The organism is Seonamhaeicola sp. ABD4_340, from assembly GCF_056312135.1.
The window spans coordinates 2,365,001-2,422,671 of the sequence record NZ_CM149981.1; the positions used below are offsets into that span (position 1 = coordinate 2,365,001).

The 57,671-nt window shown below is 31.5% G+C and carries 49 protein-coding genes (2 of these 49 running past the window's edge); 24 read left to right on the top strand and 25 right to left on the bottom strand.

Annotated features, from left to right (window positions below; translation table 11 throughout):
* Positions 1-641, bottom strand: the 5' portion of a protein-coding gene (locus ACYX4H_RS10210; RefSeq protein WP_476236137.1) for a glycosyltransferase family 2 protein. 361 nt of this gene lie to the left of the window's left edge; only the first 641 of its 1,002 coding nucleotides appear in the window; it begins with the start codon at positions 639-641; its stop codon lies off the left edge, out of view.
* Between the two features lie 44 nt (positions 642-685).
* Between ACYX4H_RS10210 and ACYX4H_RS10215 the strand changes: the two genes are divergently transcribed.
* Both ACYX4H_RS10215 and ACYX4H_RS10220 read left to right on the top strand, forming a co-directional pair.
* On the top strand, positions 686-2,275 hold the full coding sequence (locus ACYX4H_RS10215; protein WP_476236138.1) for an ArnT family glycosyltransferase: 1,590 nt from the start codon (positions 686-688) through the stop codon (positions 2,273-2,275).
* A 69-nt stretch (positions 2,276-2,344) separates the two neighbouring features.
* On the top strand, positions 2,345-2,845 hold the full coding sequence (locus tag ACYX4H_RS10220; protein WP_476236139.1) for a hypothetical protein: 501 nt from the start codon (positions 2,345-2,347) through the stop codon (positions 2,843-2,845).
* On the opposite strand, the gene ACYX4H_RS10225 is transcribed toward ACYX4H_RS10220, so the two are convergent.
* The 8 genes from ACYX4H_RS10225 to ACYX4H_RS10260 all read right to left on the bottom strand — a co-directional run bounded on the left by ACYX4H_RS10225 (position 2,846) and on the right by ACYX4H_RS10260 (position 13,944).
* Positions 2,846-3,082 (bottom strand): DUF6095 family protein, encoded by a 237-nt coding sequence (locus ACYX4H_RS10225; protein WP_476236140.1) that lies wholly within the window; start codon positions 3,080-3,082, stop codon positions 2,846-2,848.
* Positions 3,069-3,887: an N-acetylmuramic acid 6-phosphate etherase gene (gene murQ, locus ACYX4H_RS10230; protein WP_476236142.1), complete on the bottom strand. Its 819-nt coding sequence runs from the start codon at positions 3,885-3,887 to the stop codon at positions 3,069-3,071. The genes ACYX4H_RS10225 and murQ overlap by 14 nt, the downstream gene beginning before the upstream one ends.
* 20 nt (positions 3,888-3,907) lie before the next feature.
* Positions 3,908-4,717, bottom strand: a complete 810-nt coding sequence (locus tag ACYX4H_RS10235; protein WP_476236143.1) for a DUF4249 domain-containing protein — start codon at positions 4,715-4,717, stop codon at positions 3,908-3,910.
* 4 nt (positions 4,718-4,721) lie between these two features.
* A complete protein-coding gene (locus ACYX4H_RS10240; RefSeq protein ID WP_476236145.1) occupies positions 4,722-7,091 on the bottom strand; it encodes a TonB-dependent receptor in 2,370 nt (789 codons plus the stop codon).
* Between the two features lie 76 nt (positions 7,092-7,167).
* Positions 7,168-9,378: an NADP-dependent isocitrate dehydrogenase gene (locus ACYX4H_RS10245; protein WP_476236146.1), complete on the bottom strand. Its 2,211-nt coding sequence runs from the start codon at positions 9,376-9,378 to the stop codon at positions 7,168-7,170.
* 777 nt (positions 9,379-10,155) lie between these two features.
* Entirely contained in the window at positions 10,156-10,509 is a 354-nt protein-coding gene (gene rplS, locus ACYX4H_RS10250) for a 50S ribosomal protein L19 (protein ID WP_147131071.1), read from the bottom strand.
* Positions 10,510-10,666: 157 nt separating this feature from the next.
* Entirely contained in the window at positions 10,667-11,344 is a 678-nt protein-coding gene (gene trmD / locus ACYX4H_RS10255) for a tRNA (guanosine(37)-N1)-methyltransferase TrmD (RefSeq protein ID WP_475294142.1), read from the bottom strand.
* A 119-nt stretch (positions 11,345-11,463) separates the two neighbouring features.
* A complete protein-coding gene (locus tag ACYX4H_RS10260) occupies positions 11,464-13,944 on the bottom strand; it encodes a TonB-dependent receptor (RefSeq protein ID WP_476236148.1) in 2,481 nt (826 codons plus the stop codon).
* A gap of 250 nt (positions 13,945-14,194) precedes the next feature.
* Here ACYX4H_RS10260 and ACYX4H_RS10265 point away from each other — a divergent pair, with 250 nt between their 5' ends.
* The 6 genes from ACYX4H_RS10265 to ACYX4H_RS10290 all read left to right on the top strand — a co-directional run bounded on the left by ACYX4H_RS10265 (position 14,195) and on the right by ACYX4H_RS10290 (position 24,853).
* A complete protein-coding gene (locus ACYX4H_RS10265) occupies positions 14,195-16,150 on the top strand; it encodes a peptidylprolyl isomerase (RefSeq protein ID WP_476236149.1) in 1,956 nt (651 codons plus the stop codon).
* Positions 16,151-16,177: 27 nt separating this feature from the next.
* A complete protein-coding gene (locus tag ACYX4H_RS10270; RefSeq protein WP_476238658.1) occupies positions 16,178-17,002 on the top strand; it encodes a peptidyl-prolyl cis-trans isomerase in 825 nt (274 codons plus the stop codon).
* Entirely contained in the window at positions 16,986-18,422 is a 1,437-nt protein-coding gene (locus ACYX4H_RS10275; protein ID WP_476236150.1) for a peptidylprolyl isomerase, read from the top strand. The genes ACYX4H_RS10270 and ACYX4H_RS10275 overlap by 17 nt, the downstream gene beginning before the upstream one ends.
* 3 nt (positions 18,423-18,425) lie before the next feature.
* Positions 18,426-19,379: an AAA family ATPase gene (locus ACYX4H_RS10280; protein WP_476236152.1), complete on the top strand. Its 954-nt coding sequence runs from the start codon at positions 18,426-18,428 to the stop codon at positions 19,377-19,379.
* Between the two features lie 224 nt (positions 19,380-19,603).
* The gene (locus tag ACYX4H_RS10285; RefSeq protein WP_476236153.1) at positions 19,604-22,384 is read left to right on the top strand and encodes a bifunctional aconitate hydratase 2/2-methylisocitrate dehydratase; all 2,781 of its coding nucleotides are present in this window, start codon (positions 19,604-19,606) and stop codon (positions 22,382-22,384) included.
* 201 nt (positions 22,385-22,585) lie between these two features.
* Positions 22,586-24,853 carry an aconitate hydratase gene (locus tag ACYX4H_RS10290; RefSeq protein WP_476236154.1) on the top strand — a complete coding sequence of 756 codons (2,268 nt, stop codon included), beginning with the start codon at positions 22,586-22,588 and terminating at the stop codon, positions 24,851-24,853.
* A gap of 141 nt (positions 24,854-24,994) precedes the next feature.
* Here ACYX4H_RS10290 and ACYX4H_RS10295 read toward each other — a convergent pair whose 3' ends face one another.
* The gene (locus ACYX4H_RS10295) at positions 24,995-25,318 is read right to left on the bottom strand and encodes a YtxH domain-containing protein (RefSeq protein WP_476236155.1); all 324 of its coding nucleotides are present in this window, start codon (positions 25,316-25,318) and stop codon (positions 24,995-24,997) included.
* 173 nt (positions 25,319-25,491) lie between these two features.
* On the opposite strand from ACYX4H_RS10295, the gene mazG reads away from it, so the two are divergent.
* The 5 genes from mazG to proB all read left to right on the top strand — a co-directional run bounded on the left by mazG (position 25,492) and on the right by proB (position 28,863).
* Positions 25,492-26,265, top strand: coding sequence for a nucleoside triphosphate pyrophosphohydrolase (gene mazG / locus ACYX4H_RS10300; protein WP_476236156.1), 774 nt, complete (start codon positions 25,492-25,494; stop codon positions 26,263-26,265).
* Between the two features lie 335 nt (positions 26,266-26,600).
* Entirely contained in the window at positions 26,601-27,038 is a 438-nt protein-coding gene (locus tag ACYX4H_RS10305) for a GNAT family N-acetyltransferase (RefSeq protein WP_476236157.1), read from the top strand.
* 10 nt (positions 27,039-27,048) lie between these two features.
* Entirely contained in the window at positions 27,049-27,240 is a 192-nt protein-coding gene (locus tag ACYX4H_RS10310) for a hypothetical protein (RefSeq protein ID WP_475294131.1), read from the top strand.
* Positions 27,241-27,275: 35 nt separating this feature from the next.
* A complete protein-coding gene (proC, locus tag ACYX4H_RS10315; protein WP_475294130.1) occupies positions 27,276-28,082 on the top strand; it encodes a pyrroline-5-carboxylate reductase in 807 nt (268 codons plus the stop codon).
* Between the two features lies 1 nt (position 28,083).
* Entirely contained in the window at positions 28,084-28,863 is a 780-nt protein-coding gene (gene proB, locus ACYX4H_RS10320; protein ID WP_476236158.1) for a glutamate 5-kinase, read from the top strand.
* Between the two features lie 84 nt (positions 28,864-28,947).
* Here proB and ACYX4H_RS10325 read toward each other — a convergent pair whose 3' ends face one another.
* The 12 genes from ACYX4H_RS10325 to ACYX4H_RS10380 form a co-directional block, all read right to left on the bottom strand.
* Entirely contained in the window at positions 28,948-30,885 is a 1,938-nt protein-coding gene (locus ACYX4H_RS10325; RefSeq protein ID WP_476236159.1) for a DUF349 domain-containing protein, read from the bottom strand.
* A gap of 94 nt (positions 30,886-30,979) precedes the next feature.
* Positions 30,980-31,723: a shikimate dehydrogenase family protein gene (locus ACYX4H_RS10330; protein WP_476236160.1), complete on the bottom strand. Its 744-nt coding sequence runs from the start codon at positions 31,721-31,723 to the stop codon at positions 30,980-30,982.
* A complete protein-coding gene (locus ACYX4H_RS10335) occupies positions 31,720-32,739 on the bottom strand; it encodes a DUF368 domain-containing protein (protein WP_476236161.1) in 1,020 nt (339 codons plus the stop codon). The genes ACYX4H_RS10330 and ACYX4H_RS10335 overlap by 4 nt, the downstream gene beginning before the upstream one ends.
* On the bottom strand, positions 32,739-33,659 hold the full coding sequence (locus ACYX4H_RS10340; protein WP_476236163.1) for a polyprenyl-phosphate transporter: 921 nt from the start codon (positions 33,657-33,659) through the stop codon (positions 32,739-32,741). Before ACYX4H_RS10340 ends, ACYX4H_RS10335 begins: the two co-directional genes overlap by 1 nt.
* Before the next feature lie 53 nt (positions 33,660-33,712).
* On the bottom strand, positions 33,713-35,101 hold the full coding sequence (locus ACYX4H_RS10345; protein WP_476236164.1) for a tetratricopeptide repeat protein: 1,389 nt from the start codon (positions 35,099-35,101) through the stop codon (positions 33,713-33,715).
* 155 nt (positions 35,102-35,256) lie between these two features.
* Positions 35,257-36,438 carry an aspartate aminotransferase family protein gene (locus ACYX4H_RS10350; RefSeq protein WP_476236165.1) on the bottom strand — a complete coding sequence of 394 codons (1,182 nt, stop codon included), beginning with the start codon at positions 36,436-36,438 and terminating at the stop codon, positions 35,257-35,259.
* A gap of 89 nt (positions 36,439-36,527) precedes the next feature.
* Positions 36,528-38,291, bottom strand: a complete 1,764-nt coding sequence (locus tag ACYX4H_RS10355) for an OstA-like protein (RefSeq protein ID WP_476236166.1) — start codon at positions 38,289-38,291, stop codon at positions 36,528-36,530.
* Between the two features lie 95 nt (positions 38,292-38,386).
* Positions 38,387-38,908 (bottom strand): hypothetical protein, encoded by a 522-nt coding sequence (locus ACYX4H_RS10360; RefSeq protein ID WP_476236168.1) that lies wholly within the window; start codon positions 38,906-38,908, stop codon positions 38,387-38,389.
* Between the two features lie 337 nt (positions 38,909-39,245).
* A complete protein-coding gene (locus ACYX4H_RS10365) occupies positions 39,246-40,520 on the bottom strand; it encodes an adenylosuccinate synthase (RefSeq protein WP_476236170.1) in 1,275 nt (424 codons plus the stop codon).
* A gap of 13 nt (positions 40,521-40,533) precedes the next feature.
* Positions 40,534-40,986 carry a Fur family transcriptional regulator gene (locus tag ACYX4H_RS10370; RefSeq protein WP_147131029.1) on the bottom strand — a complete coding sequence of 151 codons (453 nt, stop codon included), beginning with the start codon at positions 40,984-40,986 and terminating at the stop codon, positions 40,534-40,536.
* Between the two features lie 29 nt (positions 40,987-41,015).
* Positions 41,016-43,235, bottom strand: a complete 2,220-nt coding sequence (locus tag ACYX4H_RS10375; RefSeq protein ID WP_476238659.1) for a RelA/SpoT family protein — start codon at positions 43,233-43,235, stop codon at positions 41,016-41,018.
* Positions 43,236-43,297: 62 nt separating this feature from the next.
* A complete protein-coding gene (locus tag ACYX4H_RS10380; RefSeq protein WP_476236171.1) occupies positions 43,298-43,876 on the bottom strand; it encodes a non-canonical purine NTP diphosphatase in 579 nt (192 codons plus the stop codon).
* Positions 43,877-44,106: 230 nt separating this feature from the next.
* On the opposite strand from ACYX4H_RS10380, the gene ACYX4H_RS10385 reads away from it, so the two are divergent.
* The 3 genes from ACYX4H_RS10385 (at position 44,107) to hpf (ending at position 47,874) form a co-directional block, all read left to right on the top strand.
* On the top strand, positions 44,107-47,034 hold the full coding sequence (locus tag ACYX4H_RS10385) for a PAS domain-containing sensor histidine kinase (RefSeq protein WP_476236173.1): 2,928 nt from the start codon (positions 44,107-44,109) through the stop codon (positions 47,032-47,034).
* Positions 47,035-47,045: 11 nt separating this feature from the next.
* Positions 47,046-47,462 carry a response regulator gene (locus tag ACYX4H_RS10390; protein WP_476236174.1) on the top strand — a complete coding sequence of 139 codons (417 nt, stop codon included), beginning with the start codon at positions 47,046-47,048 and terminating at the stop codon, positions 47,460-47,462.
* Positions 47,463-47,574: 112 nt separating this feature from the next.
* Positions 47,575-47,874: a ribosome hibernation-promoting factor, HPF/YfiA family gene (hpf, locus tag ACYX4H_RS10395; RefSeq protein WP_476236176.1), complete on the top strand. Its 300-nt coding sequence runs from the start codon at positions 47,575-47,577 to the stop codon at positions 47,872-47,874.
* Positions 47,875-47,904: 30 nt separating this feature from the next.
* Here the strand turns inward: hpf and rlmH are convergent, their stop codons facing one another.
* On the bottom strand, positions 47,905-48,378 hold the full coding sequence (gene rlmH / locus ACYX4H_RS10400) for a 23S rRNA (pseudouridine(1915)-N(3))-methyltransferase RlmH (RefSeq protein ID WP_476236177.1): 474 nt from the start codon (positions 48,376-48,378) through the stop codon (positions 47,905-47,907).
* A 127-nt stretch (positions 48,379-48,505) separates the two neighbouring features.
* Here rlmH and nadC point away from each other — a divergent pair, with 127 nt between their 5' ends.
* Together nadC and ACYX4H_RS10410 are read left to right on the top strand one after the other, a co-directional pair.
* Complete coding sequence (gene nadC / locus ACYX4H_RS10405) at positions 48,506-49,363, top strand: carboxylating nicotinate-nucleotide diphosphorylase (protein ID WP_476236179.1); 858 nt, start codon at positions 48,506-48,508, stop codon at positions 49,361-49,363.
* A gap of 83 nt (positions 49,364-49,446) precedes the next feature.
* Positions 49,447-50,379 (top strand): YihY/virulence factor BrkB family protein, encoded by a 933-nt coding sequence (locus ACYX4H_RS10410; protein ID WP_476236180.1) that lies wholly within the window; start codon positions 49,447-49,449, stop codon positions 50,377-50,379.
* A 35-nt stretch (positions 50,380-50,414) separates the two neighbouring features.
* Here the strand turns inward: ACYX4H_RS10410 and ACYX4H_RS10415 are convergent, their stop codons facing one another.
* A complete protein-coding gene (locus tag ACYX4H_RS10415) occupies positions 50,415-51,167 on the bottom strand; it encodes a LytR/AlgR family response regulator transcription factor (RefSeq protein ID WP_476236182.1) in 753 nt (250 codons plus the stop codon).
* A 214-nt stretch (positions 51,168-51,381) separates the two neighbouring features.
* Between ACYX4H_RS10415 and ACYX4H_RS10420 the strand changes: the two genes are divergently transcribed.
* From ACYX4H_RS10420 to priA, 3 genes are all read left to right on the top strand, one after another.
* Positions 51,382-52,425 (top strand): right-handed parallel beta-helix repeat-containing protein, encoded by a 1,044-nt coding sequence (locus ACYX4H_RS10420; protein ID WP_476236184.1) that lies wholly within the window; start codon positions 51,382-51,384, stop codon positions 52,423-52,425.
* Position 52,426: 1 nt separating this feature from the next.
* Positions 52,427-53,410 (top strand): T9SS type A sorting domain-containing protein, encoded by a 984-nt coding sequence (locus tag ACYX4H_RS10425; RefSeq protein ID WP_476236185.1) that lies wholly within the window; start codon positions 52,427-52,429, stop codon positions 53,408-53,410.
* Positions 53,411-53,520: 110 nt separating this feature from the next.
* Positions 53,521-55,980 (top strand): replication restart helicase PriA, encoded by a 2,460-nt coding sequence (gene priA, locus ACYX4H_RS10430; protein ID WP_476236186.1) that lies wholly within the window; start codon positions 53,521-53,523, stop codon positions 55,978-55,980.
* Between the two features lie 80 nt (positions 55,981-56,060).
* On the opposite strand, the gene ACYX4H_RS10435 is transcribed toward priA, so the two are convergent.
* Positions 56,061-56,756: a LytR/AlgR family response regulator transcription factor gene (locus ACYX4H_RS10435; protein ID WP_147131013.1), complete on the bottom strand. Its 696-nt coding sequence runs from the start codon at positions 56,754-56,756 to the stop codon at positions 56,061-56,063.
* A gap of 200 nt (positions 56,757-56,956) precedes the next feature.
* On the opposite strand from ACYX4H_RS10435, the gene rpsF reads away from it, so the two are divergent.
* The 3 genes in view from rpsF to rplI are tightly spaced (at most 13 nt apart) and all read left to right on the top strand, a layout consistent with a single transcriptional unit that may run on beyond the window.
* Positions 56,957-57,295, top strand: coding sequence for a 30S ribosomal protein S6 (rpsF, locus tag ACYX4H_RS10440; protein WP_147131011.1), 339 nt, complete (start codon positions 56,957-56,959; stop codon positions 57,293-57,295).
* Between the two features lie 2 nt (positions 57,296-57,297).
* Complete coding sequence (gene rpsR, locus ACYX4H_RS10445; protein ID WP_147131009.1) at positions 57,298-57,594, top strand: 30S ribosomal protein S18; 297 nt, start codon at positions 57,298-57,300, stop codon at positions 57,592-57,594.
* Positions 57,595-57,607: 13 nt separating this feature from the next.
* Positions 57,608-57,671 carry the 5' end (the start) of a 50S ribosomal protein L9 gene (gene rplI, locus ACYX4H_RS10450; protein WP_475294112.1) on the top strand. Its footprint extends 389 nt past the window's final position, so the window shows 64 of its 453 coding nt (coding positions 1-64); the start codon lies at positions 57,608-57,610; its stop codon lies beyond the right edge, outside the window.

A 57,671-nucleotide genomic window follows, 5' to 3' on the forward strand; every position in this document is an offset into this window, starting at 1 on the left:
GTTCTACCTAAGCCGTATTTAGATTTTCCAAACTGCCTTTCATGATGTTTTACGGGTACTTGCGCAATTTTAGCACCATTTAAAAAGGCTGATAAATTTATGAAGCGATGCATTTCTCCATATAAATTAAGTTCTTTTGCAATTTCTTTAGTGAAAATTTTGAGGGCACATCCTTGGTCTTTTAAATCTAATTTTGTGGCTTTTCTAATAATAAAATTAGCAATTTTAGAAGGTATAGTTCTTACAAAATTATCTTTTCTTTTGGCTCTAATACCCGTTACAACATCCCAATGTTCAGCTTTTAATTTTTGTAACATAGCAGGAATGTCGGTTGGGTCATTCTGTAAATCGCCATCCATTGTAATAATATAATCGCCTTTGGCCGCATCAATACCAGCCGAAAGCGCTAAACTTTGTCCGTAGTTTTTTCTAAGTTCTATTAAAGTTACATGAGGTAAATTCATTTTCAAAATATTCACTCTTGTATAATCAGTAGAAAAATCGTCAATAAAAATAATTTCATATTGAAATCCTTTTAAAGCATTATCTATACGCTTGGTTAATAAGGCCACATTATCTTCTTCATTATAAACTGGAATAATAACAGAAAGGTAACCATAATCTAATTTTGAAAATGTCATAATACATTTAATTTGATGAACTAAACATCAAAATTATTTCTTTTATGCTATTAGAACGTATTCTTAATGATAAGAAATTACTAAGTGTTTTTATAATTAGCTTAATTATATGTGGGTTTTTTATACACGCCTTTCCTATTTATATTTTAGATGAAGCTAAAAACAGTGAGGCAGCCAGAGAAATGTTAATGAATAATACATTTATTATACCAACTTTTAATGATGTTTTACGTACAGATAAACCACCATTGCATTATTTTTTTATGATGTTAAGCTATAAAGTTTTTGGAGTAAATGCTTTTGCTGCTCGTTTTTTTTCATCGGTTTTTGGAGCACTTACAATAACCGGAACTTTTTATTTTGTAGCAAAATTGTTTAATAAACAAACAGCCATATTAACGTGGTTTGTACTTATTAGTAGTGTGTTTTTTGTACAAGTGTTTCATCAAGCAGTACCAGATCCTTATTTAATATTTTTTATAAGTATGGGTTTGTTTTGTTTTCTAGATTTTTATATTAATAGAAACAAAATATTTTTATTATTTTTTTATATATGTTTAGGTTTAGGCACACTTAGTAAAGGCCCAGTAGCAATAGCATTACCAGGTATAATAATTTTTACTTTTCTAATATTTAAAAAAGAATTATTCACTAAAAAACTGTTTAATTATTACCCCGTTTTAGGTGGTTTGGTAACTCTTATTATTGCTATACCTTGGTTTTTTGCAGTGCATAAAGCTACCGGTGGATTATTTACCGAAGGCTTTTTTTTAAACCATAATATAAATAGGTTTAGTAGTAAAATGGAGGGGCACGGAGGTATATTTTTAATTACCTGGGCTTTTGTAGTTTTAGGGCTGTTGCCTTTTTCAGTGTATATAATTCAAGGGTTTAAAAACGCTTGGTTGTATAGAAAAAATACGTTTGTTTTATTTGGGCTTATTACATCTGCTGTTTTTATTGTGTTTTTTAGTATTTCAGGTACAAAACTGCCCAATTATACTATGCCTTGTTATCCTTTTTTAGCTGTTTTAATAGCGCATTATTTACAAGGAATAATTGAAAATAAAGAACCTTTAAAATGGTATAAATGGAGTAGTATTGCCCTTATTTTAATTTCTATTTGTTTACCCATAGGTGCATTTATTGCGTTTAGTATTGAAAAGCAATTGCAACCAATAAAATGGTACAGTTTATTTTTAATAATAGCTATGATAGGTGCTTTTAGTGGCTATTATTTTATTAAGAAAACACAATTTAAAAAAAGTATAGCAATTACTGGGTTAAGCTGGATGGTTTTAGGTATGGTAATTTTTGGAGTTATTTACCCTAAATTAATTGTTTTAAACCCTGTTGAAAAATCATTTACAGTAATTCCAAAACAATCAAAAATTGTTGCATATAAGCGTATAGATGCTGCCTTTCCTATAAATTATAAACAAACTTTTGAAGTTTTTGAAACCAAAGAGGCTATCCGTAAGTTTTTAATTGAAAATGAAAATGGCATAGTTATTTCAAATTATAAACACACAAAAAAAGATTTTGAAGCTGAAAATATTGAAATCTTGTTAGAATACAAGGCGTTATTTGAAAACCATAAAACTTTAATTTTTAAAAAAGGAAATATGGAGTAAGTTATTGAAATTTAAACGGACTAACATGAAAAATTTTCCAATTCAAATTATTTAACTATTTTAGTTTCTATGGATAAAATTATTGCAGCTACCTTAAAAACCCTTGAAAAGTCTAGATTCTTATTAGTGCAATTATCCAATGAACAACTACAAAATGCTTCTATTTCTCCTTACTATTCAAGCATAGGTTGCCATATTAGGCATATTTTAGATTTTTATGATTGTATTTTTAAAGCTCATAAAGGTGAAGTTATAGATTTAACTGCAAGAAGTAGAAATAAAGCTGTAGAATGTGCTTGTAGTAAAGCGCTTGATTATTTATTTTCTATTGAAAATAATTTGAAATCTTTTAATTTAGAAATGGAAACAACCGTAAAGGTTATTGATGATTTGGGTATGGGAAAAATTGAAATGCATTATACCATGGCTTCACTATTTTCGCAAGCCAATAGCCACACCATTCATCATTATGCTATTATAAACTATATTCTTGAAGGTTTAAAAATTAGTTTTAATGATAGTAGTTTTGGTTACAACCCAACAACACCTAAAAATGTAAAGGCTTCTTAATTATTTCTTTTTAAACATACTATTTAAAATAGTATTAATGCCTTTAAAAGCTAAAACTACAGCTGTTATAGCTACTAAAATTCCAATAATTAAAATTACGGTATCAATAGGTTTTTTTATACTTGTTTGAGAAATATATATTAAGGTTGGCCCTAAAAACATACAGCCTAAAGAACCAGCCATAAATTTAATGCCTTTTACAAGTATATCTTTATCGGTTCTATTAGTTTTGGTCATTATAATTATTAATAGCTAAACGCACACTACCGTATTTTTTTAGTAATTGTTGTGCTTGGTTTTCAGGAATATTAAGTTCTTTCATTATCATTTTTGTGCCTCTATCAACTAATTTGTTGTTGCTAAGTTGCATATCAACCATTTTGTTCCCTTTTACATGCCCCAATTGAATCATGCTGGCAGTAGTAATCATGTTTAATACAAGTTTTTGTGCTGTACCAGCTTTCATTCTAGAGCTTCCTGTAATAAATTCTGGACCAACAATAGCTTCAATAGGAAATTGTGCTGTTTGAGACAGCGGACTGTTATGATTACAAGTAATACAGCCAGTTACAATATTGTTTTCATTGCATTTTTTTAAAGCTGAAATAACATAAGGTGTGGTGCCCGAAGCAGCAATACCAATAACAACATCATTACTTGAAATGTTATGGTTTTGAAGATCTTCCCACCCAAGGGTTGTAGAGTCTTCAGCAAATTCAACGGCTTTTCTAATGGCTGTATCACCACCAGCAATTAGTCCTATTACTAAACCATGATCTACTCCAAAAGTTGGTGGACATTCCGAAGCATCAACAATGCCCAAACGCCCACTTGTGCCTGCACCAATATAAAACAAGCGTCCGCCTGTTTTTAGTTTTTTTACAATTTCAGAAACTAAAATTTCTATTTGTGGTAATGCTTTTTCAACAGCAAGCGGTACTGTTTTGTCTTCGTTGTTAATGTTGGTTAACAATTCTATTACACTCATTTTTTCTAAGTGATTGTAATTAGAATCTTGTTCAGTAGTTTTAGTAAATTTCATGAGTTCAAAAATACATTAATTTATTGAACGGTGTAGGTGAAAACATCAGTTTCGGTAACTCTAAAATAGCCTAACGGATAGTTTTCAGGGGTGGTTTCATTAACGCAATTACCCCTAACGGTGGCTGGTTGCGTTTCAAAAGGATCGCCTGTTTCGTCATCGGTTTGTTGTAAAAGCACAAAAATATAGTTATAACAACGTTGTGAAATGCCAGATAGTTTTATTCTTAACTGGTCATCTTTTTTTAAATCTTCATCAACATAAAATCCAAAAATTTGATTTCCGTTATTAAACTCATCGTCATAAACCTCAAGGGTTGGCATATTTCCATGGTTACCAAATTCAAATAAATAATAGTTTTCTTGGTTTGCAGGATCAGTATAATAGGCCTTTATTTCAATATCTTCACCTGAAAAACCACCATTATCATTTTGTTCCACAAAATCAATAGGAACAACAGGTATTAAGGTTTCTGTAGCTGTATAGGTTTGGTTTTCGTAAATTACAGTAAGCTTATATTCCATGTTAATTATGGGCGTAAAATTGTAGTTTTTATAAGAACCTTGAAACTCTTCATTAAAAGTAAAGGTATTGTTATCAGAATCAGTAACTGTAACTATGGCGCCGGTTGCAGGTGGTATATTAACATCAAAATAGGGTGCGGTTAAGCTTAATTTTATTTCTTGTTCATTACCTGTAGTGCCTTTTTCCCAAGAGAGTGTTGCATCAATTACTAATCTTGGTGGCGTGTTTTCTAAATCTACATCAATAACATCTTCACAAGAAAACATTAAACAAAATAGAGTTAATAAGGTTATTATTTTTTTCATGATGTTAAAACTTAAAATTATAAGAAACAGATGGCACTATACCAAAAATGGCAAGTCTTGTAGCTTCATTTTGCATTTTATCAAAGTTTTTTCCAAAGGAAATAGATGCTGCATTTTTTCTGTTGTAAACGTTGTAAATACTAAATACCCAGTAGCTTTTCCAGTTTTTTTTGCGTTTTTGTTTAGGTGTATAGTTAACAGCTAGGTCTAACCTGTTGTATGACGGCAACCTGTTTTCATTACGTGCACCAAAATTTGGAATATTTACACCGTTATATTCATATTGGCTGTTTGGAAACGTTACTGGTTGCCCGGTTTGAAACAAAAAATTAGCATTTAATTTTATACGATTGCTTAAATTATAGCTTGATGTAATTGAAATATCATGAGTTTTATCATAGGGTGTATTGTACCACTGGCCATTGTTAATACCTATTTCATTGGGTGTTCTGCCTTTTGTTTGTTGCTCAGATTTTGAAAGCGTGTAGGCTAACCAACCTTTAAAACGTCCTTCGTTTTTTCTAAATAAAAATTCTAAACCATAAGCTCTGGCATTACCGTTTAAAATAACTTGTTCAATGGCGTTGTTAGCAATTAAATCGGCACCATCAATGTAATCTATTCGGTTTTTTATGGTTTTGTAAAAGCTTTCAACTTCTAATGAAAATAAATTATCATTAAAATCTTTAAAATAGCCAACAGCATATTGGTGCAACTCTTGCGGTTTTATGTATTTACCACTGGGTGTCCAAATATCTAAAGGCGTTGGTGCGTTGGTGTTTGATAGCAAATGCAAATATTGATACATTTTGTTATAACTGGCCTTTACAGAGCTTGTATTATTTAACTGATAAGCTAGAGAAAATCTAGGTTCTAGGTTAAAAAAGCTTTCAATAACATCACTACGATTAAAGGATTCAGTATCTGTAGGTGTGGCTTTTTCGTAAATTTTTAAATCGTTATTAAAAACTAGAGCTTGGTTATTTAGGTAAACGTTAAGTTCATCTTGCCCTAACCTTAAAAACGAACTTAAGCGCAGTCCGTATGAAAGTGCTAGCTTTTTGCTTATTTTATGTTCAACATCAAAATATAAAGCGTTTTCAAATGCATATTTATCTATTAGTTTAAATGGATTAATACCTGAACTTGAAGATGTTGGGTTAATTTCACCTGGATTAAATTTATGATAAATACTATTTAAGCCATATTGAAGTTTTATTTTGTTGTTAAGGTAATGTTTAAAATCATATTTAATGTTGAAGTTTCTAATACCGGATATCCAATCAAACTCAACAAAATTAAGTTTTAAATTATAGTCGTAATCTGAGTAAATGAGTGATAAGTTTGAAAAAAGCTTATCAGAAAACAGGTGGTTCCATCTAAAATTTAAAACCGTATTGCCATAGGTGTTTTCAAAAGTATCTTCAATACTAAACACATCTCTTCCAAAATAACCAGATAAGTAAATATTGTTTTTACTGTTTAATTTATAGCTTAATTTGGTGTTTAAATCGTAAAAATAGGCCTTGTTTTCAATATCAAAAAGTGGTAAAAATAGGTGCGCGTAACTAGATCTTCCGCCTAATAAAAAAGAACCTTTGTCTTTTTTTAAAGGGCCTTCGGCCAATAACCTACTAGAAACTAAACCAATGCCCCCATTCATGTGAAACTCTTTGCTATTTCCTTCTTTTTGATAAATATCTAAAACCGAAGAAACGCGTCCGCCATAGCGTGCAGGAATTCCGCCTTTATAAAGACTTAAATCTTTAATGGCATCTGGGTTAAAAACAGAAAATAATCCGAATAAATGTGATGAATTATAAATAGTAGCTTCATCTAAAAGAATTAAATTTTGGTCTGCAGCACCACCGCGTACGTTAAAGCCAGAGGCGCCTTCGCCAACCGATGTTACACCAGGTAAAAGGGTAATGGCTTTTATAATATCAGCTTCACCCATAACAACTGGAATTTCTTTTATTGTTGAAGACGTGAGCTTGTTAACGCTCATTTGTGGCTTTTTTATACTTAATTTTTCAATATTTTCGGTAATTACAACGGCATCTAAATCTTCAATGGTATTTTTTAAACTGAAGTTTTTGGTAATATCAGTATTAAGCTGAATAGTATCAGTAAGGGTAGTGTAGCCTAAATAGCTGATTAACATTTTATAAGTACCCTTTGGAAGCGTTATTGAAAAGAAACCATATTCATTAGTAGTTGTACCGGTTTGCAAATCGGGAAAAATAATGTTAACACCAATAAGGGTTTCGTTACTTTTTTCTTCAGAAATGGATCCGCTTAACGTAAATTTTTCTTGTGCATTAATTGAAAAACAGAAAAAAATGGAGAGTACCCACAAATAAGAGGTTTTCATGCAATAACAATTTTTTATAAATGTATAAAAAAAGCTCCTAGAAAAGGAGCTTTTAACAAGTTGTTAGGCTTTTTGTTTAACCTATTATTTTATTAAATGTTTCACTTGGTCTCATAACTTTACTAGTTAGAGCCTCGTTAGGTATGTAATAGCCATCAATATTTGTGGGGTTACCTTGTATGCTGTTTAACTCATTAACAATGGTGTTTTCATTATTAGCTAATGCCGTTGCAATGGTTTTAAACTCTTCTTTTAAAGTAGCATCTTCGTTTTGGTTAGCTAAAGCTTCGGCCCAATACATAGCAAGGTAAAAATGGCTACCTCTGTTATCTAACTCGCCAGCTTTTCTAGAAGGGCCTTTTTTGTTTTCTAATAGTTTTTCAGTGGCATCATCTAAAGCTTCACCTAAAATTTTAGCTTTGGCGTTATTGTTAACTTCAGAAAAATGCTCTAAAGAAACTGCTAAGGCTAAAAATTCACCTAAAGAATCCCAACGTAAGTGGTTTTCTTCTACTAATTGGTCAACGTGTTTTGGAGCAGATCCACCAGCACCAGTTTCAAATAAACCACCACCATTCATTAATGGAACAATTGATAGCATTTTAGCACTAGTACCAACTTCTAAAATTGGGAATAAATCTGTTAAATAATCACGTAAAACGTTTCCTGTAACAGATATAGTGTCTTCGCCATTTTTAATTCTTTCACAAGTGAAAAGCGTAGCATCAATAGGTGCTAAAATTCTTAAATCTAATCCGTTTGTGTCATGATCTTTTAAGTATGTGTTTACTTTTTTAATAAGTTCTGTATCATGAGCTCTGTTTTTATCTAACCAGAATACAGCAGGAGTTTCAGAAGCTTTTGCACGTGTAACAGCTAGTTTTACCCAGTCTTGAATAGGAGCATCTTTAGTTTGGCACATACGCCAAATATCTCCAGTTTCAACGTTGTGTTGCATTAATTTGTTACCAGCATCATCAATTACAGTTACTGTTCCGTTAGCTTCAATTTCAAAAGTTTTATCATGCGATCCGTATTCCTCAGCTTTTTGAGCCATTAAACCAACGTTAGGAACAGTTCCCATTGTTGTAGGGTCAAAAGCACCATGTTTTTTACAGAAATCTATAGTTGCAGCATAAACACCTGCATAACTACTATCTGGAATAATTGCTTTGGTATCTTGTAATTCACCTTTAGCGTTCCACATTTTTCCTGATGTTCTTATCATTGCTGGCATTGAGGCATCAATAATTACATCACTTGGTACGTGTAAGTTTGTTATACCTTTATCTGAATTTACCATGGCAATTGAAGGCCCGTTTTTGTAGGTAGCTTCAATTTCAGCTTCGATTTCAGCTTTTTTATCGGCAGGTAATTCGTTAATGCGCTCTAGTAAATTTCCTAAACCAGAGTTTACATTTACACCTATGTTTTCTAAAGTTTCGCCATATTTTTCAAATACATTTTTAAAGTAAGCTTTTACTGCATGCCCAAAAATAATAGGGTCGCTTACCTTCATCATGGTACCTTTCATGTGTAGCGAAAAAAGAATGTTTTTTTCTCTAGCATCAGCTACTTGGGCTTCTAAAAAGCTTACTAATGCTTTTTTGTTCATTACTGTTGCATCAATAATTTCGCCTTCTAAAATTGGGAAACTATCTTTTAAAACGGTTTCAGTTCCGTTTACATCAGTATGTACAATTTTAATATTTGTAGCCTTGGGTAGTGTTACAGATTTTTCGTTGTGTGCAAAATCATTGTCTTGCATGGTGGCTACATGTGTTTTAGAATTGCTAGTCCATTCACCCATAGAATGCGGATTCTTTTTTGCGTAGTTTTTAACCGCTTTAGGTGCGCGTCTATCAGAGTTTCCTTCACGTAAAACAGGGTTTACGGCACTACCTTTAATTTTATCGTAGCGGTTTTTTATATCTTTTTCAGTGTCGTTTTGAGGTTCATTTGGATAATCAGGAACTGCAAAACCTTTAGATTGTAATTCTTTTATTGCACCTTTTAACTGCGGAATAGAAGCACTAATGTTAGGTAATTTTATAATGTTAGCTTCTGGTTTTTTAGCTAATTCACCTAGCAATGCCAAATCATCTGGAACACGCTGATCTTCGTTTAAATAGTCTGGAAAAACAGCTAAAATCCTAGCGGCCAAAGAAATATCTTTGGTTTCTATGTTAATTCCTGCAGACTTAACAAAAGCCTGAACTATAGGTAAAAAAGAACGTGTTGCTAAAGCCGGAGCTTCATCGGTTTTTGTATAAATAATTTTAGACATTAGTATTGCTTTTTTTGTTTAAAATGGTTGCTAAAAATTGTTTGGATAAATAGAAGATACATTTTTAGCGATGCGAATATACAAAATTAGACTAGATATAACAGCCTAATTACAAAATGAAAATGTTAAGAAAGATATAATTTTTATAATGGTAAAAAACTGCTTAGCCACTACTTTTTTTGTAACGAAAAGGAGCTTTGTTTGTTAAAAAACAAAAGCCATATCACTGTAGAATTTAATCTGCTTTGATATGGCTTTTTCTTTGAAAAGCTTAAAAGCTATTTCAAGGAGGAACATTTGTTAATTTTCAAAATGTATTGACCTAATTACCAAATGCTCAAAAGTATTGTTTTTCTTAATGCTATTAATCTTTTTACTTAGTTAAACTAAAACAATAGCATTGATTAATTTACAGAATGTACTGGTGTTTAAGCTTTCAACTATATTTTGTATTTAATTTTCATAATATACAGTTTGAATATAGTATCATAGTTTATAAATAATCACACATACACATGATGCTTTTAAAACCTAGAAAAACAATAGTGTAATAAAGAACGTTACATTATTTTTAGATGCACTTTTATAATTTTGAAATGAAAACAATATTATTTATTTGTGCATCTATTGTAAATATAAAACATTTTGGTGTAAAATAACGTTTTTTAAATATTTAAATATCAACAGGTTATAAACTATAGTTATCAACTTTTGTTAATAACTAAAAAAGCCTTGATTTTATAATCAAGGCTTTTTTTATATGTTTTTGTAGAAATTTTACTTGTTTCTAAGCTCTTTAATTCTAGCTTTTTTACCAGTAAGACCTCTAAAGTAGAAAATACGAGCTCTACGTACTTTACCACGTTTGTTAACTTCAACTTTTTGTAATGCAGGTAAGTTTACAGGGAAGATACGCTCAACACCAATAGAACCAGACATTTTTCTAATTGTAAAAGTTTCTGAAGCACCAGATCCTCTACGTTGTATTACAACACCTTTAAAAAACTGTGTTCTTGTTTTATTACCCTCTTTGATTTCGTAATAAACAGTAATAGTATCACCAGCACTAAATTCTGGTAAGTCTTTTCTTGTTACAAATTCGTCTTGTACAAATTTTACTAAAGATTCCATCTTTGTATTTATTTTATAAATGGTTGATTCAGAACAACATTCACGATTTTCGCCAGAGGTTAACCCGAAATTGGCTGCAAATATAATTAAAAAGTTATAAGTAGAAAGTAAAAGGTTTAGTTTTTTGTTTTATTGTTAGATGTTAGTGTTTAAAATACTATTCATCTAACAAATCGGGTCTGCGTTCTTGGGTGCGTTTGTACGCTTTGTTTTCGCGCCATTTTTCAATTTCAGGAAAATTACCACTAAACAGAATTTCGGGTACTTTCCATCCGTTATATTCTCTTGGGCGTGTGTAAATTGGTGGTGCTAATAAATTATCTTGAAAAGAATCTGTTAAAGCAGAGGTTTCATTGCCTAAAACGCCTGGAATTAGCCTAATTACCGCATCACAAAGTACGGCAGCTCCTAATTCGCCACCCGATAAAACATAATCGCCTATAGATATTTCTTTGGTTATAAAATGATCGCGCACGCGTTGGTCTACACCTTTATAATGCCCGCATAAAATAATAATGTTTTCTTTTAGTGATAGTTGATTGGCAATACCTTGGTTTAGGGTTTCGCCATCGGGTGTCATATAAATTATTTCATCATAATGTCTTTCGGCTTTTAAGCCAGATATACATTTGTCAATAGGCTCAATCATCATAACCATACCTGCGCCACCACCAAATTGGTAATCGTCAATACTTTTGTAATTATCGGTAGCATAATCTCTTAAATTGTGAAAATGAACTTCAACCAAATTAGCATCAATGGCTCTTTTTAAAATTGAAGCTTCAAACGGACTTTTAAGTAATTCTGGTAAAACGGTAATAATATCTATACGCATTGTATTATTTTATAATGGACAAAGATAGTTTAATTGTTGTTTTTAAAATACCTAAAAACACAAATAGCGATTTTTATTGAATAAAAATCGCTATTAAAAAAAATTATTAAGTGTGTGTTTTAAAACTCTCTTTTACCAAATTCACTATCAATAAATTTAGCTTTGTTTTTACCGTTTTTAAAGGTGTAGGTTAAGTTTAGTGTAACCATATCTACCTCGTAAATGTAATTTGTTGTGGTGTAAAATTCATTGGGCCTAAAGGTTGTAATGCGTTGCTCATTAGTATCTAAAAGTCCCATATCAATATTTTGCCACTGTAGGGTAGCGGTTAACCTATTATTTAAAAACGCCTTTTGAAAAGTTAAGTTAGGTGAATAGTAACGCGAGTCTTCACCTTGTGCTGTAACTCTATCAGATAAATAATTGAAGGTGAATTGAAGCGAGGCATTTTCCCAAAAACTGTATGTTGAATTTAAGTTTATTGAATACATGGTAGCTTTTGAGTTTACATCTCTATTATCAAACTCGCCATCAATTTTATAGTTATAAATATTTGCACCAATAAAATTACTCCAGTTTTTTGTTGGTTTTAGGTTGGCACCAACTTCAATACCAATTGCTTTGGCATTACCAACATTTGAATAAATTCTATTTAAAATAGTATCATTATAAATGGTATTTACTCTGTTTACTAAGTTTTTTACATTTCTAAAGTAACCTGTAGCAAAAATAGAATTACCGCCTTTAATTTTTTTAGTAATACCAAGTTCAACTAAATCAATAAATTCTGGTTTAAGGTTTGGGTCTCCTTGTTCTAACGTTTCAGAGTGTTCACGTTCTGGGAACGGATTCATTTTAAATGTTGTTGTGCGCTCTACACGTTTGCTATAAGCGGCTTTAATGTTTGTTTTGTCATTTATTTCATATTGAATAGAGGCCGAAGGATATAGTTTAGTAAAGTCATATTCATAGGTTTCATCTATGGTGTTGGCTTTATCTTTTAAATCTAAAGTTCTATCACTAACTTCAACTCTAGCGCCGGCGCTGTAATCCCATTTTCCTTTTTTGCCTGTAAGTTGTGCGTAAACAGAGTGAATGCTTCGTTTTAAGTTAACTTCACTTGAAAATTCTGGAACTAATACAAAATCATCATTAAAATCTGTGCGTCTTTCATATACAAAATCGCCTGTATGATCTAAATTTCTGTATTGATATCCAGTTTCTAAAGTACCAAAAGAAAAAGGTTTAAAACTATAATCTATTTGTGCGCGCAAACCGTTTAATGGGTTGTCATTGGTGTTGTATTCATCTTGATAAAGAATTGAATTATCAGGATGTCCTAAATTTTGGTTAACGGTTGGGCCACCTAACAGTGTGTATTCGTATAAAAATGATGTAGATAATTTAGAGTTGTTATTAAAGGTGTGTGCATAATCAAAACTACCCAAAGCAAAATCACTTTTTCTAATTCTTAAGTTATGATTGAAATATTGAAATGTATAATCTCTATCAGCATCAGTGCCATTGGCAGGTGTTATGGCGTGGTTATCAAAATACACAATATCAGCTAACCTGTCTTTACTGCGTTTACCGGCAAAAAAGCCTAAAGAGAATGTGTTATTGTCATCTGGTGTAAAATCTACAGTAAAGCGTCCGCTATAGTTTTCTTCATCAAAACTACGTTCGCCAGTTGATGGAAATTGTGTGCGCGTATTATTAATAATAGTGTAAACATCGCCTTCGCGTCTTCCGCCTAAATCGTTACGTTGGTAGCTAGCGCCTAAAGAAACGTTCCATTTATCATTTCGCATGTTATAAGTACCATCAATACCGTATCGTTGGTGCGCTTTGTCATTATCATACGTTTCAATAGAAGGTAAACCACCTTTAATGTTTATTTGGCCAAATGCGCCATTTGTAGCGCCTTTTTTAGTAATTATATTAATTAAACCTGCTTTTCCTTCAGGGTCATATTTAGCTGAAGGAGCCGTAATAACTTCAACACGTTCAATAGCATTAGCAGGTAATTGCGCCATTAATGCGCTTGCGTTACCCTGTGTTGGTTTTCCATTAAGTAAAACTACAAAACCAGAGCTACCTCTTACATTAATTTCACCTTGGCCATCAATACTTACAGATGGTAGGTTTCTAATAACATCAACACCAGAGCCTCCTTGAGCATTTTTAAATTTTTCGGCATCAAAAACTTGCCTGTCAATTTTATTTACAACGGTAGCGCGTTCTGCTTGTACTACAACTTCGTTTAACGCATTGCCAAGTTTTAATTGTAAAATACCCAAATTTGTGGTGCTTTTTGTATTGGTAATTGTTATATTTTTTAAGGTTGTAACATCATAACCAATAAAAGATGCTTCAATATAATATGTGCCTTTTTTTAGGTTTTCAAAAGTGAACTCGCCATCTATATTAGTAATAACACCTGTAATTAGTTCTTGTGTTTTTTGGTTAAAAATAGCAGCGGTTGCATACTCTAAAGGGGTGTTTGTTTCGTCTACAATTTTACCTTTTAGTTGCCCAAAAGAAAAGGTAAAGCTCATTAATAAAGCAAAGGTTGTTAAATATTGAATAGTTGTTTTCATAAATTAAAATAGATTTCGGGGTGCAATTTACACCCATAAAAAATGTGGTATTTGGTCTATTTGAAAAATTTATGGTACAATTGAATTAAGAGTGTTAAATTGGTGTTAAAACAAGTGTTTTAAATGTAATTGAGTAGCACAATTTTAGTTAACTATTTAAGTTAATTAATAAAGCATTGCCAAAACTAGAGTTACTTGCATAATAGCTTTATATTAGTATTTTTGTAGCCGCTTGAATAATTTTTAATCCATGAAATTAGCATATTTATTTACATTAGTATCAATACTTTTTTTTAGTGTTTGTAATGCACAGTTAAAAACAGATGAAGTACTTTTTACAATTGGCAATGAACCTGTTTATGTGTCTGAATTTTTAAGAGTTTACAATAAGAATTTAGATTTGGTAAAAGACGAATCTCAAAGAAATGTAGATGAATACTTAAAACTATTTACCACTTATAAATTAAAATTAAAGGAAGCTAAAGCACAAAAACTTCATGAAAAAGCATCATACAAAACAGAGTTAGAAAGCTACCAAAAGCAACTTGCTAAAAGTTTTATGAAAGATACTAAAGTAACCGATGCTTTACTTGAAGAAGCTTACCAAAGAATTTCGTTTGACGTTAATGCAAACCATATTTTAATAAAACTACCTAAAAATGCAAACCCAGGTGATACTTTGGTTGTTTATAACAGGCTTTTAAAATGGCGAGAAGCAGCTTTAAATCAAGGTTTTGAAACCATTATGAAGCAAAAGCACGATGGTAAAAATGTGTTTGGTGAAACTTTAGGATATTTTTCTGGTTTTAAAATGGTTTACAGTTTTGAAAATGCGGCCTTCAATACACCCGTGGGCGAAATTTCTATGCCTTTTAGAACGCGTTTTGGTTACCATATTATTCAGGTTTTAGATAAAAGAAAATCTAAAGGAGAGCGCACCGTTGCTCATATTATGGTAACAGAAAAAAAAGGTGATACTTTAAATACTTCTGAAGAACGTATAAACGAAATTTATAACAAGTTTAAACAAGGTGAAACCTTTGAGAGTTTAGCTAAACAGTTTTCAGATGATAAAAACTCAGCAGTTAACGGTGGAAAAATGGCGCCATTTTCTAGCGGACAATTAAATGCGCCAGAATTTGAAAAAGTAGCTTTTGCTTTAGAAAATAAAGGTGATGTTTCAGAGCCTATTAAATCGGCTTATGGTTGGCATATTGTTAAACTAATTGATAAAAAACTAATACCACCTTTTGAAGATGTTAAAGCAGATTTGTTAACAAAAGTAAAAAGAGACGATCGCTCAAAACTTATAGATGATGCTTTATACAACAGCTTAAAAAAACAATACAACCTAACCGAAAATAATGCAGCAATACCATATTTTGTGTCTATTTTAAATGAAGATTATTTTAAGCGTAGTTGGCGTTTACCAGAAAATTTCAATGCAGAAACAACATTGTTTACTATTGCAGATTCAACCTTTACATACAATAATTTTGCAACGTATTTGTTAGAAAAACAGCAAGGTAGAATAATAAAAAAACCATTAAATACATTTGTTAATGAGCATTACAATACATTTTTAAATGAAACTTTAGTGGCCTATAAAGAAGCTCGTTTAGAGTTTGAAAATGAAGACTATGCCCATGTACTATCTGAATACAGAGATGGCTTGTTGTTGTTCGATTTAATGGAAAATACCATTTGGAATGCTTCAAAAACAGATTCTGTTGCCATAAAAGAATACTACCAAAACAATAAAGAAAACTATAAAACACCACAGCAAATTGATGCTGTTGTAGCTTCAGCTTCAAAGCAAAAAACATTAAAAAAAGTTGCTAAAATGCTAAACAAAGGTGTGTTAGCTAATACAATAAAATCGCAATTAAATACTAATGGCAATACCAACGTTATTTTTACAACAGAGGTTATGGATGCCAATAATGCTTTATTGCCCAAAAAACTGCCCTTTAAAAAAGGAGTTTCTAAAATTTACGAACATAATGATGCTTATGTTTTAGTACAAATTAAAGAGGTGTTACCGCAAACTCAAAAATTATTTGAAGAAGCTAAAGGTAATGTAATTAGCGATTATCAAACCCATAAAGAAAATATTTGGGTTAGTACTTTAAAAGAAAAATACCCTGTAAAAGTAAACCAAGAGGTGTTAAAAAACGTAAAATCAATAATAAAAAATAAAAGCTAAGTGCGTAGTAGGTTTGTAGTAATTTTAATGGTGTTATTTTTAGTGTCTTGCAACTTTTTTAAAAGTACAGATACCCAAACTGCTATAGCAAGAGTTAATGAGTCATATTTATATTACGATGATATTAAAAATCTAGTTTCGCCTGAAACAAGCCCGCAAGACAGCACGCTTATCATTCAAAATTACATAAATAAATGGGCAACCCAACAGCTGTTAGTTGATGGAGCCAAACTTAATTTAAGCGAAACAAAACAAGAGGCTTTTAATAAACTTGTAAACCAGTATAAAAATGATTTATACACAAAAGCTTACATGGAAGCACTTGTAAAACGTAGCATTGACACCGTTGTTAGTACTACTGAAGCCGAAATGTATTATGAAAATAATAAAGAGGTATTTAAATTAAATGAAGACTTAATTAAATTTAGGTACATTCACGTAAATGAAAACATTAATAACCTTAAAGATATACAAGATAAGTTTGAGCGTTTTAATGAAACAGATAAACAGGAATTAGATTCTATTTCAATCCAGTTTACATCTTATTCTTTAAATGATTCTATTTGGATAAAGTTAGCTCAGGTGGTTGATAAAATACCAGTAGTTACTGCAGAAAATAAAAACGAATTGTTAAAAAAATCTAATTTTGTGCAACTCAAAGATTCATTAGGAGTATATTTGATGCAAATAAATGACGTGCTGTTAAGAAATAATACAGCGCCGCTAGAATATGTAAAGCCTACAATAGATCAAATAGTTATTAATAAACGAAAACTAGAACTTATTAGGCAGTTAGAAAAAGATATTACTAAAGATGCTATTAAAAACAAACAATTTGAAATTTATAAATAATACACAAACCCTAAAGGTTTTATTTACAGTGCTTTTAGCTGTAAATGTACTATCTGCTCAAGAAATTATTGAAGATAAAGTTGAAACAAAACCAACTAAAAAAACAGATAGTGTTTCATCAACATTTCAATCTGTAAAAGTTGATGGAGTTGCTGCCGTAGTGGGAGATTTTATCATTTTAGAGTCTGATATTCCAAAAGAAAGAGAACAAATTCAAGCAGCAGGTGGTAACGTTGATGGTGTAACAGATTGTGAATTAATGGGCTCTTTGTTAGAAAACAAACTCTATGCACATCATGCTATTCAAGATAGTATTCAAGTATCGGATGCCGAAATTAGAGGTCAAGTAGATTATCAAATTCAGCAATTTTTACAATATTTTGGCGGAAACATGGATAAGCTTCTTAAATATTATAAAAAGGAAGACGAGCAAAGTTTTAGAGATGAAATGTTCGAAATCAACAAAAACAATCAGTTAGCATCAAAAATGCAAGCTAAAATTGTTGAAGCAATAGAAATTACTCCTGAAGAGGTAAGAGAATATTTTGATAAAATACCAAAAAACCAACGTCCATCATTTGGTACAGAGTTAAAAGTGGCACAAATAGTAGCAGAGCCAAAAGTATCAGAGGAAGAAGAACAACGCATAATTGATAGACTTAATGGTTTTAGAGAAGATGTTATGGAAAGGGGTGCAAGTTTCAGGTCTAAAGCCGTACTTTATGGTGAAGACCCAGGGCTTAAGCAATCAGGTTACATTTATACTTTAGATAGAAAAAAGCCAAGAATGGTAAAAGAATTTAGGCAAGCAGCCTTCGCTTTGCAAGAAGGTGAAGTGTCTGAACCTTTTAAAACAGATTTTGGTTATCACATTGTATATTGTCAAAAAATTAGAGGTCAGCAATATGATGTTAGTCACGTACTTTTAAAACCAAAAGTATCAAATGATGCTATAAAAGAAGCAAAAGAACGCCTTGAAAAAGTAAGACAGCGTATTATTGATGGTGATATTACTTTTGCCGAAGCTGCCAGAGAAGCCAGTGATGAAAAGGAAACAAAAAATGATGGTGGCCAATTAATTAACCCAGAAACACAAGATTATAATTTTGAATTAACAAGAATGGATACAGGCTTGTATGCACAAATTCAAAATTTAAAAGATAACGAGGTAAGTTTGGTTTTAAAAGATGAAGATAATAGAGGTAATACCAAATATAAAATTTTAATGGTAACCGATAGAATTGATGAGCATGAAGCAGATTATGCTAGAGATTTCTTAAAAATAAAAGAGTTAGCATTAAAAGAAAAAAAGCTTAAAGCCATTGCCAATTGGCAGTCTGAAAAAATAACAGATACCTACATAAATATAAACGGCACTTATAGAGATTGTAACTATACAAGTAACTGGTTAAAAAAATAGTATATGTCTGACGTAGCAGCAATTGAACAATTTGTAACAAAGTATAAAGCATTAAAGCAAGAAATTGCAAAAGCTATAGTTGGTCAAGATGAGGTAATAAACCAAATACTAATTTCAGTTTTTTCAGGAGGGCATTCACTTTTAATTGGTGTGCCTGGTTTAGCAAAAACCTTAATGGTAAACACCATTGCACAGGCTTTGGGTTTAGATTTTAAACGTATTCAGTTCACACCAGATTTAATGCCAAGTGACATTTTAGGTAGTGAAATTCTTGATGAAGACCGTCATTTTAAATTTGTAAAAGGCCCCATTTTTGCTAATATCATTTTAGCCGATGAAATTAACAGAACACCACCAAAAACACAAGCAGCTTTATTAGAAGCAATGCAAGAAAGAGCCGTTACAGTTGCTGGTCATCATTATAAATTAAATTTACCTTATTTTGTATTAGCAACCCAAAACCCCATTGAACAAGAAGGAACATATCCATTACCAGAGGCTCAGTTAGATAGGTTTATGTTTGCAATAAATTTAGAATATCCTTCGTTTGAAGAAGAAGTAGAGGTTGTTAAAGCCACAACAAGCAATAACAAACCGGTAATAAATTCACTTTTTTCAGCAACCGAAATCACTAAATTTCAAGAAGTTATTAGGCGAATTCCCGTGGCCGATAATGTAGTAGAATATGCAGTAAAAATGGTTGGTAAAACAAGACCAAATAGTAACACTGCCGCAGACTTAGTTAAACAATACATAGATTGGGGCGCTGGCCCAAGAGCATCACAAAACTTAATTTTAGCAGCCAAAACACATGCAGCAATTCATGGTAAATTTTCACCAGATATTGAAAACGTTCAGGCTGTTGCTCACAGTATTCTTCGTCATAGAATTATAAAAAACTACAAAGCCGAAGCTGAGGGTGTTTCAGAAAATGAAATAATAAGTAGTTTATTTTAAAATTTAACCCTTAATTTTTTGTGAATAACTTAAAATTAAGCGCTTCAAAATATTAAAATCGCAATCATTTTATTTTAAAATACCACTATAATTAAAACGTATTGTAAGTGACTGTATTCGCATGTTTATTTTTAAATCTTTGTATTAATTTCGTATTTTGCGAAGCTTTTTTTAACAAAAAGTAAACAGTTTCAACCCAACTTAAACATTGAAATATTTCTTTTATGAATACTTATAATGATTATCTCAAGGAGATAGAAGCGCGTAAAGCGCAAGGGCTACACCCTAAGCCTATTGATGGCAGTGAATTGTTATCTGAAATTATTGCTCAAATTAAAGATGTAAATAACGAGCACAGAAAAGATTCTTTAAACTTTTTTATATATAACGTTTTACCGGGTACTACCAGTGCTGCACGTGTAAAAGCAGATTTTTTAAAAGAAATTATTTTAGGTGAAACTACTGTTGAAGAAATTTCGACAGAATTTGCTTTCGAGCAATTATCTCACATGAAAGGTGGACCATCTGTAGAAGTACTTTTGGATTTAGCTTTAGGCGAAGATAAAGCAATTGCTGAAGCTGCAGCCAAAGTATTAAAAACACAAGTATTTTTATACGAAGCAGATACCGATCGATTAGAACAAGCAATGAAAGCTGGTAGCCCAATTGCAAAAGAGATAATCGAGAGCTATGCGCAAGCAGAATTTTTTACAAAACTTCCAGAAGTTCAAGAAGAAATTCAAGTTGTAACTTATGTTGCTGGTGTAGGTGATATTTCAACAGATTTATTATCACCAGGTGCAGATGCGCATTCACGCTCTGATCGTGAGTTACATGGTCAATGTATTTTCGAACATAATAAAGAAATGCAACAAGAGGTGTTGGCATTAAAAGAGCAACACCCTGATAAACGAGTAATGTTAATTGCAGAAAAAGGAACAATGGGTGTAGGATCATCTCGTATGTCTGGTGTAAATAACGTGGCATTATGGACAGGTATTCCATCATCACCTTATGTACCATTTATCAATATTGCACCTGTAATTGCAGGAACAAATGGTATTGCACCAATCTTTTTAACTACAGTTGGTGTAACAGGAGGAATTGGAATTGACCTTAAAAACTGGGTAAAACAAAAAGACGAAAACGGTAACACAGTTGTAGATGCAGATGGCGAGCCAATATTAAAAGAGGTTTATTCTGTAAAAACAGGTACGGTTTTAACAATTAATACAAAAGAGAAAAAATTATATAACGGAGATCAAGAGCTTAAAGATATTTCAACAGCATTAACACCACAAAAAATGGAGTTTATCAAAGCTGGTGGATCTTACGCTGTGGTTTTTGGTAAAAAATTACAAACCTTTGCTTGTAAAGCTTTGGGTATCGAAATTCCTCAAGTGTACGCAGCTTCTAAAGAAATTACTGTAGAAAACCAAGGGTTAACAGCAGTAGAAAAAATCTTTAATAAAAACGCAGTTGGTACGACATCAGGAAAAACATTACATGCTGGATCTAACGTTCGTGTAGAAGTAAACATTGTAGGTTCTCAAGATACTACAGGTTTAATGACGTCTCAAGAATTAGAAATGATGGCTGCAACGGTAATTTCACCAATTGTAGATGCTGGTTACCAATCTGGTTGTCATACAGCTTCAGTTTGGGATGACAAATCAAAAGCTAACATTCCGCGTTTAATGAAGTTTATGAATGATTTCGGTTTAATTACTGGTCGTGATCCAAAAGGTCATTATCACGCAATGACAGACGTAATTCATAAGGTGTTAAACGATATTACGGTAGACGATTGGGATATCATTATTGGTGGAGATTCGCACACACGTATGTCTAAAGGTGTTGCTTTTGGTGCCGATTCTGGTACAGTAGCATTAGCTTTAGCAACTGGTGAAGCAACAATGCCAATTCCAGAGTCTGTAAAAGTGACGTTTAAAGGTAACATGAGAAGCTTCATGGATTTCCGTGATGTGGTACATGCAACGCAACAGCAAATGTTAAAGCAATTTGATGGCGAAAACGTATTCCAAGGTCGTGTTATCGAAGTACACATTGGTACATTAACATCAGATCAAGCGTTTACATTTACAGATTGGACTGCAGAGATGAAAGCGAAAGCGTCTATCTGTATTTCGGAAGAAGAAACGTTAATCGAATCTTTAGAAATTGCTAGAGATCGTATCCAAATCATGATTAAAAAGGGTATGGATAACGAAAAGCAAATGTTACAAGGTTTAGTAGATAAAGCAAACAACAGAATAGAAGAGCTTAAATCTGGTTCTAAGCCAGCATTAAAGCCAGATGCAGATGCTAAATATTATGCAGAAGTGGTTATCGATTTAGATGAAATTGCAGAACCAATGATTGCAGATCCAGATGTAAACAACGAAGATCCTTCAAGACGTTATACTCACGATACTATTCGTCCATTATCTTACTATGGCGGAACTAAAAAAGTAGATTTAGGTTTCGTTGGATCTTGTATGGTACATAAAGGTGATATGAAAATTTTAGCGCAAATGCTAAAAAATATCGAAGCTCAACATGGTAAAGTAGAATTTAAAGCGCCATTAGTTGTAGCGCCACCAACATACAATATTGTTGATGAATTAAAAGCTGAAGGTGATTGGGAAGTGTTACAAAAGTACTCAGGATTCGAGTTTAACGATGACGCACCAAAAGCAGCTGCACGTACTAAATACGAAAACATGTTGTATTTAGAGCGTCCTGGTTGTAACCTTTGTATGGGTAACCAAGAAAAAGCTGAGCCTGGAGATACAGTAATGGCAACATCAACACGTTTATTCCAAGGTCGTGTTGTAAAAGATGCCGATGGTAAAAAAGGCGAATCTTTATTATCATCAACACCAGTTGTAGTATTATCAACTATTCTTGGTCGTACACCAACTATGGAAGAATACGAAGCTGCAGTAGATGGCATTGTATTAACCAAGTTTAAGCCATCTCAAAAACAATTAGTAATGGCATAAAAGTCATAATAATTTATAATGAAAAGCCCGAATTTTTTAATTCGGGCTTTTTTATTAACCTTTTCTTATGATAGTTTTTTCAAAATTTTATTAACTTGAACACAATCTAAATTAAGGTGGTATATCAGTAAAACAGCTACTTATATCACTTTTTTTTAATATTTTAGTTTGAATATAATTAAGAAAAAAAAAGAAGAATTTATGGCATTTGACATTAATATGATTAAGGGCGTTTATTCAAAAATGGCAGAGCGCGTAGATGCTGCTCGAAACATTGTTGGTAAACCATTAACATTATCTGAAAAAATATTATACAATCATTTATGGGACGGAACGCCCACCAAAGCGTTTGTTAGAGGAAAAGATTATGTAGACTTCGCCCCAGATAGAATTGCTTGTCAAGATGCAACTGCGCAAATGGCTTTATTGCAATTTATGCAAGCAGGTAAAGCCAAGGTAGCAGTACCAACTACAGTACATTGTGATCACTTAATACAAGCCAAAGAAGGTGCCGCAAAAGATTTAAAACATGCAAATAGTGTAAGTAGTGAAGTTTTTGATTTTTTAGAGTCGGTTTCAAATAAATATGGCATCGGGTTTTGGAAACCAGGAGCAGGTATAATTCACCAAGTAGTTCTAGAAAATTATGCATTTCCAGGAGGAATGATGATTGGAACAGATTCGCATACGGTAAACGCCGGCGGATTAGGAATGGTTGCTATTGGTGTTGGTGGAGCAGATGCAGTTGATGTTATGGCAGGCATGGCTTGGGAACTTAAATTTCCAAAGTTAATTGGTGTTAAACTAACAGGAAAATTATCTGGTTGGACAGCGCCTAAGGATGTTATTTTGAAAGTGGCAGAAATTCTAACTGTAAAAGGCGGAACTGGTGCTATTGTAGAATATTTTGGGCCTGGAGCTACAGCCATGTCGTGTACAGGTAAAGGTACTATTTGTAACATGGGTGCCGAAATTGGTGCTACAACTTCAACTTTTGGTTATGATGAATCTATGGAACGCTACTTACGTGCCACAGACAGAAGTGATGTTGCTGATGCTGCCAATACTGTGAAAGAATATTTAACAGCCGATCCTGAAGTGTATGCAAACCCTGAACAGTATTTTGATCAGGTTATCGAAATAAATTTATCTGAATTAGGGCCTTTATTAAACGGTCCATTCACTCCAGATTTATCAACTGAAGTTGGTGCAGCAATGACAGAAAAGGCGGTTTCTAATGAGTGGCCATTAAAAGTAGAATGGGGTTTAATTGGGTCTTGTACTAATTCATCTTATGAAGATTTATCGCGTGCAGCTTCAATAGCACAACAAGCTTTAGACAAAAATTTAAAAACCAAAGCAGAATTTGGTATAAATCCTGGTTCAGAACAGGTGCGTTACACTGCAGATCGTGATGGTATTTTGCAAGTGTTTGAAAAATTAGATGCTACTATTTTTACCAATGCATGTGGACCATGTATTGGGCAGTGGGCTAGATATTCAGATCCTAAAAATGCACCTAAAAATAGTATTGTTCACTCATTTAACCGAAACTTTGCTAAACGAGCAGATGGTAATCCAAATACGCATGCTTTTGTAGCATCGCCAGAGTTAACTGCAGCTATTGCTATTGCCGGTCGTTTAGATTTTAACCCGTTAACCGATAAATTAATTAACGAAAACGGAGAAGAAGTAATGTTAGATGAACCTACAGGTTGGGAACTACCACCAAAAGGTTTTGAGGTAAAAGAAAATGGTTATTTAGAGCCTGTAGCAGATGGAAGTGGCGTAAATGTTGTAGTAAAAGACGACTCTGAACGTTTACAACTTTTAACGCCTTTTGAACCTATTGGAGATACTTTAACAGGCGCTAAACTTTTAATAAAAGCATTTGGTAAATGTACAACAGACCATATTTCTATGGCAGGACCATGGTTACGTTTTAGAGGACATTTAGATAATATTGCCAATAATACACTAATTGGAGCCGTTAATGCTTTTAACCAAAAAACAAACTTTGTTAAAAACCAGTTAACAGGAGATTATGGTGGTGTACCAGATGTACAACGTGCATATAAAGCAAAAGGTATTAAAACAGTAGTTGTTGGTGATCATAATTATGGTGAAGGATCTTCTAGAGAGCACGCTGCAATGCAACCACGCCATTTAGGTGTTGCTGCCGTTATAGTAAAATCGTTTGCGCGTATACATGAAACAAACCTTAAAAAACAAGGTATGTTAGGCTTAACATTTGCCAATGAAAACGATTATGATTTAATTGAAGAAGATGATACGTTTAACTTCTTAGATTTAAACGAATTTGCTCCAGACAAGCAATTAATAGTTGAAGTTGTTCATGCTAATGGTAGTAAAGACACCATAAAATTAAATCACACGTATAACAATGCTCAAATAGCATGGTATAATGAAGGTTCAGCATTAAATTTAATTAAAAAGCAAAATGCTTAGTTTATAAAACCAACAGGTTTAACTATAAAACAAAAATCCAACTCAAGAGAGTTGGATTTTTTGTTTTACATTAGTATTTATGATGCTGAACTTGATTCAGCGTCTCATAGTTGTAAAAGTCATATCAGCCATAAATAATTTTCAGCTTGTTTGCTGTAACGTTTTATTTTTCTCTTTTAAAATAGCTAATTGTTTCTCTAAAAATGTAATAGCCTTTTCGGTTTTATAACTAGCCTTTGAAGCGAAATCTTTTAAATCTTCCTTAAATTTTACTTTACCAGATTCTGCGGCTTTACTAACATCGTCTTTTACCTCATTAAAATCTTTAGTAATTTGATCTTTAATTTCTTTACCTTCTTTGGTAAGTTTATTTCTAGTTATTTTACCTTTTTCGGGAGCCAGTAAAACACCAATGCCAGCACCAATTATAGCTCCTACAATTAGGGTTCCTTTGTTAATAATCATGTTTTTTTCTTTTAATTTAACTTGCTTTTAATAGTTAGTAGTAAAAGTTGCCAATTTGTTACAAACAAATTCAATGCCAGAAAGTTAAGTTCTATTTAGAAATGTTAATTTGTGTTTTAAGGTATTAAGTGTTGAATGTATTTCAAAAGTTTTATTTTTACAAAAACATCAAAATGAACTCTAGAGAAAACCAGCTTAAAGCTTTTAACCGTTTACTAACCATAATGGATGAGTTACGAGCGCAATGTCCATGGGATAAAAAACAAACCATGGAAACGCTTCGTCATTTAACCATTGAGGAAACCTATGAATTAGGAGATGCTATTTTAGATAATGATTTAGAAGAGGTTAAAAAAGAACTGGGAGATGTTTTGCTTCACATTGTATTTTACTCAAAAATAGGAAGTGAAACTAAACATTTTGATATAGCCGATGTATGTAATGAAATTTGTGAAAAATTAATACACCGTCACCCACATATTTATGGTGATGTTACTGTTGAAAACGAAGAAGATGTAAAGCGCAATTGGGAAAATTTAAAGCTTAAAGAAGGAAAAAAAAGTGTCTTGCAAGGTGTGCCTAAAAGTTTGCCAGCACTAGTGAAAGCTAACAGAATACAGGAAAAAGTAGCAGGTGTTGGTTTTGATTGGGAACAACCAGAACAGGTTTGGGAAAAAGTACAAGAAGAACTTCTTGAATTTAAAGAAGAAATAAAAACAGGTGATAAAGACGCTATGGAAAGTGAATTTGGCGATGTACTTTTTTCTATGGTAAACTATGCAAGATTTTTAAACATTAACCCAGAAAATGCTTTAGAGCGTACCAACAAAAAATTCACAAAAAGGTTTCAGTATTTAGAAGAAAAAGCAAAAAAGTTAAACAAAAATTTAAAAGACATGACACTTGCCGAAATGGATGTTTTTTGGGAAGAGGCTAAAAAACTTTAATTTTTTGTAAAATTATTCTTAATAAAATTTATAAGCATCTTAACATTAGTAATTTGCTATAAGCGGTGTGTTTTACTAAATTTGCACCATGAACAAAATTCATAATAAGCGCAACGCCAGAGTTTTTAACTTCAATTTTCTAGTTTTTAGAAATCAATCAGATAAATTCATTCCACCTTCGCTCTAAAAAACTTCAATTTATTCTAAGCATACGTGCTTAAAGTAATGTTAGTTAACCGTTTTAAGTGGTTAACTAATTTTGCATGTCTATTTGTTATTTGAACACTTTGGTTTTTGGTATGTTTTACAGCCATTAATAGTTATACCATTATTACATGATTATTAAAACTTTTGACGCTTTTTCAAAGTTGTCAATTATAGAAATTAATAAAGTAACCAACTTTATATTAGCTAATTATGCCCAGTTTAGAGAAACTAAAACGGCCATACGCAAATCTATTTTGTATGCTATTAAAGAAATATCGGGTTTGGGTGGTTTTGTTTTTTTGGTAGAACATAATAATGCTATTGTAGCAGCTGCAGTAGTTAATAAAACAGGCATGCATGAGTATTTAGCTGAAAACATATTAGTGTATTTAGCTGTAAAAGAAGAGTACCGAAGACAAGGTATTGGTGATATGTTGGTAAAACATATTTTGCTGTATTGCAAGGGAGACATAGCAATTCACATTCATAAAGATAGTAAGGTTATTGAGCTTTTTGAAAAACATGGTTTTAAACCAAGAAATATTGAAATGCGATTAAAAAGATAAAAAAAACAACATGGGAATTATAAAAATTAAAAGAAGAACAGTAGTAGAACAAAGGTATGCTAAAAGTATGGGTGTATTAATTACACAAGTTACATACATAAAAAAACACATTTTAGGAATGCCTTTTAAAACACTGCACAAATATCGTAAAACGTATTATGGTAAAGTAAAAGACTGTAGAGACTGCGTTTTATTTGTTTAGAAAAAATCAAAAATAACAAATAACTAAATAAACAAATGAAAATACTAGTAATTGGCGCCGGTAACATGGGCCTAACGTATGCCGAAGGCATGTCTAAATCCAAACTGTTAAAGAAAAAAAACATTATGGTTTTAGATAAATCTGAAGAAAAATTAAAAGAACTAGATCAAATGTCACAATTTGATGCTTTTAAAGAATTAGAAGACTGTGTGCCAAAAGCAGACATTATTTTTATGGCAGTTAAGCCATACCATGCCGAAAGTGTATTTAAAGCCATACAACCCTTAGTAAAGCCACAACAAATAGTAATCTCTATAATGGCAGGTGTTACCATTGAAACAATGAAAAACCTAACAGGTTTAAATAAAGTTGTTAGGGCAATGCCAAACTTACCTGCTAAAATAGGTAAAGGTTTAACATCATACGTTACTTCGGCTGAGGTGTCAAGAATTGAAAAATTAACCATTGAAAGCCTTTTAGATACCACAGGAAAATCTATTGAAGTGTCAACAGAACAACTCATTGATGCCTCAACAGGAATTTCAGGTAGTGGGCCAGCTTACGTGTTTTATTTTATGCAAAGCATGATGGAAGCTGCACTACAAATGGGATTTTCAAAAAACGACTCGGTAACCCTTGTAAGCCAAACATTTACAGGAGCTGTAGAATTATTTAACCAATCAAATTTATCACCAAATTCATGGATGGAGCGTGTAGCTTCAAAAGGAGGAACTACCAGAGCTGCGCTAGATTCTATGGAAGATAATAACGTAAACACATTAATTAAAGAAGCTGCTTTTTCTGCATTTAATCGTGCAGTAGAGTTAGGTAAAGAACATTAAAATGGCTAAAGAAATTAAAGAAAGAATAGTTATTAAAGTTGGTACTAATGTTATGACCAACAAAGATAACAGAATAGTAAGACCAGTTTTAAAGCGTTTAGTATCACAAATTGCCGAACTTTATGAACGCGATATTATGACAATTTTAGTGTCTTCAGGTTCTGTAATAGCAGGTAAAGAGGTACTTGGCAAATCTAAAATTGAAGATAATACGCAACGTAGGCAAGTATATTCGGCCATTGGGCAACCTAGAATGATGCGTTTGTATTACAACATTTTTCATGATTATGGTATGAAATGTGCCCAAGTATTACCAACAAAACGCGATTTTAGTCCTGGTGTTCACAGACAAAACATGATTAACTGTTGCGAAGGTTTACTTTCTGAAGGGGTTATTCCTATTGCAAATGAAGATGATGCTGTATCAGTAACCATGTCTATGTTTTCTGATAATGATGAGCTTGCAAGTTTAATAGCGCAATTATTAAATGCAGATAAATTAATTATTTTAACTGATATTGACGGACTTTATACCGGCCACCCGGAAGAAGATGACAGTAGTTTGGTAAAAGATGTTAGCCCAGAAGAAGACCTTTGTAAATATATTAAAGATAGTGGCAAAGTTGAAGGCGAGGGCAGAGGCGGTATGGGTTCAAAGCTTGATTACGCGCAACAAGCAGCAGCCAAAAACATACCTACTTTTATTGCAAACGGCAAAAAGGATAATACCATTATTGATATTATTGACGGAAAAGCTATAGGAACTAAAGTGTCTTTATAGATTTTTTATACAAATAGAATTAATTAAAAAAGGCTTTATAAAGTGTAGCTACATTTTATAAAGCCTTTTTTATGATGTTGTTTTTTAGTAAAGATTTTTAATTTTTTGAAGCTTACTTTTCCATACGTTTAAAGCATCTTTATGAGATTTTATGTTGTTTCTAACTTCTTTAACCAAAGGATTATCATCATCAACATTTGTGAAAAATTGAAGGTTATTTTCTAACTGATTAATTTTACCTTTAACTTCATCAATTTTCTTTCTTATAAAAATACGTTCGTTATCTAAATCTTTAGTGTTTTCAGTAGTATCAATATTATCAAGTCTGTTTTCAAACTTAATCATTTCCACCTCATTTTTTTCAATTTCTAATGAAGCAAATAATTCATCAATGGTTTTTTGAAATTTTCCTTCAATATAACGCTTATCATTAGGTATTTTTCCAATAGATTTCCATTGGGTAATTTTATCTTTTAAAAACGCTATGTTTTCTTCTTTAGTGCCTTCTAATTTTAAATCTTTTAATGTGTTTAGTAATTCATTTTTCTTGTTGAAAGCTTCTAAAGTTTCTTTGTTTTGAGCATTTCTACTTGCGTGTAATTTATCAAAGTAGTGGTTACACGCGTTTTTAAATTGTTTCCATATTTTATCACTATCACGCCTTGGTACATGACCAATTTTTTTCCAATCGGCTTGTATTTTTTTCATTAAAGGCGTTGTAGCTTCATAATCTTCGCTATCCTTATTATCTTCAGCTATTTTAATAAGTTCTAGTTTTTTTTGGAGATTTGTGTATTGTTCCTTTTTTAAATCTTTATAGAAAGCATTCTTTTTTCTGTTAAAAGTTCTAACAGATTCTTTAAATTTTGCCCACGTATCTTCATTTACTTTTATGGGCACTTTACCGGCATTGAAAAAATCGTTTCTTAGTTTTTCAATTTCCTTAATTTTCTTTTGCCAAGCATTGTGTGTATTGACATTGTCTTGATTGGTGATAGCATCAATATTAGCTATTATTTCAAGTTTATGCTCTAAGTTTTTTTCGTAAACTTTATCAATTTCTTTAAAATAAACTTGCCTTTTGTCATTTATAACTTTGGTGGCGGCTTTAAAGCGTTCCCATATGGTTTCTCTATGTTCTTTATCAACCGGACCAAGTTCTTCTTTCCACATTTTATGTAGCTCTTGCAGTTCTCTAAAAGCATACATGGCGTCTTCTTCTTTGGCTAATTCTTCGGCGCGCTCAATTATTTTTAGCTTTTTTTCTAGGTTGTGCTTAAAATCTAAATCTCGTAAATCTCTATTTAGGTGAAGAAAATCATAAAAAATTTCAACGTGGTGGTGGTAGCTATTCCAGGCATTGTTGTATTTATCTCTAGGAATTGGGCCAGTATTCCGCCAGCGTTCTTGTAACTCTTTAAAGTGTTTGTATGTTGTATTTATGTTTTCATCAACATTAATTAAACCTTTTAGTTCTTCAATTATTTCTAGCTTTTTAGCTAAATTTTCTTTTAGGTTTTTTTCAATGTTTTGGTAGTGGTCATTGAGTTTTTTACGGTAATCTTTGTAGGCTTGTTTAAACCTTTTTTGAACCGGCGATGTGTAATAAAAATCTATTTCATTTCCACCATCGTTTATAAATTCTTCTTTTTTATCGTCTATTAACGCCTGAAATTTGGTTTTAAAAACACCATTTATTGTATCTACATGCGATTTTATAGCTTGAACTTTTTCGTTTTTTAATAAGTTTTCAAGTTCTATAGCTAAGGCTTCTAAAGACATGGAATCGTATTCTTTTACAGCAATTTTATGTCTGTCTTTATTGCCTTCGTCTTCGGCATCTTCAGCATTCGATTCTTCAATTTCATTCAATACATCGTCATCTGTATTTTCATCAGTTTCAGTATTGTTTGAAGTTTCATTAGCATCAACATTAGTGGTTTCTAAAGTACCATCTGTTGATTCTTTATTTATGTTGCTATCGGTTCCTTCAGTGTTTTGTAGATTATTAGTGTCAGACATTTTGAAAAATGTTAAGGTTCAAAAAAACAATTCTTTTAAACACTAAATATACTAATAAATAGATTTACAATGAATAAATTCTGAATTTAAAGTTTTACAATGTAAGATTCCAAATTTCCCAAGCTTTTTCAGCCTGTTGTTCCAGCATGTTTAAACCGTTAATAATGGTGGCGCCTTTTTGTTTGCCATGGTTTAAAAATTTGGTTTCTTCGGGGTTGTAAATTAAATCAAAAAGTACGTGGTTTTTTGTAATTGCGTTGTACGGAATGTTAGGGCAATCTTCAATGTTTGGAAATGTGCCTAAAGGTGTGCAATTAATTATTATTGAATGGTTTTCAATATCTTTTTCGGTAAGCGTATCATAGGTAAAAGTTATGCCTTTACGCATGTTTCTAGAAACATAGTTAAAGTCAATACCCAACTCATTTAAAGTATAAGCAATGGCTTTGCTAGCTCCACCTGTGCCTAAAATTAATGCTTTTTTATGTTGAGGTTTTAAGTGTGGTTTTATTGATTTTTCAAAGCCATAACAATCGGTATTAAAGCCAACTAATTTACCTGATTTTGTGACTTTAATGGTGTTTACTGCACCTATTTTTGCTGCTTTTTCATCAATATCATCTAGAAAGGGCATAACGGCTTGTTTGTAAGGTATTGTTACGTTCATACCTTTTAAACCTTGTGTGTTTTTTAAAATTGAAGGAAATAATTCTATAGTTTCAATATCAAAATTTTCATAGGTGGTATTGGATATATTTTCTTTTTGAAATTTTTCTTTAAAATAAGTTCTTGAAAATGAATATGAAATATTTTTTCCTAAGAGTCCTAATTTGTTCATGTTTTTACGTTTCTAGTTTTTTGTCCGTACCATTCTAAAGCTAAAACAATAATAACGCCAAAGGCAATAAATGCAATAGCTACAAGTGTTTCTTGGTTTATGTTAGGAATGAATCGTTTGTAGTTTTCAATAATTTTTTCGCCGTTAGAATCTAATATAAAATTACCGTTTAAATTGGTTTTGTAATTGGTTTTTTTCCAAGGCCAAACCACGCCTAAAGAACCAATAATAAAGCCCATTAAGAGTGAAATTGTTGTGTTGCGGTAATGTTTTAGTACGTAATTTAATATATGTGAAAATGTTACTAAACCAACTATAGAGCCTAAAGTGAACACCGCTAAAACTTTAAGCATTTTTATGCGTTGCGGATTGTTTATAAATGAAAAATCGGCAGAAAGTACATTAAATAGTGTGTCATATAATGCATTAACCGAGTCTACCAATAGCAATACATAATTACCAAGTAAAATAAGAATGAAAGAGCCTGAAAACCCTGGTAAAGTCATACCAGACACACTAATTATGCCGCAAAAAAACACAAAAAATAGGTTGTTGTTTTCTCTGGCAGGATCTAAAAAACTTATACTAATACCTATTAAAATACCTATGGTTAATGATATGTATGCTTTTGTACACCAACCTTCAAAATCTTTACTCATGTAATAAATTGAGCCTATAATCATTCCGAAAAAAACACTCCAAACGTATAATTGGTAATTGATAATTAGGTAATCTAAAAGTTTTGAAATACTGAAGTAGCTTACAATCATTCCGAAGAAAAGTAAGCCTAAAAAGCGTCCGTTTATGTATTGGTAAAAACTTTTAAACCTACCATTAAATAGCAGCTTGAAAGCTTTGCCATTTATTTTTTGAAGTGAATAAATAAACTCTTCATAAAAACCAGCCACAAAGGCTACAACACCACCAGAAACTCCAGGAACTTTATTGGCAGCTCCCATAGCAAGTCCTTTCAATATTAAAAACACTTTATCTGTTAATGTTCTGGTACTTTGCATTATTGTTTTTTAGAACCTAATTTTTCTAATATAAAAATGGTGAAAAAGCCTACTAGCATTAAAGCTATGGCAAATGCTAATTGGTTATTACCATCAAATGAAAATGGCGAAATACTTTCTTGTAGCAATGGTGTTTTTTCGCCTTTAGAGTTTGTGTACCACGTAAGTGTATTTTTCCAAGGCCATACTTTGTTTAATGAGCCAAATATAAAACCCGTTAAAACCGCCAAGGTAGCGTTATGGTAATTTTTAAAAAGCCATTTTAAAACATGACTAAAACTTAATAAACCAACCAATGCACCTAGAGAAAAAATGATTAGTTTTTTTACATCAAAATCATGTATAGCGTTGCTTAACGTTTTATAAGCGCCTAAAATAATTAAAATGAAAGATCCTGAAATACCGGGTAAAATCATGGCACAAATGGCTATAGACCCCGCAAAAAATAAAAAATAATCACTCGTTGAGCTTTCCATTGAAGGTAATGATGAAATATAAAAAGCAGCAACAGCACCAACTATTAAAGCTATAACTGTACTTGCATTCCATTTTGTAATTTGCTTACCAACAAAATAAATACTGGCAATTATTAACCCAAAGAAAAACGACCAAATGAGTATTGGATGATTTTCTAAAAGGAACTTTGCTAATTTCATAAAAGATACAAAACTTACTATAATACCACACATTAAGGCTAATATAAAGTTGCCATTTGCTTGTTGCCAAAACGGTTTAAGGCCTTGTTTAAAAAGCGTTTTAAAAAGCGGTGGTTTTATATTGCTAATAGTAGCAATTAATTCTTCGTAAATACCAGATATAAAAGCAATTGTGCCGCCAGAAACACCCGGAACAGCATCGGCAGCGCCCATGGCAATACCTTTTAGAGAAATTATAAGATAGTCTGTAAAACGTCTTTGCATTTGTTTGGTTTTTTATACAAAACCAAAGGTATACATTTTAGTTAAAGGTTTTGTTATAAGGTTTGTTTTATTATGTTTTTTACAACAATTCTGTTTGAAACATCAGGAAAAAGTTCATCTATTATAAATGAAAACTCTTGGTTAAATTTAAGTCCGTTTTTTAAATGAAATTTGCCTTTATCATTTTCATTTAATTTGAAATATAAGCCTGCAAGCCTATATTCTAGTTCTGCATTTTCAGGATAAAATTCCATGGCTTGTTCAAAATTATAAATAGCTGCTTCGGCTTCACCTAATTGTATAAGTAAATCGCCTCTTGATAACCACGTGCTTAACTCATAATTACCTAAATCTAAGGTTTTTTTAAAGCCACGTTCGGCTTCTTCAATAAAATTTAATCGTTGATTTATTTGCGAATATAATTTCCAATAAGCTACATTTTCAGAATCTATATTGATAGCTTTATTTATGTAATATAAAGCTTTTTGATAGTTTTTTTGCTTGTTGTAAAATTTTGTAATGGCAATCCAACCCTTGTCTAACAATGGGTCTTCGTGTACCGTTTTGTAGTAATATTGTACAGCAAGTTCATAATTTTTAAGTTTTTCATAACAAGAGCCAATGCGCAAAAGGGCAAACGATGTTGGATCTTCTAGCTTTAAAGTAATGGTATAGTTTTCAATAGCCTCTTCATAGCGTTTTAAGTGTTCTAAAACTTTACCTCTTTCAAGGTATGCGCCTACAAAGCTATCATCTGAAATAATGGCAAAATCAAAGGCAGCTAGTGCTTTTTTGTATTTTTTTAGCGTTAAGTATTGTTTGCCTAATTGATGCCATGCTACTTCAGAATACGGGTTTTTATCTAAAAATATGTTTAAGTATGAAATAGCATCTTCATTTTGATTTAAAAACTCAAAGCAATAAATTATGTTGTAAAGTGCTGAGTAGTCTTCAATATCTTCTTCTAAACATTTCATAAAATAAGTTTTTGCCTCTTCATATTCATCTAAAAATAAATACTCCATACCTATAAGTGAGTATAGGTCTACGGCATCATCAGTGAGTTCTAAGGCTTTTTTTAATACTTTAATTGCTTTAGTATGATTGTCTTTTTTTGAAAATATATTTGCCTTTTGAATGTAAATTTCTTCATTTGTGGGGTCTAAACTATACAACTCATTAAGTAATGTGTCTGCTTCCAAAAGTTTATCTTCAAAAACATAAACTTCAACTTTGAAAAGTTTTAAATTAACAGAGGTTGGGTGTTGATCTAACCCTAGTTTTATGGCTTTTTTTGCTAAGGCTATTTTGCCTTGGTTGAGGTAGTGGTGAATAATGTTTTCAAATTCTTCAGAATCAAAGAAAAACACATGATTTGTTTTCAACATTGATTCAAATTTGGTAAGCGGCAAATTGTGGTTGTCTTCTTGACTAAACTCCATAAGCACATTTGTAAATTTCTACACTAATAAATTTAAACTTCTATTGGTTTAATTTTGAAAATTGCTGTAAATGTTTTTAACAAAGTAATGAACAGGTTTGTTTATTGGTGTTTTTTGTGTTTGTTTTCTGATATTCAGATTTTTAAGGTGTGCTGTTAATTTGATAAACTATTTAAAACGTTGATAATAATACTGCAGCCTTTTTTTATTTCTTCTTCAGAAATGGTTAAAGGCGGTGTAATTCTTACAGCTTTAGGTTCAAAAAGAAGCCAAAATAATATTAAACCTTCGTCTTGAGATTTTAGTATTAATTGATTGGTAATTTCGGCAGAATCTGTAATTAAAGCTAACATTAAGCCTTTGCCTCTAATTTCTTTAATCAATGGGTGAATAAGTAGTTTTCTAAAAAGTTTTTCTTTATCTAGTGTTTGTGCTATTAAGTTAGTTTGGGTTATTTCTTTAAGTGTTGCTAATGCCGATGCTGCAATTACCGGGTGGCCACCAAAGGTTGTTATGTGCCCAAGTTTAGGATTGTCCATAAGTAAATCCATGAGTTTGCCAGATGCTGTAAAAGCACCAATGGGCATACCGCCACCTAAAGCTTTTCCTGTAACTAAAATATCTGGAATGCAGTTGTAGTGCTCAAAACCAAATAGTTTTCCTGTTCTGCCAATGCCTGGTTGAATTTCATCTAAAATTAATAAAGCGCCAACAGCATTGCATTTTTTTCTAACCTTTGCTAAATAGTTGTTTTTGGGTTCAATAAAACCTGCACCACCTTGAATGGTTTCTAAAATTACACAGGCTGTTTTGGTTGTAATTTGTTCTAAATCTTTTTCAGAATTGAAATTTATAAATGATACATCGGGCAATAATGGCCTAAAGGCTTGTTTGCGTTCTTCATAACCCATAACACTCATTGATCCCATGGTGTTGCCGTGGTAGGCCTTATTTGCAGCAATTATTTGGCTTCTACCTGTTGCACGTTTGGCTAGTTTTAAAGCACCTTCAATAGCTTCGGTACCAGAATTGGTTAAATATGTTTTGTTTAAAGAGCTAGGTAAATTATTTGCTAATAGTTTAGTTAGTTTAACGGCAGGCGCTTGTATGTATTCGCCATAAACCATTACGTGTAAATATTTGTCTAATTGATTTTTAATTGCGCTAACAACTTTTGGGTGATTGTGCCCAAGTGGTGTAGCTGAAACACCTGCAACAAAGTCTAGAAAAGCTTTATTTTCTGTATTGTAAATGTATGATCCTTTTGCATGCGAAACTTCCATGGCTAAAGGATGCGGAGAGGTTTGTGCTTGGTGTTTTAGGAAGTTTTTATACATCTTTTTGTAGCAAAATTAATTTTTTTGTGTAGTTTAACTGAGGAGAACCATTCGACTAGTATTGTTTTATTTTAAAGTAGTTTTTGTATTTAAATTTGTTTTTTAAGCTGTTTTGGTTTTAACTTATCTTTTTTTGAATCTGCTTTTTTTAGGATGATATTTTCTGAAGCCCTATTTCCCGCTTGATTAATACGTTCAATTAACGCTTCATCAAAAAAATCTTTAGGTGCTTCATAATCTGCTAATCCTTTTATTTTTGGCAACTTTAGTGGCGGGTCATCTTTAAACAAATCTTCAACACTTGTTGGTCGTTCTGTTTCTCGCCAATCAAAACCTCGTAGCTTTTTATCGCGTTCTTTAAACTGAGATTCTGGTGTAAGTGTACCGTCTACTTGATTGTATCTTGTGTATTCCTCAATAGCGCCTTCATCAAAAAGTATGTTAATACTTCCAGCTTTTGCTTTATCTATGCCTATTAATTCTTGCTCATCGTTTCTGGCATAAAATATAGATTCTGCATTTTTGGTAATATCAACTTGCCTTAATTGGTTTTGTTCGTTAAATAAGCCTTTTAAGCGTAAGCCGTAAATTTGATTATATCCGTTTTCGCTAATGGTATCTTTGCTTATTATAAAAGCGTTTTCAAACACTAAAAGCGAGTCTAATTTTTCTGTTCTAGGGTTTGATATTAAATGAATAGTGTCACCAGTCATTTGGTTTTCTACATTCCACATAATGGGCTTTCTTTTTGCTGAAAACCTATCGGAAGTACCAAATTTGCTCAAGTTTATAAGTTTTGTAATACCTGTTTTTTGATTTGAATGAATAGAATCTGCTTTTCCGCTTAAATCAGATTTATAAATTTTAGCATTATAATAGGCTCTAACAATTCTGTTTTCAGGTTTGCCAGTAACCATAATTTTATCGGCATGCATGTAAATAGAATCATTTTCTTGAACTGTAATAGCTAAAGCTTTTTTTGTTATAAAAACAGAATCTTTTTCTTCACCTTTAAAAACTTCGGCATAATGCCCTTTTATAATGCTGTGGTTAAGTGTGTCTGTAACTTTTATATTGTTTGATGCCGATGCAAAGTTTTTGGCATTGTCAAGGTATAAACTATCACCTTCTATAATACGATTATCATAATTAATACGCGCGTTTTTTAAGGCGTAACCCACTTGGTTTTCAGTGTCATAAAATCCTTTTTCACAGTAGGTTTTACTTTCTGGGGTTGTAATGGTTGATGGCCCAAAAAGGTAAGCATGACCAGTGTCAGAATAATAATCGAAATAATTAGAGTTTATAGTAGAGCTATCATTTACCAAAACAACATTTTCAACAAATTTAAATTTGTTTTCTTGCATGTAATGCCTACCAATTTTACTGGTAATTGTAACCGTTGAATCTTTTACAACCTTACCGTTACTTCGGTAAAAAGCTTCTTGTTTTAATCTGTCAAAATAAATAGTATCAGAAGAAATAGTTGTTTTTGGGTCTTTTAAAACAACTTCGCCACGTGCTAAAGCTAATTGTGTAATACCACTGTATTCAATGTATTTAGATGTCATGTTTACCGTATCGGCTTGTTTCATTCTTACATTGCCATAGGCTTCAATAAAGTTTTCGTTGCCGTAATGAATGGCTCTGTCACACCAAAGCTCAATACTTTCGTGACCAACGTGAACTTGTTGAGAGTCGTCTCTGGTTAGTATTCTAGCGCCAGGGTAATTAACTTCATCAACGTTTAATCTACCGGCGTATTTTATTTCAATTTTCTTTTTACTTTGGGCGTTAATATTAAAAACGCTACAAAGAAATATTAAAAAATATATAAGAAGTTGCTTGTTCAAAATAAAAAATATTTACAGCAAAAATAACGATTATTATTACGTTTCATTATGTTGAAACAAAAAACGCTCCAAATTATTTTTGAAGCGTTTGTAGATTAATTATAATCAAAGAACCAAGCTTCTGAGCCTTGAATAAATAAATTGAACGAATATATTTTATCGTTCTTTATCAAAAAATATTGTAAAATCTCTTTTGAGTTGCCATCTAGTAAAACATAAGTGTTATTTATTTCGTTATCTGGTAAATTTATATTTACTTTATTTAAGTGCTTAAATTTATTATACTTATAAATTTTTCTGGCTTTATGGTTTAATTTAAAAACTCTATTATTAACAATCTTCCAATTCTTTTCATTTTTACTGTCTTCTCTTGCTTTCTCGATAAATTTACTTATTGAAGTAAGTTTCTTTTGAACGCTAATTTCCTTATCCAATTGAACAAATAAAAATTTTTCAACAATGGTTTGAGCAGGAATTGAATCGTTGATAAGATCATCTAAAAAGTTGTTAATTAATTGTATATTTTCTGTTTTAATTGTTTGAGAATTGATATTGTTACAATTATAAACCAAGATAAAGAATACAAATAAAATACGATTGATTAAAGTTATGGACATGTTTCATTGCTTTTAGAAGGAATACTTCCTTTGGTTTTATTCATTTTTATTTCAGAAGTTTCATTCATTAATCTAATTTCCTAATCAAGATAGGCTGGAGTTTGACCATGAAATTCTGCTATATATTTAATCATTACATAATTGACTGTTGTGGATTTTAAAGGAATTCCACCTAAATTTCCGATTTTAATACCAAAATTAGCACAAGCAAGAGAATTTAAGTTATAATTTGGAGGTGTAGACTTCCCCAAAGTTCAATTCACCCATATCACAAATATAAAGAAAAAGACTACTTAAATAAGTAGTCTTTTGTGTGTGAATATGAAAATTTTTTTATTTATTTCCTGAAAATAGTTTGTTTTCTGTCTGGACCAACAGAAACAATAGTGATAGGAATTTCTAGTGCTTTTTCTAAAAAGTTTATATAATCATTTAATTCTTTTGGAAATTGTGATGCATCACTCATTTCGGTTAAATCTGCTTCCCAACCTTTAATTTCTGTATAAATTGGTTCTACATTTTCAGCTTCAATATTGTAAGGTAAATGATTAATAACTTCTCCATTGTATTTGTAGGCGGTACAAACTTTTAAGGTTTTGAAACCAGAAAGCACATCGGCTTTCATCATGTTTAATTGTGTAACACCGTTTACTTGACATGCGTATTTTAGGGCTACTAAATCTAACCAACCGCAACGTCTTTTACGGCCTGTGGTAGCACCAAATTCATTACCAACGCGCCCCATAGTGTCACCATCTTCATCAAACAATTCAGTAGGGAATGGGCCTGAGCCAACGCGTGTTGTGTATGCTTTGAAAATACCAAATACTTCGCCTATTTGGTTTGGTGCAACGCCTAAACCTGTACAAGCGCCGGCAGCTGTAGTGTTACTAGATGTAACAAACGGATAGGTGCCAAAATCTATATCTAACAATGAGCCTTGAGCACCTTCGGCTAAAATAGTTTTAGCATTTTTTTGAGCTTGGTACATGTATTCTTCAGAATCTATAAAGGTTAAAGATTTTAAAACATCAACTGCTTTAAAAAATTCATCTTCTAGTTCTTTTAAATTATACTCTATGTCTACGTTGTAAAACGAAATCATAGATTCATGTTTATCGGCTAAATTTCTGTAACGTTCTTTCCAATCGGCTAATTCTAAATCTCCAACTCTAATGCCGTTTCTTCCGGTTTTATCCATGTAAGTTGGCCCAATACCTTTAAGTGTTGAACCAATTTTAGCTTTTCCTTTTGAAGCTTCGCTTGCGGCATCTAATAACCTGTGTGTTGGTAAAATTATATGCGCTTTACGCGAAATTAAAAGTGATTTTTTGTAGTCTATATTTTGTTCGGCTAATTTATCTAATTCGCCTTTAAAAATAACAGGATCTATTACAACGCCGTTACCAACTAAGTTAGTAGCATCATCATGAAAAATACCTGATGGTATGGTGTGTAAAACGTGTTTTTTGCCGTTGAAAACTAAGGTGTGTCCTGCGTTTGGGCCACCTTGAAAACGTGCTATAATGTTGTAGTTGTTAGTTAATACGTCAACAATTTTTCCTTTGCCTTCGTCTCCCCATTGTAGTCCTAGTAGTAAATCTACTGCCATTGTAAAAAAGTAGTTATTTAGTTGATTTTCTGTTTCCGTAGAAATAAAGCGAATGGTTGTTTATTTCTATATCAAAAACTTCTTCTATGGTTTTTTTTATTGATTGTATTCTTGGGTCGCAAAACTCTATAACTTCGCCAGTATCAGTTAAAATAACGTGGTCATGTTGTTTATCAAAATACGATTTTTCATAATGCGCCTGACTTTGCCCAAACTGGTGTTTTCTAACCAAACCGCACTCTAAAAGTAGTTCAATAGTGTTATATAATGTTGCTCTAGAAACTCTATATTTTTTGTTTTTCATATTTAGATATAGAGATTCTATATCAAAATGTTCTTCGTTGTTATAGATTTCTTGAAGTATAGCGTAACGCTCAGGTGTTTTTCTGTGCCCGTTACTTTCTAAAAAGCTGGTAAAAACGCTTTTAACTATTTCTTGATTTTTATTATCTGCTTTTGCACTCATAATTTTTCCGGAGCAAATTTACACTTTTTTTACACTCTAGTAACCTTATCTATACCATTAATTTTTTTTAGTTTTTCAATAAGCTTTTTTATGGTGTTGTTATTTTTAACTACAAGGTTTATTTTTCCTGTGAAAAGCCCATCATTACTTTCAAAATTTAAGCTTTTCATATTTACATTCATGTTAGATGAAATTATTTTAGTTATTTCATTAACTAAGCCCATATTATCTATACCGGTGATAACTATTTTACCTAAAAATTCTTGTTGTGTAGAGTCTACCCATTTTGCTGGCATAATGCGGTAGGCGTAGTTAGATTGTAGGCTTATTGCATTTGGACAGTTTTTTTTGTGAACTTTTATGCCATCGGAAACTGTTAAGAAACCAAAAACAGGATCGCCAGGTATTGGGTTGCAACAATTGGCTAATTTATAGTCTAATTTTTCTTCTTCTTTACCAAAAACTAAAGAATCATACCTTACAGCAACGTCTTCTTTTTCTATGTCATCTTTTTTAACAGTGCCCTTTCTTGTAATTTTATTTTTAATAAAACTCATTAAGGCATTGCTTCTAGATGATGCAAAGTTTTTTAGCATGGTATTGTCTATACTACCATTGCCAATTCTATAAAATAAATCTAGGCTTGTTTTTAGTTTGAAATAGTTAACAAGCTCATTGGTTGATGCTTCGTTTAATGTAATTTTAAGTTGTTTTAATTTGCGCCTTAAAATTTCTTTTCCTTCTTCGCCAATGCGTTTTTTGTCTTCTCTTAGAGCAGATTTTATTTTACTTCTAGCCCTGGCGGTTGAGGTATAATCTAACCAGTTGGGGTTTGGTTTAGCGGTTTCAGAGGTTAAAATATCTACTTGATCGCCACTTTTTAACTCATGGCTAAGTGGCACTAATTTACCATTAACTCTGGCGCCACGGGTTTTCATACCAACTTCAGTATGAATATTGAAAGCAAAATCTAGTGCGGTGGCACCTTTTGGTAGAGATTTTAAATCGCCTTTAGGTGTGAAAACAAATATTTCTTTTGAATACAGGTTTAGTTTGAACTGCTCAACAAAATCTACCGCATTGGTTTCGGGGTTTTCAAGTGCTTCTTGTAAACGATTAATCCAAGCGTCAAGGTTGTCTTCTTTTTCACTGTCTTGTTTGTATTTGTAGTGTGCAGCATAGCCTTTTTCGGCTATTTCATTCATGCGTTCGCTTCGTATTTGTACTTCAACCCAACGCCCTTTAGGGCCCATAACGGTAATGTGTAATGCTTCATACCCCGTAGTTTTTGGAGATGAAATCCAATCACGCAATCGTGTTGGGTTTGGCCTAAAATGATCTGTTACAATAGAGTATATTTTCCATGCAAAAAACTTTTCGTTTTCAACATCACTTTTATATATAATTCTAATAGCAAACTTATCATACACTTCATCAAAAGAAACCCCTTGTTTTACCATTTTTCTTTTAATAGAAAAAATAGATTTAGGTCTTCCTTTTATGGTGTAATTAAAAAGTTCTTTGTCTAATGATTTTTTTATAACATCACTAAATTGCTCAATATACTTGTCTTGTTCTTCTTTACTTTCTTTAATTTTACCTAAAATATCATAATAGGTATTGGGCTCGGTATATTTTAAGCCAAGGTCTTCAAGTTCGGTTTTAATATTATAAAGCCCTATTCTGTGCGCTAATGGTGCGTAAATATATAGGGTTTCAGAGGCTATTTTTTCTTGCTTATCTGGACGCATAGAGTCCATGGTTTGCATGTTGTGAAGCCTATCGGCAATTTTTATAATTATTACCCTAACATCATCGTTTAAAGTAAGCAGCATTTTTCTAAAATTTTCTGCTTGTAAAGACACATCCATGTCTTTTTCTTTACTTAAAGATGATATTTTTGTTAGCCCATCTACAATGGTGGCAACTGTTTTGCCAAAGCGTTTTTCAATGTCTTCAATATTATAATCGGGGCTGTCTTCAACAACATCGTGCAGTAAGGCAGCGGCAATTGATGTGCCATCTAAACCAATTTCTTGTGCTACAATTTTTGCAACTGCTAAAGGGTGAAAAATATAGGCTTCACCAGATTTTCTTCGTTGGTTTTTATGCCCATCTAGAGCTACTTCAAAAGCACTTCTTATAAGTTTTTTATCGTCATCAGAAAGCGTGGTGTAGCTTACCTTTAAAAGCTCTTTGTAGGCTTTGGTAATTGCTGCATTTTCTATTTCAATTTCTTCGGCTGTCATCATAGATTAAAGGTAACATAAAGAAAATTAACAACCAATAGGCATGGTGGTTTTTGTGTGGTTTATTTTATGGTTGACAAAAATTCAACTAACAAATTAATAGCTTTACCTCTGTGGCTAATTTGGTTTTTGGTAGTTAAATTCATTTGAGCAAACGTCTTGTTGTGGCCGTTGGGTTTAAAAATGGGGTCATAACCAAAGCCTTTTTCTCCTTGTTTTACCTGAGTAATTTGCCCTTTGCAAATACCAGTAAATGTTTCTGTTTTATTATTTAAACTTAAAGCAATAACGGTTTTAAACTGTGCATTGCGGTTAGTGTTGTTGTTTAAGTCTTGCAGCAACTTAGTCATATTGTCTTCGGCGTTTTTTTGTGGGCCAGCAAATCTTGCTGAATATACACCAGGTGCACCATTTAAAGCTTCGGTTTCTAAGCCTGTATCATCAGCAAAACAATTATAATTGTAGTTGTTTTTAATGTATTCGGCTTTTTGTATGGCGTTACCTTCAATGGTTGGTTGGGTTTCAGGTATATCTTCAAAACAATTAATATCTTTTAAGCTAAGTAGTGTAATATGGTTAGGTAATAAAGCTTGTACTTCTTTTAGTTTGTTTAAATTGTTTGTTGCAAAAACGAGTTTCATTGTTTTGATTTTTAAAGTAATAATGATGTTTTTATTTATAAAACTATATGTTTTTTTAAATATCTTTGTAGCTTTAAAAGTAAAGTGTTTCTAACAAAAAAATCCTCTCAACTTTTTTGTTAGTTTTTTTTAATGCAATTTTAATATTTGGGTTGAAATTTATAAAATACTTTTAATTTTTTATTTAAGAAGAAGGTAAGTTGCTGTTTTAGTTTTGAATTAAAGCAGATATGATTAATACCCAACATAAAATTAGAAAAGGGGCGCTCCTTTTTATTGTTACCAAAATATTGGTGTTAATAATAGTTTTACTAATTATTGATGGGAATATTAGTGAACGAAAAAAAGATAATGCACTTATAACAAGCGCTAATCAGCAAATAGTTTTAAGTAAAAAAATATCTCAAACAATAATTACGCTGCAAAAAAGTGTAGCAACTTCTAATAATTTTGATGAAATACCAAGTTTAGCAAAAGCTTTAAAACAATTTAAAAGTACTCAAAGTTTATTAACTAATCATATTAATTTACAACAAAACAATGATGTTTCAGCAACTCTGCTAAAACAAAGCAAGCCATGTTTTAATAGTATAGTTTCATCAACCAATAACGTTATTAACTACCCTAATAAAGAGGTCATATCAAGCTCATTAAATACTATTAATACAGCCAACAGCAAATATGAAGCAATTATTATAAAATTATCGCAAAATTTAGAGCAACAAGCATCAAATAATTTAAATGGTTTAATGCGTACTGTTTGGTTTTTGGCAATTATGTCTGGTGTTGTTATAATAGGCTGTTTCTTTTTAATACTTGGGCCTTTATTTAGGCAATTCATTAAAAAAAATAAAGAATTAATTAAGGCTCAAAAAGAAATTGCATTTACTAATCAAAAAATTAAAGGTAATTTATCTCAGGTTTCAAAATTGAAAACCGATATAGAAATACAAGAACGTTTTAATAAAATATTAATAGAACAAGCTCCCACATCTATAGCTATGTTAGATACCAATATGGTGTATTTAGCAGTATCACAAAAGTGGGTGAAAGATTATAAAAAAGAAGGAGAAACAATAATAGGAAAATCGCATTACGAGGTGTTTCCTGAAATAGGAGACGATTGGAAAAAAAAGCACCAAGAATGTTTAAATGGTGCTGTTGATGCTTGTGATGAAGCTCCTTTTGTTAGAGAGGATGGCACTGTGCAGTGGATTTTCTGGGAGGTAAGGCCATGGTTTAAAGCCGATGGAGCAATAGGCGGCCTTATAATGTACACCGGCGACATTACAGAACAGCGAAAACAACGTTTAGAAAAAAAACGCGCCGAAGAAATTATAGAAAATACCAATGGAGTAGCAAAAATAGGCGCGTGGGAGCTAGATTTAGTAAAGCAAACAGTGTATTGGAGCAAAATGGTTTGCCAAATACATGAGGTGCCTATTGATTTTACTCCAGAATTAAATACCGCTATAAATTTTTACAAAGAAGGAAAAAGTAGAGATACCATTACAGCAGTTGTAAATAATACTATTGAAACTGGAGAACCTTATGATGTAGAGTTAGAAATTATTACCCAAAAAGGCAACTTAAAATGGGTAAGAGCCATTGGACAAGCAGAGTTTAAATTGGGTGAATGTGTTAGGGTTTTTGGTGTTTTTCAAGATATAACCAAGTCAAAAAATACTGAGCAAGAATTGTTACGAAAAAATACACTTCTAAATCAAGCCGAAGAAATAAACATGATGGGGCATTGGGTAGTTAACCAAGAAACCAATAAAATGCGTTGGTCTACAAGTATGTATAAAATAATGGGGGTTAATGATAGTGTGCAAAACCCTACGCTAAATACTATTTTAGAAAGAGCACATCCTGATGATGTAGATAGACTAAAATTACATATAAAAACAGTTTTAGAAAATAAAATTGTAAACAGTGAAATTATATATAGAATTGTAATGCCTAATGGCAATTTAAAAACACTGCAAGTTAGAGGTGAAATTGAGTTAGATGAGCATAATAATATTCTTGAAGTTTTAGGAACATGCCAAGACATTACGCTTCAAAGAATGGCAGAACTAAAATTTAGAGGTTTGCTAGAATCTGCACCCGATGCTATGGTTATAATAAATGACGAAGGCAAAATTCAAATTATAAATAAACAAACTGAAAAATTGTTTGGTTACAGCCCTAGCGAACTAATAAATAAACCTGTAGATGTGTTAATACCCAAACGTTTTAGTAAAAAACATAAATTACACACACAAGGTTTTTTTACAAATCCAAAATCAATAAATTTATTAGAAACCACAGAGTTTTATGGTATTAATAGGTTTGGTGAAGAGTTTCCTGTGCAACTAAGTATAAGTCCGTTAGAAACAGAAGAAGGTTTATTAGTCTCGGCTGCTATTAGAGACATATCTGTGCAAAAAGAAGCAGAAACACGTTTAATAAAATCAAAGGAAAACCTTGAGGTGTTAGCAGATAAATTAGGAAAACAAAATACCCAGTTGGCAGATTTTGTTCAAATTACATCGCACAATTTACGCGCACCAGTAAGTAATTTAAATGCACTTTTAGATTTGTATAATACTGCTGAAGATAATGAAGAAAAACAACTTTTGTTTGGTAAGTTTGAAAAAGTAATAGGTCATTTAACATTAACTTTAAGCACCTTAGTTGAAGCCTTAAAAGCTAAAAACGATAAAGCTGTAATTAAAACCGTGTTTTTTGATGAAACATTAAATAGAACAAAAGAGGTGCTAGCGGCACAAATTGCTGAGAAAAATGCAATTATAACCGATGATTTTTCACAAGTAAACAAAATATCATACAACAAGATATACTTAGAAAGTATTTTTCTTAACTTAGTTGAGAATGCCATAAAGTATAGTGCAAAAAATAGAACCCCAGAAATTCACGTGAGTTCAGAGCTAGTTGAAGGTAAAGTGGTTTTAAAGTTTAAAGATAACGGCCTGGGGATAGATTTAAAAAAGCACGGGCACAAATTATTTAAATTAAACAAAGTATTCCATAGGCATCCAAACGCAAAAGGCGTTGGTTTATTTATGACTAAAGTACAAATAGAAACAATGGGTGGTTCAATAGCGGCAATAAGCGCTGTAAATGAAGGCACAACATTTATAATAACCTTTTAAATATAACAAAAATGAATAGCGCTTTAAATGTATGTGTAGTTGATGATGATGAAATATACCAATTCACAATAACAAAAATTTTAAAATCTATTGAAATAGCTGAAAATGTTACCATTTTTTCTGATGGCGAAGAAGCTTTTGATTTTTTAATTGATAATTTAAATAATGAAAAAGAATTACCCGATGTTATTTTACTAGATATAAATATGCCAATTATGGACGGTTTTCAGTTTATGGAAGAATACATAAAAATAAAACCTAAAGTTGGTAAAAAAATAACCATTTACATGGTGTCTTCATCTGTTGATCCTGTTGATATTGAAAAAGCAAAAAGTATCAGTGAAATTTCAGATTATATTATAAAACCAGTAAGCCCTGGGCAGTTAAGAGCTATTTTAACCCAATTGCACGAAAATGGTAAAATTTAACGTGTAGTAAATTCACTTTAAAATGTAAAAGGCTCAGTATTTTTACATGACAAATCTCATCTTTTTTCTGTAACATTCTTTTTAATTTTATACTTATAAAAAGGAAAGAATTATGACAGTAAACATTCAATATGTTCATATGCAAACAAGTGATGCTATGAACCAGTACGTAACCGAAAAATTAAAAAACCTTCATAAAAAATATGAATGGATAATTGGTGCACAAGTACATTTTGAAGTAGAACATAATGCCAAAACTAAAGGCAAAATATGTAAAATAGAATTAAGTGCACCAGGACCCCGAATTTTTGCAAGTTCAAACGAAGAAAATTACGAAGAAGCTGTAAAAGAAACCATTAAAGATTTACAAATTCAGCTTAAAAAACGCAAACAAGTTTTTCATAATTATTAATAGTTTTTTAATAACCTTACCGCCAACAGATTATCTGTGGTGGTAAGGTTCATTTTTTAATATTGTAAAACCACGATATAGCTGCTCAATAAAAAATAAACGTACCATTTGGTGCGAAAACGTCATTTTTGATAAGGATACTTTTCCGTTGGCTCTAGCATAAACATCTTCTGAAAAACCATAAGGGCCACCAATAACAAATACTACATTTTTAACACCAGAGTTCATGTGTTTTTGTAAGTAATTAGCAAAATTAACCGAGGTAAATTGCTTACCATTTTCGTCTAAAAGTATTAAAGTATCGGCGTTTGAAATTTTACTTAAAATAAGTTCACCTTCTTTTTGCTTTTGTTGCACCTCACTTAAATGCTTGGTGTTTTTAATGTCTGGAATCACTTCAAAAGTAAACTTTATATAAAACCCAAGACGTTTAATATATTCATTTATAAGTGTTTGTAGTTGGTTGTTGTCGGTTTTTCCAATGGCAATAAGGCTTATAGTCATAATAATAAAAATAACGTTTGTTAATTAAGAAATCTTTATTTAAAATCAGAAAAAATAAAAATTTCATAAATCTAAAATTTAAAAAAGTAAATCTATTTATTATTTTTGTGCGAAACCAATAAAAAATATGATTACACAAGAGCAGTTTGACCAAGAAGTAAGATCTATAATTGCAAATGCCATTAGAGAAGATGTTGGAGATGGCGATCATAGTTCTTTAGCCTGTATCCCAGAAAACGCTCGAGGGCGTGCAAAACTTTTAGTAAAAGATAAAGGTATTATTGGAGGGGTAAATTTTGCAAAGAAAATATTTGCCTACGTTGATAAAAACTTAAAGTTAGATGTACGTATTGAAGACGGTACAGAAGTTACGTTTGGTGATGTTGTAATGTATGTTGAAGGCCCTTCACAATCTATATTAAAAGCAGAGCGTACCGTGTTAAACTCAATGCAGCGTATGAGTGCTATTGCAACTAAAACTAGGCATTTTGTAGATTTGGTTAAAGGTACAAATACCAAAATTTTAGATACCCGTAAAACAACACCAGGTATTAGAGTGTTAGAAAAATGGGCAGTTAAAATTGGTGGTGGTGAAAACCATAGGTTTGCATTATATGATATGATTATGCTTAAAGACAATCATATAGACTTTGCTGGTGGTATTACAAAAGCCATTGAAACATCTAAACTTTATTTAAGAGAAACGGGCCGAGATTTAAAAATTATGGTTGAAGCCAGAAATCTTATTGAGGTTGAAGAAATACTTAGGAATGATGGTGTTTTTCGTATTTTACTTGATAATTTTGATTATGAAGATACCAGAGAAGCGGTAAAATTAATTGGCGATAAGTGTTTAACAGAATCTTCTGGTAATATAAACGAAACTACCATTAGGCATTATGCAGAGTGTGGCGTAAACTACATATCATGCGGTGCTTTAACGCACTCTGTTCATAACATGGATTTGAGTTTAAAAGCTATGTAATAATTGTAGTTTTAACCTAAATATTCTTATATCTGCAATTATAAATTTAATAACTTTGTATTACAAGCTAAATACAAAGTTATATGAGTAAACCCATTGAAGACAAACTAGAAAAAATACCTCTATTAAACGTCTTAATGCGGTTTTTAAAAAAAGTTAAGCTACCTGGTTTAGAAGGCTTATCGTTTTATGATTTGTTAGAGCTTTACATTATAGGTATAGTTAAAGGGGCATTAACAACCAGAGCAAGTGCTATTGCTTTTAGTTTTTTTATGGCGCTTTTTCCGTTTTTGTTATTTGTGCTGTTTATTATACCGTATATTCCTGTTGAGGGTTTTAAAGGTGAGTTTTTAGTGTTTTTAGAGTCGTTTTTACCACCAAACACATCCGATTTTTTTATAAATAATATTTTTGAAAACATAGACCAATCACAACGTGGTGGGTTATTATCATCTGTATTTGTATTATCAATTGCTTTAATGGCAAATGGTGTAAATGCAGTGTTTTCTGGTTTTGAAAATTCTTACCATGAACAACTTACACGTAATGTGTTTAAGCAATATTTATACGCTTTAGGTATAGCTCTAATTTTAGCGTTTTTGTTAATACTAACTATTGCATTTTTAGGGTATTTTCAAATATATGTAGTGCAAGGTTTATTAAATGCTTTTGCCGTTGATGCTCAAAATGTATTTTGGGCTAATTTTGCTCAATATTTATTTTTTGTGGCCATGATATATTTAGCAACAGCAACATTGTATTATTTTGGAACGCACGAAGGGCGAAATTCAAGATTTTTTTCTGTGGGCGCACTTTTTACAACATTATTAATTATGCTTTCATCATATTTGTTTGGTATTTATATTGAAAATTTTGGACAGTATAATAAGCTTTACGGTTCTATTGGTGCTTTGTTAATATTGTTGTTTTACCTTTGGTTAAATGCTAATATTTTGCTGTTGGGTTATGAGTTAAACGCGTCGTTAAACAAACTAAGAAAAAAACATGTTTCATAACTTTTCTATTAAAAAAAATTTGTCAAAAATTCTATTTAATCTAATTTTTGGTTGATAATTAGTTTTAAAAAATTAGTTTTTTTTCTAACAGATACTTTAAGTAAAGTGTCATCACTCATTGTTACATAACCTCCTTTTCCATTTGTATATTTTTTAATGTGGTTTATGTTTATTAAGTGAGAATTGTGAATTCTATAAAAGTTACTGTCTGTTAAAATTTCTTCAAACACTTTTAAGGTTTTAGAAGATGTAATTTTGTCATTGTTTATAGAATAAATATGAGTATAATTAGTGTCAGATTTACAATGAATAATATCTGCAGTTTTCAGAAAAACATAGCCGTCTTCAGTAGCTATACTTATTTTTTCTTGGTGTTTTTTTTTAGGTAGACTATTTAGTAAATCTTTAAATTGAATATTGTTTTTAGAAGTGAGTTTGTTTTTTAATAGAGAAACAGTGTCATTTAAGTCAGTTTTAGAAATTGGTTTTATTAAATAATCTAATGCAGGAAATTTAAAAGCTCTAATGGCTTGCTCTTTATGGGCGGTAGTAAAAACTATGATAAAATTTATTTTTTCTATTTGTTTTAGGTAATCAAAGGCCGTTTTGTCATTAAGATTAACATCAAGAAAGATAATATCTGGTTTTATCTTCTTTGTGATTGTAGTAGCATCTTCAACAGTTTTGCATATGCCTTTTAAATTAAAGATATTTTTGTGTGATATTAAAAGTTTTGTTAGCCTATTAATAGCTACTTGGTCATCATCTATTATAATAGTGCTAAGCATGGTTTTTTAATAGTTTAATTTTTATAACATTTTAAACTATTAATTAGATAATTACCTTAGGGAGGTTTTTATTCAAAGATAGATATTATTACGTTTTATTCTTTATATACACCGTTTAATAACTCAAAGTTAACAGATGATAATTAATTGTAGTTTGTTAGATTACAGTGTTTTATATTTGACATAGCTATTAACCTTTTCAATAAACAAAAAAATGAAAATCAAACTAACTTTTTTATTAACAGCTTTACTTTTTGTATCAATTGTTAAAGCGCAAAATGTAATTACAGTAGACAATTCAGTTGGTGCAAACGCACAGTATAATAATTTGCAAACTGCCATATCTGTAGCTAGTGCTGGAGATATAATTTATGTTCAGCCTTCAGAAACTACTTATGGTAACGTGTCTATTAATAAATCTATTACTATTATTGGTTATGGTCACCTTACACCAGATAAAAGAACAACGGTAGAAGACATTGTTTTAGGTGATGGGGCTTCAAATACTAAAATATCTGGTTTTTATGTTAATGATGATTTGTTTACCAGTAACACAACAGTAATTTCTAACCTTATTATAGAAAATAATTATATTAATAGTATTTTAGGTTTGGGTCAAGCTAGTGGGTCAGATAATGTTGTTGTAAGAGGGAATGTTATAAATCAAATGGGAAATAATACCACTAGTTCTTCATATAATAATTATACTAATACTATTATTAGTAATAACGTGTTTTTATCTTATTTAGCATTAAAAAGTTACCTATCTATAACTGTAAAGAACAATATTTTTATTAGAAGTAATTCAACTTGGCCTATAGCTAATTTGAACTCTAATTTGGGTAATATCACAGTGCAAAATAATATTGTTGTTTATGATTATTATCAAGATAGATCTCCAAATTCTGCTGGTGTTTTTTTTGAAAACTGTTTAATTTATAATTATGGAGGCGGTAATGTAACTTTACCTGTAGGTAATAATAATCTTTATAATCAAGATCCTTTATTTGTAGCTACAAATGATGCAGGGTATTCCTTTTATTCTCAAATTGATGATTATCACTTACAAGCAGGGTCTCCTGCTAAAGGAACTGGTGCTGGAGGTGTAGATATGGGAATTTATGATGGAACATTTAATTTCAGTAATTATGGCTACACAAATGGTGTTCCTACAGTTTCTATTGATGATATTACAGATAAAGTTGCACCGGGAGATAACATAAGTGTTACAATTTCTACAAATGCTAATGCAAATTAATATGAAGAGTAACATTATATTATATGTTTTAGTATTCTTATGTTATTCAGGATTTGCTCAAAACATAACCAGCGCAGAGTATTTTTTTAATACAGACCCAGGCGTTGGCAACGGAACTGCTTTAACAGTAAACAGTAATACAGGACAATTAACCCAAACATTTGCTATTCCAACAAGTAGTCTTTCAAACGGGTTTAACAGTTTATATATTAGAACACAAAACAGTATTGGAAATTGGAGTTTATATGAAAGACAAACTTTTTATGTAAATAGTTTTAATACCTATACGGCTACTGCAGCAGAGTATTTTTTTAATACAGACCCAGGTGTTGGTAATGCCAATGCGCTTAGTGTAGACAGTAATAGTGGCATGTTAACTCAAACTTATACAATTCCAACAACAGGTCTTTCTGAGGGGTTTCATTCGTTTTATTTGAGAACACAAAACAATCAAGGTAATTGGAGTTTGTATGACAGGCAAATTATCTACATTAAAGATTTTGACTTAATTCCTGATGAGGTTTCTTCTGCAGAATATTTTATAGATTCAGATCCTGGTGTGGGTAATGGTACATCAATTGTGTTTGGTGACCCAGCGCAATCAACTCAAGTTTTAAATATTAATACAACTGGTTTAGCAGAAGGAGAACATTTGTTTTATATAAGAGTTCAAGACTCAAACGGAGATTGGTCTATTTACGATACAGCACTTTTTAATATAGATAGCACTTTAAGTGTAGAAGAAAGTTTGTTTAAATTAGTTAGTATTTATCCAAACCCTTTTATTAATAATATAGAAATTTCATCATCTAAATCACTATCAAATAAAAAGGTAGAGATTTATGATTTAACTGGTAAAACAGTGTTTAACAATAATGTAGACTCATATAATTTAGATTTACATTTTTTACCAAAAGGAATTTATATTCTTAATTTAGAAGCTAATCAGCAAAAAGCAAGTTTCAAAATTATCAAAAAACAATAGTAATTAAGAATTTACCAAAAAAAGGCTACCACATATGGTGGCCTTTTTTGCTTAGTCTTAGTTTTTTTTAAAGTATATTCGTGTGAATTCTTCAAAAAGACATACCAGTTTTGAGATATTTTATCGATGTCATATTGCCCGTACCACTTCAAAAGTTATTTACATATAGTATAACTGAAGCCGAATCTACTTTTTTAAAAGCAGGTATGCGTGTTGCAGTGCCTTTTGGTAAAACTAAAATTTATACTGGGTTGGTTTTTAAAATTCACAACCAAGCACCTACGGCTTATGAGGCCAAAGAAATTCATCAAATTTTAGATGAAAAGCCATTAGTAAATAATATTCAACTGCAATTATGGCAATGGGTTTCTACGTATTACATGTGTACATTAGGTGATGTTTTACGCGCAGCCTTACCAAGTGCATTTATTTTAGAAAGCGAAACTATAATTACAAAAAACAATAAAAATAAAATAGATGAAACTATTTTAAAAGATGATGAGTTTTTAATTTATGAAGCGCTTCACCATCAATCATCTTTAAAAATACATGATATTTCTAATATTTTAGATAAAAAAAATGTACTACCAGTAATAAAAAAGCTCATTGAAAAAGAGGCTATCATTGTTGAAGAAGAAGTGTATGAAAAATATAAACCAAAATTAGTACGCTATGTTAAATTACATGAAAATTATACATCTAACAATCAGCTTCAAAATTTATTAGAAGATTTAGGAAGAGCACACAAACAAAAAGAAGTTGTACTAAGCTTATTTTCATTATCAGCCAAAACAAAAAAGCCTGTAAAAGTAACCGATTTAACAGAGGTTAGTGGCGCATCTTCAGCAATTATAAAAACATTAATAGATAAAGGCGTTTTACAAGAATACCACATTCAAACAGATAGAGTACAATATGAGGGTGATGATGATAATGAAGCTTCAAAACACCTAAACAACCATCAACAAACAGCTTTAAACGAGATAAACCAAAGTTTTAAAACACATAAAGTTACTTTATTGCATGGAGTAACATCATCTGGTAAAACCGAAATTTATGTAAAACTTATAGAAAATGTTTTAAAAGAAGGCAAGCAAGTTTTGTATTTATTGCCAGAAATAGCATTAACAACACAATTAGTAAGTAGGCTACAAAATTATTTTGGAGACCAAGTGGCTATTTTTCATTCAAAATACTCAAACCATGAACGTGTTGAGGTGTGGAATAACGTTTTAAATGCTTCAGCAAAAGCAAAAATAGTATTGGGTGCTAGGTCGTCAATATTTTTACCATTTAACAATTTAGGCTTAATATTAGTTGATGAAGAGCATGAGCAATCTTTCAAACAATTTGATCCGGCGCCACGTTATCATGCTAGAGATACAGCTATAGTTTTGGCTGCATTACATAAAGCTAATACACTATTAGGCTCTGCAACACCAAGTTTAGAAAGTTACTTTAACGCAAAACAAAATAAATATGGTTTTGTTGAATTAATGCACCGTTACAATAATGTGCTTATGCCAGATATTGAATTGGTTGATATTAAAGATAAGCACAAACGTAAACGCATGAAAGGGCATTTTAGTGATAGGCTTATTGAAGAAATCACCGAAGTTTTAGATGAAAAAAAGCAAGTTATTTTATTTCAAAACCGACGTGGATATTCGCCAATTGTAGAGTGTAATACCTGCGGGCATTCACCACAATGCCCAAATTGCGATGTAAGTTTAACCTATCATCAATACAGAAGCCAATTACGCTGTCATTACTGTGGTTATGCTGTAATTATGCCTAAAACTTGTATGGCTTGTGGTAGCCCAGATATTGATAGTAAAGGCTTTGGTACTGAACAAATTGAAACAGAAGTAAAGCAATTATTTCCTGAGGCTAATGTTGCTAGAATGGATTTAGATACCACACGAGGTAAATTTGGTTACGAAAAAATAATAACCGCTTTAGAACAACAAGAAATTGATATTTTAGTAGGTACACAAATGCTAACCAAAGGTTTAGATTTTAGAAATGTAAATTTAGTTGGTATTATGAATGCCGATAACATGCTGAATTTTCCTGATTTTAGGGCACATGAACGCAGCTACCAACTTATGGTGCAAGTAGCAGGTAGGGCAGGGCGTACCGAAAAACGGGGTAAAGTGTTAATACAAACATACAACCCGTACCATAACATACTACAGCAGGTATCAACTAATAGTTATGTAGATATGTTTAATGAGCAAATGAATGAGCGTTATAATTTTAAATATCCGCCAATTTTCAAACAAATAAAAATTACATTAAAACATAAAGATTATAATAGGGTTGAAACAGCCTCTATTTGGTTTGCAAAATCACTTAGGCAATTATTTAATACAAATGTTTTAGGGCCAGAAGCACCGCCTGTAGCAAGAATAAGAAACCAATATCACAAAAACATTTTAGTTAAAATTCCTAAAAAGCAATCGTTATCAAAAACAAAAGAAGCTATTATTAAAATAAACAATAGCTTCTCTAGTATAAAAGATTTTCGGTCGGTTAAAGTAATCTTAAATGTTGATAACTTTTTGTGAAATAGAAATTTGCGTGCAAATTTCGTAATTGAATTTATCTCGAAGTTAAACGGGATTTTATTCATATGTTTCTTGTTCGCTTAAATATTATTTAAAGCATCAACAAGTTGTGTTTTTTTGTTTCTGCTTAAAGGAATCTCATAAGCGCCAACTTCAACATTTTTGCTGTTAAACCTGTCAATTTTATCAAGGTTAACAATATAAGATTTATGGATTCTTAAAAATTTACCTTCAGGTAATTCTGCTTCAAAAGCTTTCATTGTAGAAAGTACAACTAAGCTGGTTTCTTCGGTAACTAATTTTACATAGTCACCTAAAGCTTCAATCCATTTAATGTCTTTTATATAAACTTTACGCTTTTTAAGGTTACTTTTAACAAAGATGTGCTCACCCTCTTCTTCGTTTTGGTTCATTAATAAGCGGTGGTGTTCTAAAGCTTTTTCTACAGAAGCATTAAAGCGTTCTCTAGTTATTGGCTTGTGCAAATAATCGGTAGCATCATAGTTAAATGCTTTAAAAGCATACTCGGTTTTACCGGTTACAAAAATAATTTGCGGTTTTTTGTTTAATACGTCTAATAATTCAAATCCGTTTAATACTGGCATTTCAATATCTAAAAAGATAAGATCTACTTGGTGCGTATTCAGTCCATTTTTAGTCTCTAAAGCGCTACTGTACTCTGCTATTAAGTTAAGCGAAGGGTGGTTTTCAACAAGCTTAACAATAGACAGACGTTGTATTGCTGAATCGTCTACTACTACACAGTTTAAAGTCATAACATTTTATTATTTCGGTTAAGATATCGACAATAGTACAAAAAATTACGGTAAACACCAAAAAACATCGACAAACAACATTTTTTAATATAATTTTAACAAAAATATTCTGCGTCACAATATAATGAAATTATTGTTGTTTTATATGTAAATATTATTTATTTTTGCAGCCAATTTTTTAACAATAAAATAGATTTATTATGAATCATTATGAAACTGTTTTCATCTTGAATCCCGTTTTATCTGAAGATCAGATAAAGGAAACAGTAAAGAAATACGAAGATTTTCTTGTTTCTAAAGGTGCTAAGATGATATCAAAAGAAGATTGGGGACTAAAAAAATTAGCTTACCCAATTCAAAACAAAAAAAGTGGTTTTTATCACTTATTTGAGTACACTGTTGCCGGTGAAGTAATTGGAGATTTAGAATTAGAGTTTAGACGTGATGAGCGTTTTATGCGTTATTTAACGGTATCGTTAGATAAACACGCAGTAGCTTGGGCAGAAAGAAGAAGAGAAAAACTTAAACAAAAAGCTTAATTATGGCATCATTAGATCAACAAGCAAAAGGAAAAAAAGACGGTGAAATTAGATATTTAACACCGTTAAACATTGAAACTAACAAACAAAAGAAATACTGTAGATTTAAAAAATCTGGTATTAAATATATAGATTATAAAGATCCAGATTTCTTATTAAAGTTTGTAAACGAGCAAGGTAAAATTTTACCAAGACGTTTAACAGGAACTTCATTAAAGTACCAAAGAAAAGTGTCTGTAGCTGTAAAAAGAGCACGTCACTTAGCTTTAATGCCATATGTAGCAGATTTATTAAAGTAAAATACCGATAACAATGGAACTTATATTAAAACAAGACGTTGAGAATTTAGGATTTAAAGACGATGTTGTAACAGTAA

Bases quoted from the DNA above. Each gene is read 5' to 3' on its own strand.
- mazG (WP_476236156.1), top strand. From the start codon at position 25,492: ATGAACTCTAGAGAAAACCAGCTTAAAGCTTTTAACCGTTTACTAACC.
- ACYX4H_RS10270 (WP_476238658.1), top strand. From the start codon at position 16,178: ATGGTGTTATTTTTAGTGTCTTGCAACTTTTTTAAAAGTACAGATACC.
- ACYX4H_RS10335 (WP_476236161.1), bottom strand. From the start codon at position 32,739: ATGCAAAGTACCAGAACATTAACAGATAAAGTGTTTTTAATATTGAAA.
- ACYX4H_RS10390 (WP_476236174.1), top strand. From the start codon at position 47,046: ATGAATAGCGCTTTAAATGTATGTGTAGTTGATGATGATGAAATATAC.
- ACYX4H_RS10435 (WP_147131013.1), bottom strand. From the start codon at position 56,756: ATGACTTTAAACTGTGTAGTAGTAGACGATTCAGCAATACAACGTCTG.
- murQ (WP_476236142.1), bottom strand. From the start codon at position 3,887: ATGAAATTTACTAAAACTACTGAACAAGATTCTAATTACAATCACTTA.
- rplS (WP_147131071.1), bottom strand. From the start codon at position 10,509: ATGGAATCTTTAGTAAAATTTGTACAAGACGAATTTGTAACAAGAAAA.
- trmD (WP_475294142.1), bottom strand. From the start codon at position 11,344: ATGCGTATAGATATTATTACCGTTTTACCAGAATTACTTAAAAGTCCG.
- ACYX4H_RS10240 (WP_476236145.1), bottom strand. From the start codon at position 7,091: ATGAAAACCTCTTATTTGTGGGTACTCTCCATTTTTTTCTGTTTTTCA.
- ACYX4H_RS10365 (WP_476236170.1), bottom strand. From the start codon at position 40,520: ATGGCAGTAGATTTACTACTAGGACTACAATGGGGAGACGAAGGCAAA.
- rlmH (WP_476236177.1), bottom strand. From the start codon at position 48,378: ATGACTATAAGCCTTATTGCCATTGGAAAAACCGACAACAACCAACTA.
- ACYX4H_RS10280 (WP_476236152.1), top strand. From the start codon at position 18,426: ATGTCTGACGTAGCAGCAATTGAACAATTTGTAACAAAGTATAAAGCA.
- ACYX4H_RS10360 (WP_476236168.1), bottom strand. From the start codon at position 38,908: ATGTCCATAACTTTAATCAATCGTATTTTATTTGTATTCTTTATCTTG.
- ACYX4H_RS10295 (WP_476236155.1), bottom strand. From the start codon at position 25,318: ATGATTATTAACAAAGGAACCCTAATTGTAGGAGCTATAATTGGTGCT.
- ACYX4H_RS10420 (WP_476236184.1), top strand. From the start codon at position 51,382: ATGAAAATCAAACTAACTTTTTTATTAACAGCTTTACTTTTTGTATCA.
- ACYX4H_RS10375 (WP_476238659.1), bottom strand. From the start codon at position 43,235: ATGACAGCCGAAGAAATTGAAATAGAAAATGCAGCAATTACCAAAGCC.
- ACYX4H_RS10345 (WP_476236164.1), bottom strand. From the start codon at position 35,101: ATGGAGTTTAGTCAAGAAGACAACCACAATTTGCCGCTTACCAAATTT.
- proC (WP_475294130.1), top strand. From the start codon at position 27,276: ATGAAAATACTAGTAATTGGCGCCGGTAACATGGGCCTAACGTATGCC.
- ACYX4H_RS10290 (WP_476236154.1), top strand. From the start codon at position 22,586: ATGGCATTTGACATTAATATGATTAAGGGCGTTTATTCAAAAATGGCA.
- nadC (WP_476236179.1), top strand. From the start codon at position 48,506: ATGATTACACAAGAGCAGTTTGACCAAGAAGTAAGATCTATAATTGCA.
- rpsR (WP_147131009.1), top strand. From the start codon at position 57,298: ATGGCATCATTAGATCAACAAGCAAAAGGAAAAAAAGACGGTGAAATT.
- ACYX4H_RS10410 (WP_476236180.1), top strand. From the start codon at position 49,447: ATGAGTAAACCCATTGAAGACAAACTAGAAAAAATACCTCTATTAAAC.
- rpsF (WP_147131011.1), top strand. From the start codon at position 56,957: ATGAATCATTATGAAACTGTTTTCATCTTGAATCCCGTTTTATCTGAA.
- ACYX4H_RS10220 (WP_476236139.1), top strand. From the start codon at position 2,345: ATGGATAAAATTATTGCAGCTACCTTAAAAACCCTTGAAAAGTCTAGA.
- ACYX4H_RS10370 (WP_147131029.1), bottom strand. From the start codon at position 40,986: ATGAGTGCAAAAGCAGATAATAAAAATCAAGAAATAGTTAAAAGCGTT.
- ACYX4H_RS10425 (WP_476236185.1), top strand. From the start codon at position 52,427: ATGAAGAGTAACATTATATTATATGTTTTAGTATTCTTATGTTATTCA.
- ACYX4H_RS10385 (WP_476236173.1), top strand. From the start codon at position 44,107: ATGATTAATACCCAACATAAAATTAGAAAAGGGGCGCTCCTTTTTATT.
- ACYX4H_RS10215 (WP_476236138.1), top strand. From the start codon at position 686: ATGCTATTAGAACGTATTCTTAATGATAAGAAATTACTAAGTGTTTTT.
- ACYX4H_RS10235 (WP_476236143.1), bottom strand. From the start codon at position 4,717: ATGAAAAAAATAATAACCTTATTAACTCTATTTTGTTTAATGTTTTCT.
- ACYX4H_RS10350 (WP_476236165.1), bottom strand. From the start codon at position 36,438: ATGTATAAAAACTTCCTAAAACACCAAGCACAAACCTCTCCGCATCCT.
- ACYX4H_RS10340 (WP_476236163.1), bottom strand. From the start codon at position 33,659: ATGCAAAGACGTTTTACAGACTATCTTATAATTTCTCTAAAAGGTATT.
- ACYX4H_RS10415 (WP_476236182.1), bottom strand. From the start codon at position 51,167: ATGCTTAGCACTATTATAATAGATGATGACCAAGTAGCTATTAATAGG.
- ACYX4H_RS10225 (WP_476236140.1), bottom strand. From the start codon at position 3,082: ATGACCAAAACTAATAGAACCGATAAAGATATACTTGTAAAAGGCATT.
- ACYX4H_RS10285 (WP_476236153.1), top strand. From the start codon at position 19,604: ATGAATACTTATAATGATTATCTCAAGGAGATAGAAGCGCGTAAAGCG.
- ACYX4H_RS10325 (WP_476236159.1), bottom strand. From the start codon at position 30,885: ATGTCTGACACTAATAATCTACAAAACACTGAAGGAACCGATAGCAAC.
- ACYX4H_RS10265 (WP_476236149.1), top strand. From the start codon at position 14,195: ATGAAATTAGCATATTTATTTACATTAGTATCAATACTTTTTTTTAGT.
- ACYX4H_RS10380 (WP_476236171.1), bottom strand. From the start codon at position 43,876: ATGAAACTCGTTTTTGCAACAAACAATTTAAACAAACTAAAAGAAGTA.
- hpf (WP_476236176.1), top strand. From the start codon at position 47,575: ATGACAGTAAACATTCAATATGTTCATATGCAAACAAGTGATGCTATG.
- ACYX4H_RS10330 (WP_476236160.1), bottom strand. From the start codon at position 31,723: ATGAACAAATTAGGACTCTTAGGAAAAAATATTTCATATTCATTTTCA.
- proB (WP_476236158.1), top strand. From the start codon at position 28,084: ATGGCTAAAGAAATTAAAGAAAGAATAGTTATTAAAGTTGGTACTAAT.
- ACYX4H_RS10310 (WP_475294131.1), top strand. From the start codon at position 27,049: ATGGGAATTATAAAAATTAAAAGAAGAACAGTAGTAGAACAAAGGTAT.
- ACYX4H_RS10305 (WP_476236157.1), top strand. From the start codon at position 26,601: ATGATTATTAAAACTTTTGACGCTTTTTCAAAGTTGTCAATTATAGAA.
- ACYX4H_RS10260 (WP_476236148.1), bottom strand. From the start codon at position 13,944: ATGAAAACAACTATTCAATATTTAACAACCTTTGCTTTATTAATGAGC.
- ACYX4H_RS10245 (WP_476236146.1), bottom strand. From the start codon at position 9,378: ATGTCTAAAATTATTTATACAAAAACCGATGAAGCTCCGGCTTTAGCA.